The following is a 57402-nucleotide window of genomic DNA, read 5'->3' on the forward strand; positions in this document are numbered from 1 at the left end:
GTGGCGGGTGCGGTATGGGCTGCGGTATCGGGTGCGATGGCCGCATCGGTGCCGGCGAACCCCGCCGGAGCCATCGGTGCGCCGTCTTGTCCGGATGACCCCAAGTTGAGCGGCATATCCACATTGCCTGGCGAGGCACCGGTGTTTTCGGGGGCGCGGGGCGCAGCGGATTCGGCCGGGGGCGTCCGCTGATGCTCACTCACGGGCAGCGGGTCCACCGAAGGCGACCCGGGCCGGTCGCCCGTCAAGGCGGTCGCCTCGGGCGTGCCCGTGGTGTGCCCCGGGCCGCGCAACCCGTCAACGGCGCCGAACACGGCGCCGGCACCCGCGGCATCGGCGAGATTCATGTGCCCGGTCAGCGCCTGCTGGGCGGCCAGTGCGCCACCGGCGTTGCCGACGAACGAGGCGCCGAAGTTCTTTGCACGGTTGCCCAGCGCCGAACCCGCGTCGAAGTCGTGCGCGCCCTTGAGGACCGGCCCCATGACGGCCCCCGAAATCGCACCGGACTCGACATCGCTCCAAAACGACGTCGAATCGAAGCCGTGGCGATTGCCTTGCAGCATCTGTTGGCCCTGAATGCCCGCGTTGAGAGCGCCGGACATGGCGGCGTTCACCGCGGCGCCCTCGAGCGCCCGCACCCACCCACTCCTCGCCGCCAGGCACTCCGGCGCCGCCGACCGCGCGTGCCGGCGTATCGGAGGCTCCCTCTGCACAGCATGCCGGCGTGCCGGCGGCTCGCACCTCAGACGCCGTCACGCATACAGGGGCGGCCGCCACGGAGAGGCTTGACGCGGTGCGCGCGCCGGCGGGAGCCGAACCTGCAGCACATCCGGTGCACAACGCCGAAACCCCGCTACGAGACGGGCAGCTTCCGCGAGAGCCTCAGCAACCCCGTGACGCGGCCGGGCGCGACGAACGACGTTCCGGCACCGAGCGGGCCGGCGCCCCCGATTCGACCGACAGGCCGCACCCAACCGACCATGGGAGTCGGCTCGCCGAGGACCGGCATGCAGAGCCGGCCTGGCACGCGGAATCCGCATCCGAACACGGCGCTGCCGGACAGTTGGATTCCGGACATCACGCCGACGCGACCACAGCACACGATGCCGCGGCAGCGCCGTCCGTCATCGCCTCCCCCGCCTCTCCCGGCTTGCCCGACGCCGGCCACAGCAGCGCCCGACCGGCGACGGACGTTGCGCGAGTTGACGGGCCGAATCACCATGGCGAACAACATGATCCGCACCGCGACCCATCGTCGGGCCGACCCGATTCCGACGGACACGGTGACGATCCGCCGCCGCCCGGACCCGGTCCCGTCGACCCGACGGGCTTCGACAACCCGGCCAACCACCGCAGCTACGGGCCGACGTCGGACCATCCACCCCCGCGATTGGTCGACAAGTCCGCCTATCTGCACTTCACCCCCATCGCGCCCGATCATTTCGGCCCGATCACTCCGCAGCAAGGAGGCCACCATGGCGGAACTGGACACGCCGGACCAGGCACTGGCTTATCTGGCGCAGATCGACCCGAACACCTCGTACGACGTCCTGCGGTTCGAGATGGGATGGATCTGCTCGCCGATCCTGACGCCCGAGCAGGCCGCGGGCAGCGAGGCGGTGGGTTCGACGAAGCTGGTCGTCGATTCACAGACCGGCGTCGTGATGGAGTTCCCGAGCTGGTCGACGGACATGGTGGCGGAGGACTACATCGAAGCGAAACGGACCGGCCGACCACCACCGGCCCGTCAGATCTATCCCTACCGCTGGAGGATCACCCTCCGGCGCATTCGGGAGGACCCCGAGATCATCACCTACCAGATGAAAGCAGTGTCGCTGAGCGACCCGCCGGAGCCCACTCAGGACCATCCGCTGACCATAAACAAGCGGACCCTGCTGAACGACCCGCCGGACACGCTGTCGAGCATGGCGAGGGCCCACGCGATTCAGGTCATGGAACAGAATCACGGGACTTGGCCCGCGGAGACCGCGTCGGAGCTCTGAACGACGCCCACGGCGCATCCGATCCTGCGCCGGGCGGACCAGAACAGTCTGCGGGACAACCGGATTCACACCACGGCGACGCGGGACACCACGAGATCGATCCGGCTGAACGCGGCCGTGGGGTCCCCTCCCAGCCCGACGCCGAGCGGGCCCGCGGCATGGCGAACGGGGCGTTGTGGAAACGTATTCCGCCGGTCAGTCCGGACGAGGTGCGACATCACCTGGCCGACAAGCGCTTTGGCGAGCAACGAGCCAGGGACAATGTCGCGTGGTGGCGGGAGCTCAGCGGCGAGGAACAGCGCGCGCTGATCGACGCCTATCCCTACGAGATCGGCAACGCCGAGGGTGTTCCCGCGTGGGCGCGCAACGAAGCCAACCAGCACCAGCTCACCCAGCGGCTCGACGAGCTGCAGTCCCGCACGGACGCGGGCGAACGGTTGACCCGTGGTGAACGCAAAGAACTCAGGCGGTACGCCGACCTGCAACGGGCGCTTGACAACGCGAAGGCCGAAGCCGCGCACCTCGGCGGTGAGGTGCACATCTTGGCCTTTGACCCGAAAGTCTTCCACGGGGACGGCCGGATGGTCGTCAGCGTCGGCCACGACCCGCATCGCGCCGACTCGGTGTCATGGCATGTGCCGGGGGTCACGACCACCATCGACAAGCTGGGCGGCAACCTCGGCAATGCGCTGAACCATCTGAAGTCCGTGGCGATGGAGAATCCGGACGGCAAGACCGCATCGATCGCGTGGATCGGCTACGACGCGCCCAGCGGCAAAGGGATATTCCGCATGGCGTTTCACGGGCTGGCGAGCGAAGGCGGCGCCATCCTGCACAGCGACATCGCCGCGTTCAACGCGGGAATCGACGGTACCGCGGCTCATGGCGAACACTTCAGCAACAACCACATCTTTGGTCACTCCTACGGTTCGACCACCACCAGCTACGCGGGCCGCAACGGTCAGCTGGCCGGCCACGTGCACAGCATCACGCTGGCGGGTTCGCCCGGTGCGGCGCTGCAACGCCACGCTTCCGACTTCGGCATCGGCGAGCACGTCTTCGTCGCCTCGTCGTCGCGGGACATCGTGACCGCGCTCGGTGCTCGTTCGCCCGGTTCGTTGGGCCGGTTCTTCGGCGTCGGCCTGGGAGTCGATCCGGCCATGGCGCCTTTCGGCGCGCATCGGGTGAACGCCGAGTTCCCACGCCATATGGACCTGCTGAACACCTTTGGCACCCACACTGCCTACTACGAATTCGATCCGGTGCTCGGGGTGCGCACAGAGTCGCTGGCCAACTTCGGCCGCATTGCCGCCGGCCATTTCGATGACGTGCACATCGACGCACCTCGCACCGAACGACCGTGGTGGCAGCCGGGGTTACGCACCGACGAGCCGGCCCAGGGCCGTCCGCTGCGCCTGGACGAAACAAACGGCCAATATTCCGTCGAGCGCCGAATTTGGGATGCCCGTTGGCATTCGGGCCACCCCGACACGCTCCCACCCGTGCACGAGGAAGTGCCCGGGGCCGACGACGGAACCCCACCGGAGCACCATGACCACGCTCCCGCCGCCGGCCCGCCGTCGCGCGATTACGATGTCAACGGCCGCACCATACCGACCGACCAGCTCACCCACCCTCAAGCCGGACTGCTCGATGAAAGCCTGCTGGACGGCGCAGCAGCCAACCCCCACCGGGTCAGCGACGCGCTGGCCCCGGGCGCACCCAGCACGCACCCGGAAGTGCAGAACATGCTCCCCGACAGCTACCACCCGAACGGCGGTCTGACCCAGGCGGAGTGGAACCGTGAATACTGGCCGACCGGCCAACGCGACGCGCACGGCAATCCCGAACTGGTATGGCCAGATCCTCAGACCCATCCTCAGGGTTTCAGCTCTCCCGAGAATCGAACGCCCGGTGTGCTCAACCCGGGCCAGCTTTTCGACCGGTTCGGGCCCGGGTTCGGCGTCTTCGGTTCGCCGGTAGGCACATTGTTTCCCGAACGCGCACTGCCACCGCACAGCCTCGACGCCGGCTATCACCGGTACGAGGTGGTACGACCCATCCCGATCTGGGAGGGCCGGATCGCACCCGCGATGGGTCAGCCGGGCGGTGGCGTCCAGTACTACTTCACCCGCCCAATCGTCGACCTGGTGAATGCCGGCTACCTCAAGGAGATCCCGCTATGAACTTGGCCGAATTGGCCCGCGTCCTCGAGTTGATAGGCATTGCGCCCCAGGTGCTCGCCCTGGGCGGCCATGCCGATTACTCGTGGTGCGTCGAGCAAGCCCCCGATGGCAGCTGGGAGGTCTACTGGCTGGAGCGCGGCAACAAAAACAGTCTCGTTCGGCTGAACAGCGAGACCGACGCCTGCCATCAGTTGCTCGGCCGGCTCGCCTACAGCCAACTGCTCGCGGGCGCGATTCGCCCCGCATCGGCGCCGACGTCATGAGGTCCGAATGACAGCAGGTCCGCTCAGCGCCACTCAGGCTGTCGCCGCGGTGACCGAGTACATCCTCGAGGCGGGAATGGATTATCCGACAACGGGATTGGCGGCCGACCGGTTCGAGGCCGGTTGGTCGGTGTATGCGCCGGTGCACGTCGGCACGAGTGTGTTTCTGGTCGGCGACAGCGGACGTATCGAGCAGGTGTCGTCGTCGACGCCACCGCAGGTGGCCCGGGAACGCTTCGCCGAGCAGGAACGCGCGCTGGCTCAACGGGAGGCTAACGGAGATTCCCGTGAATTCATGTCCGAACTCGCCGACGCGTTCGACGACGCCTCGAATGGCGGCCCACCCGTCGCCAGCGGCTTCACGATCGTCGACGACGGAGCCCCACCGGGGCCGGTACAAGCGTTGCGCGACGAGCAAATCGGCGCCCAAGCGTCGGCGATGCTCGACCCGATCGCGCAAGAACTGGCAGCGCTGGGGCCGCCGGGTTGGCAGGAGTTCAGGGCAGTGTTCGCGTTAACGGTTCGCGCCGGCACGGCGGACTGCGCATTCGTCACCCGCGACGGGTGGCAGCCGGTCACCGTACCCCGCTCGGTGCTGGACCTGGTGCGCGCGCAACGCGAGGTGAGCGCGCAGATGCCGGCCGGGCCGTGGTGGCGACTGCTGCTGACCGTCACCAACCAGGGTCAACTGCGCGTGGACTACGACTACGGCGAGCAGCCCTTCCCCGACCACCAGCTGCAGCCACCGCCGAACTATCGAGACGACATCGCCGCCTACCCCCGCCCGCGGTTGCCGATCTGGATGGCCGGCTACCTGGCCGGACCCACCGCCCAGGGCCGCACTCCGGCACAGGCGTCAAAAGCCGCCTCGGCCGAACAGGCCGGCGGACGCCGGCCCACCGAGACCGACGACATCGAACCCCTCCCCGACACCTGGGCCCGCTGGGCGGTGCTGGCCGCGACCTACACGGGGGCTCAGTCGCACTGGGGGCCGCGGATCGCACCCGGCCTGGCCTGGTACGAATCCGATGCCCGCAGCGGATCAAGCCTTTATGTCCTGCCCGGCGACCGGGCGGTGCTCTCCGGTGGGCGCTGGAACTCCCCACTACTGGTAGCCGCCTACCAGCGCCACGAACCGCTGCCCGACCTGTACTGCGGTGCACCGGCCTGGGTCAACGATTCGGTGCTCAACAGCCGCAACCAAAACGGGCTGCTCAGCTTCTGTTACTGGTGGAGTGACGGAAGGTGGTGGCGGGGCGCCGCCGACACCTTCGACGAACTCGACGACCCGCTTCCGGCGATCTGGACACCCCAGGAAACCGTCGACGCCATGGCCGCGGTGGTTGGCCCCGGCGTGGAAAACGCTTGCCATCACCTGCTGGCCGCGGCCGCCGACCACACCGTCGCAACGGACGACGTCGCCGCGGTATTCACCCACTTTGCCCATCCCGACGTCGACGCCGCATTCAATCAACTCAGCCTGGCCGGCCTGACCCGATGAACTCGAGCCTCGACACCGCGTTGACCATCGCCGGGTTCGTCCTGTGCGCCGGGGTTTTGGCTTTTTGTGTTCCGTGGGGGCTGGCCATGTCGGGCATTTCCGCGGCGGACGAATCGCAGGATCGACCCCCGCGCAGCCTCCGGGAGAACGCGGTGAGCGTGGCGGCTGTCGTGGTTCCGCCCGCCCTGTTCGCCGGGATAGGGGTGGCCGCAGCGTCATTGGCTTGCCTGGCCGCAGGACCGACGTTCTACTACCCGCTGGTCGCCCTGGGCGTCGGCGTCGCCGTGTGGTACGGCGCCATCGTCGGCCTCGCCGCATGGCACGACAAGGTGAAACGTGGCGTGCTCGACGCCTACGTCAAGGAAGAACCGCCGAGGCGCACCGCCGAAGAGGCGATCGCCGCGGTCCGCAACTACATCCGCGACAAGGAAATCGATTACCCCACAACAGGCTTGGCGGCCGACCGATTTCCGCTCGGCTGGTCGGTGTATGCGCCGGCGCACCTCGACACCCGCGACCCGGCGGCCTCGTCGGGAACGACGGTGTTCCTGGTCGGCGACAGTGGCCGCATCCAGCAGCAGCCGCCCTCGACACCCCTGCACAGCGCGCAGAGGCGCTTCACCGCCCAAGAGAGCCTGATGGAGCCCTTTCGCGGGCGATGGCTGCGCCGTCGGCGCTGAGGCAGCGCCTATCGCGCGCCGGTTCCGAGCTACCGCTCCCCGCCAGTACGGCGCTCAACGAGCGCAATATCTTGGCGGCCAGACTGGTTGAGCACCCAGCGCATCCTGATGTCAACTTGCCGCGCGGCACCACCGTCCGCAGCGGCAGGTCGGTGAGCACCTGCCCTCCTTCGATTGACGACAACCGACCATATCGGCGCCGCCCCGCGCCAGCCCTTTCCAGTTTCCCGGCAAGGCGCGGTAACCTCATTCTCAATGCGCGATCAGGACGGGAGAACATTCATGACCGGTCCCAACGGTGACGCTGACGTGACCCGTGGCGATCGCTTCATCAAGACGGCAGTCGCGATACTGAGCGAAACCGGCCGTACCGATTTCACCGTGCAAGAGGTCGTCGCCCGCTCCAAGACGTCGTTGCGCGCCTTCTACCAGCATTTCAGTAGCAAAGACGAATTGCTGTTGGCGCTTTTCGACAGGACCATCGCGCATTCGGTACAGATCTGGCGCGACGAGACCACCGGACTGGACAGCACGTCGGCGCTGAAGCTGGTGATCGACCGCGTCAGTCAACAGCCGGAATCGAGCACCCAGGACAGTCTCAACCGGGCACTGAGCCTCTACAACCAGCACCTGGCCGAGACCCGTCCGCGCGAATACGCCCGGGTGCTCTCCCCCTTGCATCAACTCATCCGCGACGTCGTGGGACAGGGCATCACCGAGGGAGTGTTCAACCCGGGGCTCGATGTGGGGTCCGCGGCTGCGATCGTCATGCAGACGATCGTGGGCGCGCAGCGATTGCATTGGCTGGGAACGGAATTGAACGGAACCCCGATAGACGCCGGCCAGCTGTACGACTTCTGCAGCAGGGCGCTCGGCATCCGGGACACCGAAGAGGAGGCGCCCGCGCCGTCGCTCGCTGAGCTGTTCGCGCAGATCGGGATGCGGCCGGGCACCCACGGGGGCGAGTTCGCGATGACGATGCCGGTCAGCCCGAAGGTGACCAACACCTCGGGTGCGCTGCAGGGCGGCTTGATCGCCACCCTCGTGGACGTGGCGGGCGGTCAGTTCGGGCTGGACCATCTGCGGCCGGGGACCACCATGACGACGGCCGACCTATCCGTCCGCTATCTGCGACCCATCAAGCAGGGCTGGGCACGCGCGGTGCCCCGGATGCTGCGGTCCGGCCGGCGGGCGATGGTCATGCAGGTCGACATCTACGGCGACACCGACGACGAGCTCGCGGCGACCGCGACGGTGAATTTCGCCGTCATCAACGGGACGACGCCGACGACCGGACTGCAGTAGGTCCCGCTACATCTTGTTGCGCAGCAGTGGTAACGTCATTACCACCCGCAGAGAATCAGGACTTTCCAAGGAGATCGCCATGCCGTCTCGCGAGCTTCCCTTCCCCGTTTTCGACGCCGACAACCACATGTACGAGCCGCAGGAAGCACTCACCAAGTTCCTGCCGGACAAGCGCAAGAACGTGATCGACTACGTGCAGGTTCGCGGCCGGACCAAGATCGTGGTCCGCGGCCACATCAGCGAATACATTCCCAACCCGACGTTCGAGGTGGTTGCCCGGCCGGGCGCGCAGGAGGAGTACTTCCGCAACGGTGCACAAGGCAAGTCCTACCGCGAAATCCTCGGTGAGCCGATGAAGGCGATCCCCGCCTTCCGTGAGCCCGGTCCCCGGCTCGAGGTCATGGACGAGCTCGGCATCGACTACGCGCTGATGTTCCCCACGCTGGCGAGCCTGGTCGAAGAGCGGATGAAGGACGACCCGGAGATGACCCACGACGTCATCCACGCGCTCAACCAATGGATGTACGAGACTTGGTCGTTCAATTACCAGGAGCGCATCTTCGCCACCCCGGTCATCACATTGCCGATCGTCGAGCGCGCACTCGAAGAACTCGAATGGTGCCTGGAACGCGGCGCCCGCACGGTGCTGGTCCGCCCCGCGCCGGTGCCCGGCTACCGTGGCAGCCGGTCATTCGGCCTCGAGGAGTTCGACCCGTTCTGGCAGGCCTGCATCAAGGCCGAGCTCCCCGTCTCGATGCACGCCTCGGACAGCGGCTACTCCGAGTTCGCGAACGTGTGGGAGCCCGGCGACGAGTTCCTGCCGTTCAAGCCGACCGCGTTCCGCAGCCTGACCATGGGGCATCGGCCGATCATGGACGCGATGGGTGCGCTGGTCTGCCACGGCGCGCTGTCGCGCAATCCGGAGCTGCGCATCCTCTCCATCGAAAACGGTGCGGACTGGGTGCCCGACCTGTTCAAGGGCCTCAAGGGCGTCTACAAGAAGATGCCTAACTCGTTCAGCGAGAACCCCATCGAGGCCTTCAAGCGCTGCATCTACATCACCCCGTTCTGGGAGGACCGGTTCGGCGAGATCGTGAAGATGGTGGGCACCGACCGGGTGCTGTTCGGATCCGACTGGCCGCACCCGGAGGGGCTGAAAGATCCCATCTCCTTCGTCGACGAGCTGACCGAGTTCGAGCAGGAGGACGTCGCCAAGATCATGGGCGGCAACTTGATGAAGCTGATGAAGGTTTCTGAACCGGCCTCAGCCTAGTTTCGCGTTGGCGCTCAGGGTGCAGACCTGCGAGTGGGTAACGCTGTCGGCGCAGCGTCAACACCTAGACTCCACCCGGCCGCTCTTGCTATACAAGAGCACCATGAGCCTGGCATCAGGAGATCATTCCCGGCCAGGCATTGCCCAGGTGATGCTGAGTACCCGGCTGATCCGCGAGCTGGGCGATCCACACAGCACACTGCGCGCCACCGCGCAGCGAAGCGGACCGGCCATGATCGTCCGGGCGGGCGGCGAGATCGATGCCGCCAACGAGCACACCTGGCTCCAGCTACTCGGCGAAGTGTCGGCGATCACCGCCCCACCAGGCCCGCTCGTCGTCGACGTCAATGACGTCGAGTTCATGGGCTGCTGCGCGTTGGAGGTCTTGGCCGACGAAGCCCAGCGGTGCCAGTTCCGCGGCATCGACCTGCGCTTGGTGAGCCACAACCCCGGCCTTGCCCGAGTCGTCGAAGCCTGTGGGCTCGACGAAGTGCTGCCCGTCCACCCGACTACCGACGCCGCCCTGGCGGAGGCATTCGCCTGACAAAGGCCGCAAGACATGCGGTTGCGCTCGAAAAATCAATGCACGAAGCGGCTGACATGCATTGATAATCTGGGTAACCACACTTTGCCAATGGTCATCGCGCCGGATCTTCGCCCTGGCGAGGCTGCCGTTAGGAAGGGTGAATGACGGCCGAGAAGGATTGGGACAAAGCGGTCGGGAAGGCCGAGGACGTGCGGCGCGTCTTCGAAAGCATCCCCGCTATGGTGGTCGGCCTGCAGGGACCGGACCATCGTTTCATCGCGGCCAATGCCGCTTACCGCACGTTGGCTCCGAAGTCCGATCCGGTAGGGCTGCCGGCCCGCGAGGTTCATCCCGAACTCGAAAGCCAGCAGATCTACGAAATGTTCAACCGCGTGTACCAGACCGGTGAACCGCAATCGGGTGCCGAATGGCGGCTGCAGCTCGACTTCGACGGGTCGGGCGTTGAGGAACGGTTCTTCGATTTCCTGGTCACGCCGCGCCGCCGCGAAGACGGATCGATCGAGGGTGTGCAGCTGGTTTTCGACGACGTGACCCGCCGGGTGCGGGCGCGGCTGGCCGCCGAGGCCCGAATGGAGGAGTTGTCCGAGCGGTACCGCCACGTCCGCGATTCGGCCACCGTGATGCAGCAGGCCTTGCTCGCCCCCTCTGTGCCCGTCGTCCCCGGCGCCGACATAGCTGCCGAGTACCTGGTGGCCGCGGAGGACACCGCCGCGGGTGGGGACTGGTTCGATGCACTGCCGCTCGGAGACCGGCTGGTGCTCATCGTCGGTGACGTAGTCGGTCATGGCGTCGAAGCCGCCGCGGTGATGTCGCAATTGCGCACTGCCGTGCGGATGCAAATCTCAGCCGGTCACACCATCGCCGAGACCCTGGAGGCGGTGGACCGCTTCCATGACGCGGTGCCCGGATCGAAATCGGCCACCATCTGCATCGGCTCACTCGACTTGGCCACCGGTGAGTTCCAGTACTGCACCGCAGGTCATCCGCCACCGCTGGTGGTCACCGCCGACGGTCGGTCCAGATACGTAGAGCCAACCGGCGCAGGGCCGCTCGGCAGCGGTGCCGGATTCCCGCTACGCACCGAGGTCCTCGACATCGGCGACTCGATCCTGCTCTACACCGACGGCCTGATCGAACGCCCCGGGCGGCCGATGCAAGCGAGCACCGCTGAATTCGCCGAGCTGACCGCGAACATCGCCGGCGGCGGCAAGGGCTTCATCATGGATACCGCCTTGCGACCCATCGACCGGCTGTGCGCTGAGACGCTGGAATTGCTCCTCCGATCGACCGGCTACAGCGACGACGTCACAATGCTTGCCGCACAACGACGTACGCCGCCCGCCCCGCTGTACCTGACGCTTGACGCGACGGTCCACGCCGCGCGCACGGTTCGCGCCCGGCTTCGCGAGTGGCTGGGTGACCTCGGTGCCGATGCCTGCGACATCTCCGATGTGGTGCACGCCATTTCCGAATTCGTGGAGAACTCGGTCGAACACGCTTACACCACAGAGGTTCCCAACGGCGTAATCGTCGAGGCGACGTTGGGTGGCGACAGCAACCTGCGCGCCTCGGTGATCGACCGCGGCCAGTGGAAGGACCACCGCGAAGGCGAGCAGGGCCGCGGCCGCGGACTCGCGATGGCCGAAGCACTGGTGTCGCACGCCCACGTCACACATGACGACGATGGCACCACAGCCACTCTCACGCACTGCCTTTCGCGGCCGGCCAATTTCATCACCGACCCGATGGTCAGCCGAGCGACCTACCAGCGCGCGATCGACCGCGAATTCGTCTCGGTTGTCGGTGCCGCCGGACACATCATCGTCAGCGGCGATGTCGACTCCACCACCGCGTCCACCCTGGACCGCCAGATTGCCGTCGAAAGCCGTTCGGGGATAGCACCTTTGACGATCGATCTGAGCGCAGTCACGCACCTCGGGTCGGCGGGTGTCAGCGCACTGGCCGCCGCCCGCGACCGGGCGCGTCGGCAGGGCGGTGACTGTGTGCTGGTCGCACCGCCAGGCAGCACCGCGCACCATGTCTTGACGGTGGTCCAAATACCTTTTGTCAGTGGCGAATCCGACGATGATCTCGTCGACGAGTAGTCCGCGTCAACGACCGTGCCGCACCTGATTGAACGGCACCCCACGGTCGGCGACGTATTCCCGCGGAAAGTTCAGCACCCGCTCCCCGATGACATTGCGGGCCATCTCAGTGGTGCCGCCGCCGATGGCGACCGACTGCCGGGACAGGTAACGGAACCCGGTCTGCAGGCCTTCGCCCGGTTCCCCGACGACACCCGCTGCACCCGCGATCGACAACGCGGTGTCGATCTCCAGGCTCACCGTTTCGGCGTGGAAAAGTCTGATGAGCGTTCCGCCGGCCGGCGGCAGGATGCCGTCCCGCACACTGCGATAGACGTGATCGTTCAGCTGCTCGGCTACCGCACGGTGTACCAATGCCCGGCCGGCCCGCTCCTGCACCCGATCGTTGTGCTCCTGACCGGTCTTGCGGGCAAGGTCGGCATAGTCGACCGGCGTCGTGTGGCCGCCCTCGCTGCCACTGCCACTTGCGAACTCGGAGCCCTGACCAACCGCGCGGCGTTCGTGATACAGCTGCCGCGAAGCCACCGCCCACCCCTTGTTCACCTCACCGACCACGGCGTCGTCGCCGACATCCACCCCGTCGAGGAACTCCTCGCAAAACTCGGCGGACCCGTTGACCTGCGTGATGCGCCGCAACGTGATACCCGGATGATCAATCGGCACCAGGAACATGGTCAGGCCCTCGTGCTTGGGTACATCCCAGTTCGTGCGCGCCAGGCATAGCCCGTAGTCGGCCGCGAATGCGCTGGTGCTCCACGTCTTTGCGCCGTTGAGCAGCCAGCGGTCGCCCCGCCGTTCGGCGCGAGTGATGACCCCGGCCAGATCCGATCCGCCGCTTGGTTCCGACAGCAGCTGCACCAGTATCTCGTCGCCACGCAGGGCGGCGGCGATGTGCTGCTTCTTCTGCTCCTCGCTGGCGGTGTCGAGCAGGGTGGCGCAACATATCGTGAAGGTCGGAGTGTTGAGGATCAGCGGCATCTCGTAGCACAGCGATTCCTCGTCGAACGCCCGCTGGTATTCGTAGTCCAGCCCCAAGCCGCCGTAGTCGCGGGGAAAGCAGATACCTGCGAAACCGCCTTCGTGAAGCCGCTTTTGCAGTTCCCTGGCCCGTTGCCAGCTGCGTTCGTCGTCGCGGGGCGCGGCCGGCGGCGACTTCGGGTCGATGCGCGGCATGTTCTCGGCCAGCCAGGCCCGGGCCCGGGCGGCGAACTCGGCAACCGATTCGGTTTTCATCGATCCGACTTCTGCCCCGCATGCCAGGCGTACACCCAGCGGTTGTGTTCCTCCGGCGTGCCAAACATGGCGCGGTACAAGGTAACCCGCCTCAGATACAGATGCAGGTCGTGCTCCCAGGTGACCCCGATGCCGCCGTGCATCTGCACACAGCCCTGCACGATTTGGCCGGCCATCTCCCCGACGTAGGACTTGGCGACGCTGACCGACAAGTCCGCCTCGGGTGAGCCCGCGGCGACGTCGGCGACCGCCGCCGAGGTCGTCGCCCGGCAGGCTTCCAGCCACATCTTCATATCGGCGAAGCCGTGTTTGAGCGCTTGATACGACGCCAGCGGCCGGCCGAAGGTGTACCGGTCCAGCGCCCACTGGACGGTGAAGTCGAACACCGTTTGCACAATGCCGACCACCTCCGCGCACTGCAGCAGCTGAGCGATCTGACTCTGCCGGTCGATCAGCGCGGCGGTTTCGGCGGCAGTGCCGACGGCAGCGGACGGCTGCACCAGCACACCGTCGAAGTCCACTCGCGCGTATTGCTTGACCAGATCGATCGACTGCTGAGGTGTGATGCGGACGCCGGGCGCGTCCGTCGGGACCAGGAATTGACGGACCCCGTCACCGCAACGCGCCGTCACGAGCAGCACGGCGCTCTGGGCGGCAGCCTCGACGCGGTCCTTGGCTCCGTCGATGCGGTAGCCGTCGCCGGTTTGCGTGGCCGTCACCGAGGGATCGTGCGGTGCCCAGCCGCGGCCGGGTTCCGAAACCGCCCACGACGCCACCGTTTCACCGGACATCAGCGATTCGACGACGGCCGCGTGCGCCTGCCGCTCGCCGCAGGTGATCAATCCCGTGAGCACGGTGCTTACCGGGTATAGGGGCCCGGGCGCCACCGTCTTGCCCAGTTGTTCGGCGACCATGGCCAGATCGGCAATGCCGTTGCCCGAAACGCTGCCGCCGCCGAGTTCCTCGGGCACCAGCAGACCGGTCCACCCGAGCTCAGCGGCTCGTCGCCACCATGCCGGGTCGAAGGACACACCCGCGGCATGCAGTTCGCGGACGTAGCGCAGCGGCGCTTCCTTTTGCAGGAACGCTTGAGTGGTCGAGCTGAAAAGAGCTTTTTCCGGCGAGTCGACAGCGGTCATGATGCCGGCACGTGCTGGGAAAGGTGTGGGTGGCTGATCATCCGCCTAATCGGTCCTGGTCGAGGTTCGCGAGCGACTCTGATGGTAGCAATGGGCAATACAGTAAGAGATACCGGAGTTCAGTCGATAATGACGTCGACGCGCGGCCACCGTTACGGGACGGTCGCGTCGCTGTGCTACTCACCCGAACCGATCTCTTCGCACCCGCCCTGTGAACTGGCGGCGTTCATTGTGAACTCACGGCTTTCGGTGTGAACTGACGGCTTTCATTGTGAACCTAGGGCGGGAACCGGCGCGAATTTCCGCCCAGGCTGCACACGCAAAGCCCAGGATTCACACGCAGCAATGAAAAAGCTTGTCGGCACTACTGAATCAGTTCGCATCGCCCGGCTACATAGCGAACGCCCGACGCAGACTCTGCGCGTGCAAGGCCCGGTTCTCTTGAGAAACAATCCAATCCGGTACCGCCGAGTCGAAGCCGTTGAATGTCGCTGCGACAACGTGTAACTCGGTGTGGACGTAGGCGTGCAAGAGCCGATTTGCATAGTCGATCGCCTCGTCGCGACACGGATCGATCTCCGAGCAGCTGACATAGGTCGGCGGCAGCCCCTCCAGGTTCATTCGGTGCGCGGGGACATGATGACCGCTCGCCGTGGCATGCCCGAGGTAGTGGCCCCACGCCCGGCTCACCGCCGGGCCGTTGAGACCCGGGGTGCGCTGGAACTCGCGCCGCGAGGGCGTTGCGTCGGAGTCGAGCATCGGCTGGTGCAGAATCTGCATCAGGATCGGAGGGCCTTCGTTGTCGAACATGCGCTGCGCCAGACACGCGACCAGCGCGGCGCCCGCATCGCGACCCATCACGGCGATCCGGGCGGCGTCCGCTTTCAATTCCGCACTGTTCTCGACGACATAGCGCAGGGCGGCCTCGACGTCGTCCAGGGCGGCGGGACACGGGTTTTCCGGCGCGAGCCGGTAATCCACCGACACCAGCAGGCATCCGGCCGCCCGGGCCAGCTCCACGCACTCCGCATGATCGGTGTCCAGGTTGCCGGTGACGAAGCCGCCGCCGTGCGCGTAGAGCACCAGCGGTGCAGCTGACGCAGTGGCGGCGCGATAGGTCCGCAGGTTCAGCTGCGTTCCATCCGGGCCGGCAATAGAGCGCGTCTCGACGTCGACGTCGGTGGTGTCGACCGCGGCGGCCCGGTCAGCTGCCGCCCGATTGGCTTTCTCGCGCTCGGCGGGCAACGTCTCGGTGCGGAACTCGGCCACGCCCAGCCCCGCCGCAGTGTCGCGCAGGGCTGGATCGAGACGGCTAAGGCCTTGCGGCCGTGTACGATTCGTTTGCGTCATATCCTCTTGTCTTCCGGATCGTTCATCGGGACAGCCAGGAAACCCTCTCCAAAATAGTCCCGGCGCTCGAAGGTGTGGAAGATCTGGTCCGGCTGACGCCGATCAGGGCGGACGTCCAGCCCAGATACTGTGCCCGTTACGGTAACCGTCTCAAGTTATTGGGCTTCGTTGCTATTTATACTATGATAGCGACATTCCACGGTTGCTCAGGAGGGAGCGCTGGATGACGCTCAGGACCGACCCCGACGGCGCGCCCGTCACTCTCGACACCACCGGCGAAACCAGTCCGTATCCCTTCTTCGAATACATGCGGCAGACCGACCCGGTGTGGCATGGCGGTCTCTCCGACCAGGAACAGATGCCGGAGGAGCTCAGGCCGAACGACGAGTGGACCCTGTTCGGCTACGACGAGGTGTTCCACGCTTTCCGTGACGACCAGACGTTTACGTCGGCGAAGTACGACCAGACCATCGGACTGGTGATGGGTCACACCATTCTGGCGATGGGCGGCAAAGAGCACCACGATCACCGCAATCTGGTGGCCAAGGCGTTCCGGGCCACCGCACTGGAACGCTGGGAACCGTCGGTCATCGGGCCGGTCTGCGATCAGCTGGTCGACGAGATCAAAGACCGCGGCGAGGCGGACCTGGTCAAGGCGGTCACGTTCGAGTTCCCGACCCGGATCATCTCCACGCTGCTCGGGCTGCCCCCGGAAGATCTCGATATGTTCCGGCGCCTTTCCCTCGACCTCATCTCGATCCCGACGGACATCATGGCGGGGCTGACCGCAGCTAACGAGCTGCACGGTTACTTCCTCAACCAGGTCGAGCAGCGGCGCCGCAAGCTGACCGACGACATCATCGGCGACCTGGTCGCCGCCGAGATCGACGGCGAGAAGCTGACCGACGAGGCCATCATCGCGTTCCTGCGGCTGCTGTTGCCCGCCGGACTCGAGACCACGTACCGCTCGTCCGGCAACCTGCTGCACTCACTGCTGACCCATCCCGAGCAACTCGAACTGGTCTACCAAGACCGGTCGTTGATACCGATGGCGATCGAAGAGGGCCTGCGTTTCGAAACCCCGCTCACCATGGTCATGCGAACCACGACTCGAGAAGTCGAATTGGGCGGCAAGACAATCCCATCCGATGCGCAGATCGATATGTGCATGGGTTCGGCCAACCGCGACGAAAGCCGCTGGACCGATCCCGACACGTTCGACGTTCGCCGCCCGCGGCAAGCCCATATCGCCTTCGCCGGCGGAATCCACATGTGCCTGGGCATGCACCTGGCCCGGCTGGAGACCCGGGTGATGCTGAACAGCCTGTTCGACAGGGTCAAGGATTTGACTTTCGTGGAAGACGACGGAACCGGCGTGGAGTCCAGGATCGTCGGGCTCACCTTCCGCTCGCCGAACAAGCTTCCCGTCACGTTCAGCCCGGCGGCATGAGAAGCCGCGCGGCGATCCTGCACGACGTCGGCGGGCCGTGGTCGGTCGAGGAGTTCGAACTCGACGCGCCGCGTGCGGGCGAGGTGCTGGTCCAACTCGCAGCTGCCGGCCTGTGCCACTCCGACGACCACATACTCAAGGGCGACATGTCGGCGCCCAACGAGGTGCTGCGGTCCCTTGGGCTACCCACCATGTTTCCGATGGTCGGCGGCCACGAGGGCTCGGGCATTGTGCGTGAAGTCGGGGACGGCGTCACCGATTTCGCCGTCGGCGACCATGTGGTGATGACATTCGTCGCCGTGTGCGGGCAGTGCCGATGGTGCGCCACCGGCATGGAGTACCTCTGCGACCAGGGCATGGGAACCATGGTCCCGGGCATGCCCACCGATGGAACCTTTCGTCATCACACCGCCGACGGCCGGCCGCTGGGCCATCTGGCCAAAGTCGGAGCGTTCGCTGAATACACTGTGGTGTCAGCGAATTCGCTGGTGAAGATCGGGCCGGAGCTGCCGCTGGTGCCCAGCGCGTTGCTGTCCTGCGCGATCCCCACCGGCTACGGTTCGGCGGCGAATCGGGCCGGCGTGCGCGGCGGTGACGTGGTGGTCGTCATCGGTGCCGGCGGAATCGGGACGGGCGCAATCCAGGGCGCCCGGATCAACGGCGCTGCGCAGATCATCGCCGTCGATCCGGTGGAGTTCAAACAGAAATCGGCACGGCTCTTCGGTGCGACGCACAGCGCGGCATCCATTGCCGAGGCACTTGACCTGGTGCGCGGTCTTACCTACGGAGTGATGGCCGACGCGGTGGTGGTGTCACCGTCGCTGATCACCGCCGACGACGTCCGCGACGCGTTGCAGCTCACCCGCAAGGGCGGTACCTGTGTGCTGACCGGCATGACGTCGCAACTGACCCGGTCGGTCAATATCGACCTACAGGACTTCATCCTGATGAACAAGACGTTGGCCGGCACCATCTTTGGCTCGTGCAACGCTAAGGCCGACATCTCGCGGCTGGCCAGGCTGTATGAGTCCGGACAACTCCAGCTCGACGAGATGATCACCAGGCGCTACCGCCTCGACGACATCAACGACGCCTACGCCGATCTCCTCAACGGCGAAATCGTCCGGGGCATCATCGATTACGGAATCAGTTAAGACGCAGTTGCCAGTGTCCGCGCCGAGCGTGCTTCCACGGCGCAAAAATCGCCAGATTCTCGCCCTCAGAACACGTTCGGCGAAACGCACGCGGCACTAGTCAGGTAGCGATTCTGGCCAGCGTGCTTTCCCATAGCTGGGCGGCCAGCCGGGGATCCTTGGCCAACCGGTTGGGCCGGGCGATTTTGTGTCGCGAGTAGTATTCGCCGGGCGTCCAATCCACGCCGGGCTTACTCGAAGCCAGCCAGACCAGCTGCTCGGCCCCTTCATCCGAGCTGGCGGTGAACCGCCCTGTCGGGGTGTATCTGTCCATGAACATGATCAGCCGTGATCCCGATGCCGGGCCGAAGTTCGAGTCGACGTAGCCGGGGTGCACGGTCGCAGCCGCGATCCTGTCACCGTACCGGCGGTGTAACTCCTTGGTGAACAGAACGATAGCCAGTTTCGACAGTGCGTAGGCGGTGCCAGGCCTGCGCCGTGAGGTGTTCTCCAGATCGTCGACGCTGGCCCGGAAGACCAGCAGGTGCGACGAGCTGGTGGTGTTGACGACGGTGGCTCGGGATTCGACCAGCAGATCCATCAACTGGGTGGTGAGCAGAAACGGGGCGAGGTAGTTGACCTGATAGGTGTGTTCATAGCCGTCGGGTGTCAGCTGAATCTTGGCGCCCATGGCGCCGGCGTTGTTCAGCAATACGTCGATGCGCGGATATTGCGAACTCAGTTTCTGGGCCAACGCCCGCACCTGCGAGAGGTCGGCGAAATCGACCACGAAACGGTCGGCGTCCAGTTCCGCGGCCACCGCGGCCGTCTTACTTTCCGACCGGCCGATTACGACCACATTGTCGCCGCGCTGATGCAACCTTCGGGCGGCCGCGGCGCCGATGCCGTCGCTGGCGCCGGTGATCACAATCGTCTTACGCGTCATATCGGTGTGCTCTCACGCGAACGAGTAACGCACCGGCAGGTGTTTGAGGCCGCCCACGAAGGTCGTCGCGACAAATTGCGGATCACCGGTCAGCTCGATGGATTTCAGCCGGGGCAGCAGCTGGGAGAAGAAGCTGTTCACCTCCATGCGGGCCAGCGCGGCGCCCATGCAGAAGTGCACCCCGTAGCCGAACGCCAGATGCTTGTTGGGATCGCGCCCGACGTCGAAGCGGAACGGATCGTCGAAGACGTCCTCGTCACGGTTGGCCGAGACATACGACAGCAGGACGGATTGTCCTGCGGCGATGGGTATTCCACGCACCACGGTGTCCTCGGACGCGGTACGCATGAACTGCTTCACCGGGGTGACCCAGCGGATCATCTCCTCGGTGGCCTGCGGCATGAGGCCCAGATCGCCGCGCAGCCGGGTCAGCTGATCCGGGTTCTCGATGAGCGCGTGCAGACCACCGGAGATGGTGGCGCTGGTGGTGTCGTGACCGGCGGTGGCCACGATCAGGTAGTAGGACACGGTGTCGATGTCGGACAGCGGCTCCCCGTCCACACGCGCGTTGGCGATCGCCGAGGAAAGGTCCTCGGTCGGATGCTCGCGCCGCGAGGCAGTCACCGCGTTGAAGTACTGGAACATGTCGAGCAACGCCGGCAGCTGTTCTTCTGTGGTGCTGCCCCGCTTGAATTCGCTGTCATCGCTGCCGAACAACTCCTGAGTCAGCTTGAGCATGCGCGGAAAATCTTCTTCCGGCAGGCCCAGCAACGAAAGGATCACGTACAGTGGGTAATTCACCGCGATCTGCTGGGCGAAGTCGCATTCGGGGCCGGCTTCCACCATCTTGTCGACGTAGATCTTCGCCAGTTCGTCGACGCGAACCTTCAATGCCCGCATCGCCTTAGGGCGAAACCAGTCGGCGCCGATGGCGCGGACCACCCGGTGCTGTGGGTCGTCGAGGTGGATCAGCGTGCGTACCCCGATGGCGGCCGCCTGGTCGTCGCCCTCGGCGGTGGTCAGGACCGGGCGCGGCCAGTTGGTGAACAGCATGTTGTTGCGTTCGATGTCCATGATGTCGGAGTGTTTGGTGATCGCCCAGAACGGCCGGTAGTTCGGCACTTCGACCCACGACACCGGAGCGTTGGCGCGCAGGTGCGTCAGCGCCGCATGCAGCCGTGACTCGTCGGTGTAGGTCAATGGATCCGCCAGCAACTTGGCGGTTTCGTCCACCGTCGGTGCGCTCACTGGCGAAACTCCTTCACTACAGCGGTAATACAGTTCTGCGAAGCGCCGTAGAAGATCGGCTGCACCCGGTCGGCCGCACCCGCGCAGCGGCTTCGCAGTGCGGGGGCAATCGAGTCAGCCGGCCCAACCACGGCGAACGCGGCCAGCACGTCATCGTCGATGAGCGCGCCCATGTTGTCCCACTCACCTTGCAGCGAGAGGCGGTGCAACTCGTCTTGCAGGTCACCCCAGCCGTGCAACTCGAGCACCCGCCGGTACGCCGGTGTCGATCCGTAGAAGGCGATCTGCTTGCGGGTGGCCGCGATGGCGGAAGCCAGCTCGGCGTCGTCTTCCCCGGTCGCCACCATCACCTCGGCCGACACCTCGAAGTCGTTGCGAGCGCGGCCGGATCGCACCAGGCCGCGTTCCAGCGCGGGCAGGGTTACCTCATCGAGGTACCGCTTCGAGATCATCGGGTGGCCGAGGTGTCCGTCGGCGACCTCGCCGCACATCTCGGTCATCGCCGCACCGACGGCGGCGATGAAGATCTTCGGGACGGGGTGGGGCTGAGGCTCGGGGGTGAACATCGGCGTCATGATCTTGTGGGTATAGAACTCGCCCTCGAACCTCAGCTTGGTGCCGTCCCTCCACGCGGCCCAGATCGCCTGCAGCGCAGCGACGAATTCGCGCATCCGCCGCGCCGGATGGCTCCACGGCATGCTGAATCGCTTCTCGATGTGCGGCTGGATCTGGGTTCCCAGACCGAGGATGAACCGGCCCTGGGAGTACGTCTGCAGATCCCAGCCGATGTTGGCGACGATCATCGGGTTGCGCGCAAACGCCACCGCGATGTTGGTGCCCAGTTCCAGTCGCGAAGTGTGCTCGGCGGCCAGCAGCAACGGCAGGAACGGGTCGTGACTTGTCTCGGCGGTCCAGCCCCCGTCGTAGCCGTGTTCTTCGAGGGCTTTGGCCGCTTCGGTCACCCGGGCCAGTGTGTTGGGGATGTTCCCGTCGATCTTGAGGCCTGACATGGTGCTCACCTGGGGGAGCGCCTGCGCAGCACTACCCACCCACACACCATGGGGTAAAAGTTACAGTAAGCGATTCGGTAGGGTCAACGTCCGCGCCGGTGGCCGGGAGCTCTGTCGCAGGCGCTACAGTAAGCAATTCAGTATGCGTCGGCGCGGGCGCCGAGTGAGGACGGAAGCAATGGCCAAATCCCCGGATTGGGAGGAGACGCTCGCCGACCTCGCCCGCCGCCGTCAGCACGCGCGCGGCATGGGCGGTCCCGAACGGCTCGACAAGCATCGCAGCAAGGGCAAGCTCGACGCTCGCTCGCGCATCGAACGACTCCTCGATCCCGGGACATTCCGCGAACTGGGCACGCTTGTCGGCGGCGAGATCGCGGCCGACGCGATCGTCACCGGATCCGGCCGTGTCAACGGGGTTCCGGTGATGGTGGGCGCCGAGGACTTCACCACGCTGGCCGGCAGCATCGGGCCGGGGGGCAACTCCAAGCGCTACCGCCTCGCCGAGCTCGCGGTCCGCGACCGGGTCCCGCTCGTCATGCTCCTCGACGGCGCCGGATTTCGCCCCACCGGCGGGCATTACGGGCGGACTCCCACCGATCTGCTCGCGCAGACACAGTGCTCGGGCCGGGTTCCGACCGTCGCCGCGGTGCTCGGACCGTCGGCGGGACACGGCGCCCTGGTGGCCCCAGTGTGCGACTTCCGGATCATGAGCAGCCACGGCGCCATCTTCACCGCCGGGCCCCCCGTCGTGAAAGAGTCCACCGGTGAGGAGATCTCGAAAGAGGATCTCGGTGGCCCGGACGTCTCACTGCCCAGCGGGGTGATCCACAACTTCGCCGAGGACGACGAAGCCGTGCTCGACGACATTCGGCGCTATTTGTCGTATTTCCCGCCCAGTGCCTGGTCGTACCCTCCGGCGCGGTCCGCGTCGGGGTCGGCGGACGCAACCAGCGGCCCGCGGCCGACGCCGGAATTGCTGGAGATCGTCTCGCGCGACAACCGGCGGGTCTACGACATGCGCCAGGTGCTCGATGTGGTGTTCGACGATCCGGACTGGTTCGAGGTGCAGCCGCGGTTCGGCCGGGCGATCATCTGCGCGCTGGCACATCTCGGCGGGCATCCGGTCGCGGTGGTGGCCAACCAGCCGCAGGTGCTGGCGGGGTCCATCGACGCCGAGGCCGCCGACAAGGCAGCGCATTTCATCATGGTCGCCGACTCGTTTCACCTTCCGATCGTCTTCTTCGCCGACAACCCGGGCATGCTGCCCGGCAGCCGCTCCGAACGCGAAGGCGTATTGCGCGCCGGCGCACGGATGTTCGCCGCGCAGACGGCGGCCACGACCATCAAGCTGCACCTGACTCTGCGCAAGGCATACGGGTTCGGCTCCATGGTCATGTCGCTGCTCGGATTCGACCACCAGTCAGCAACATTCGCGTTCCCGGGCGCCACCATGGGAGCCATGAGCGCCGCGGCGCTCACCCGCGCGTCGCACGCGGGTGAAGACCTTTCCGTCAAGCTGCGCAACGCCGAGCTGCAGGCGTCGTACCGGTCGGCCGAGCATCTGGGTTTCGACGAGCTCATCGACCCTCGCGAAAGCCGGGACGCCCTGCTGAATTCCCTGGAACGCGGCCTGTCCAGCCGGCAAGCCGTCGCCGAGCCGGTGACTCGCACCGTCATCATTCCGTGACGTTTCTCCGCCGTCGGTCCGCGAGCGTGCGTGTTTGTACACGACACGCCGCAGAATGCCGTACAACTGCGCACGCTCGCGCTTACGGCGGCGCCGTTCAGTACACGTAGTCCTCGCCGCTCGCGCGCACCGTGACGTCGCTGAGGTTGATCCCCCAGGGCTGGTCGATCACGTGCACCACCGCGTTCGCCAGGTCGTCCGGGGTGATCAGCCAGTATTGCATCGAGTCGACGTCCATCTGCTCGGGCCGAAGCGCCCCGTTTTGCAGGTTGCCGACATTCTCGAAGAACTTGGCGGCCTTCTGTCCGACAATTCCGATGGCCGCCATTTCGTTGACGACGCCGCTGGCGAGGTTGGTCCCGAGCACCCCGGTCGGCTTGATCGTGGTGACCTTGATCTTGCCCTGGGCCTCGATCCGCAACGAATCGGAGAGCACATCGACCGCCGCCTTGGTCGCACTGTAAACGCCCGAGCCTTCGGTCCCCGCATTGCCGTAGATGGACGAAATGTTGACGACCTGGCCCCGGCCCTGCTGGATCATCGTGTCGTAGACGGCCGAGATGCCGTTCACGACGCCTTTGATGTTGATATCGATCGCCTTGTGCCATTTCTCCCAGGCGCGTTCGTGGTCGGCGAAAAACGCCAGCGGCATGACACCCGCGTTGTTGACCATCACGTCGATTGCGCCGTAAGTGTCGACCGCGTGTTGGGCCGCCGCCTTGAGCTGGGCCATGTCCGTGACATCGGCGGCGTGGGCGGTGCCCTCCAAACCAGCGGCGCGGATGCCCTCGAAGACCTCGTTGAGGCTCTCGGTGTTGACGTCCACGCCGACCACCTTCGCCCCACCGGCGGCGCACTTTTCCGAGATCAGCTTGCCGAAGCCGCTGCCTGCGCCGGTCACGATGATGACCTTGTCCTTCAAGTGCTGCGACATAACCGCTCCTACCTTCGCCGTCACACCACGTAATGTCGAGACCCCTTGCGCCATAGTCGAAATCGCGCTAATGGTCACATCCCTGGTCCGCCAGTCGGCCCGCCGGTTTGAATGGCGAGCAGACGCAAAAGTACCCCATTTCGTCCCGAAATGGGGTACTTTTGCGTCTGCTCGCCCAGCTCGGCCGCAGCTGTCATCGCATGACGTAAGCGAACTGGGAACGGGGATACACGCCATGAAGGTCCCGATATGACGGCGGTTGCCGTAGCCCTTCATCTTTGATCCCGTACTTGACGGCCAGCTCGGCAGCGATGAGCGTCTGACCGCTCAAGTCCTCGAGGTTCGGATCGTCGTAGAGGCGAGAGATGACATGGCCGGTGAACTCCGGAGTCTCGGCACTGTCGAAAATATGGCCCAGTTTCTCCGGATTGCGTGCCACGATGTCGCGCACGCGCTGAGTTAACAATGACCCCATCCATATCGAAACCGCAGCGATGCCAGTGCCTTTGAAGTCAATTGCCATGTCCGCGGCCATCTTGTCGGTGCCTGCCTTCGGAACACCGTATGCCGGTCCAAACGCATAGTGCACCGCTCCCGACGATGACGTGAAGACGACCAACCCTCTGCGCTGCGGCAACATCAACGGCACGGCAAAGACCGTTGCAACGTAGCTACTGCGCAGGCCCACAGTAAGGGTGTCGATCACGTTTAGGGGTTCCTCCCAAAACTTCGTCCGGCCCATCATCTCGTTGCGGATGATCGCCGCGTTGTTGACCAGCACGTCAATCTTTCCGTGGTCGCTGCCGACGCGCTCAAAGAGATCCTTCACCTGGTCGTCGTCGGCATGATCGACCCTTACCGCAATGCCCCTGCCACCCGATGCATCAACCTCATTGGCCGTCTCATAGATGGTGCCGGGGAGTTGGGATTCACCCGGCTTCTCGGTGCGACCGGTGACATAGACCGTGTACCCGTGGGCGCCGAGCGCGTGTGCGATGCCTGCGCCGGCTCCTCGACTGGCACCGGTGACCACGGCGATCCTGTTCGTATTCGGCATAATTGGCCTACTCCTCTACAGAACTGCTCCGCCGTTGACTCCGATCACCTGTCCGGTGATATAGCTCGATGACTCCGAGCACAAAAAAGCGCACAATGCGGCGACGTCTTCACCTGTGCCGATTCGTCCTGCCGGAATGGCCTTCGCCAGCACTTCCGCCGACGGCAGCTTCTTCGCAGATTGCTGTTCTCGCAGCATCGGAGAGTCGATGACGAACGGCGGAATGGTGTTGATGGTGATTCCCCGCGATGCGTACTCTTGTGCCACCGTCTTCGTGAGCGCGATAACCCCGCCTTTAGAGGCAGAGTAGTGGCCCTGACCGACGGCTCCTTTCTGGCCGGCCGCTGACGAGATAGTCACGATCCGGCCCCATTTAGCCGACGTCATGTCCGGCAACGCTGCCTGTAGGCACAGGAATGTACCCGTCAAGTTCACCGCGAGGTAGCGATTCCACTCCTCGAGCGTGATCTGATGGAACGGGGTGAAGCCCGCGATCGCAGCGCTCGTCACCAGAATCTCACTCGGGCCCAACGTATCTCGTACTGCTTTGAAGGCCCGGGCAATGGCGTCCGGATCGGAAATGTCGGCCTGTACACCCAGCGCGTCGCCCCCATCGACGCGTAGTTGGGCGGCTACCTTGTCGGCGGCTTCCCCATTGAGGTCCAACACGGCAACTCGACGCCCATCTCGAGCAAGATGGGCCGCAATTGCTTGCCCCACGCCGGATCCACCGCCGGTGACCACCGCTACGCGACTTGTCGTACTCACGGATGATCCTTCCTGCTATACGGTCGTACTGCATCGTGCCTATACGACTGTACAGCAAAGCCAAGGGCAACGGCTCAATGGTTTCCCGCGAATCAGATCGCTTAGTGACGGCGCGGACGCCGAGCTTCGGCCCGACCGGACGAAGTCATCGCCGCTGACCGGCGCGGATTCGGCCGCCGCCGCCGGTTGCGATCCGTAGAGCGCGTCTCAATGGAGTCCAGATGCTTTTCGATGGCTTCGATCACTTCGCGGTGCGCGGCATCGACGCCGACGCCCTCCTCGAGATTGAGGAATTTCGGTATCCCCGTCACGAGAAGCGCGACTGCGCTCAGTGACAAACCGTCGAGGCGTGCGCCCTTGCCGAATTTTCTCGCGAGAGCGTCAACTTCGATCGCGCGTACCTGATCGGTGACATCGGCGATGGCGGACTGAATCGACTTCCGGTGGTTCCCCAAAGCCAGGAATTCGGTCATGAGGGCGCCGGTCGCCTCGTCCCAGCTGAAGTCCCACAACGCATGCAATGGATCGTCGGAGCGAGCTTCGAGTGCCTTTGCCAACACCGCGAGGTTCCGTTGCGAGTACCGCTGGATGGAGGCAAGGAAGATGTCGTCAAGCGACGGGAAGTAATACTGCACCAAACTCGGTGTAACCCCGGCTTTAGCCGCCAACGCCCGATAGCTCACGCTGGGGTAGCCGTCCTCCAGCATCATCTTCTCGACGCAATCGAGAAGCACATCGCGTGTATGGGATGTTTCCGCGCCAACGCGTCTGGGTGCTGATGCCATGGTCCCCTCACTGGTCGGGTTGAAACCATTCTCACACTCGCCATATGCTGTACACACGTATAGTGTCACGACTTGTGCGTCGTTGCCTTGCTTCCCCGACGTGGCGCACCGATGATCAGGAGCCTCATGACCGCCGACACCGACCTCACTCTGCTGCGCCGCGACGTCCAATACCTACTCGATCGGACGGCAATCCTCGACTGCATTGCGCGCCACGCGCGGGGGTGCGATCGCCATGACGTGGACCTCATCAGTTCGGCCTACCACAATGACGGCGTGGACGAGCATGGCTTTGCCGTCAACTCGGGACCAGATTATGGGAAGTGGGCCAACAAGACTCACGCCCAGACTTCCCTCGTGCATACCCACAACATCACCACACACTCCTGCGAAATCGAGGGCGACACCGCCCATGCCGAGAGCTATGCCATCGTCGTGCTCATCGGGTCCGACGGGAGCACCGCGCAGTTCATTACCGGACGCTACTTGGATCGGCTGGAACGGCGAGACGGTCAGTGGCGCATCGTGGTTCGGCGCTCGACCGTCGAGGGCATGTTCCTGGCCGATGCCCGTGTGTTGCAGTCCAGCTTTTTCAAGGAGCAGGGTTACGTCGTCGGTACCCGTGACCGGCGCGACTTGTCCTACGTACGACCCTTGACAATTGATGCGCCGGCACCGAACCGCTGGTAGGTGGCGACACGTTGTGACGGCCGGTCTTCAGACGCCCGCCGGGCCGGGAGCGCCGTGCATATACAGCGTCTGTCCCGAACAAAAGCTCGAAGCATCGGATGCGAAAAATAGTACTCCGTAGCCGATTTCGTCGGGCTCACCGAGGCGCCCCACGCCGTTGGTCATAGCGACCGCCTCGGGGTCGACGCCATGGCGGGCAGCATCGTCCATCAGAGTGGCGGCTCGCACAGCTCCTACAGCGATCGCATTGACGCGGATGCCCCGGCGTCCCCACGCGGCCGCCATCGACCCGGTCAGATTGTTGACGGCGGCCTTAGCCGCACCATAGGGCGCGGCCTGCGGCATCGCCAGCAGACTTGCTCCGGACGAGATGTTGACGATCGCGCCCTTGCCCTGCTCAAGCATCGGCTTCACCGCTGCACGCGATAGATGCCAGACGGCACCGAAATTCAGGGCCAGCGTGCGTTCGAAGTCATCGTCGGACCACTTCGATATCGACTTTGTTTCCGCACCGCCTGCGCAGTTCACCAGAATGTCAACCCGGCCAAACTCCTGCAGCGTTGCGTCGATGAGCTTCCGGCACTCCTTGGCAGAGGTGACGTCTGTGGATACCGCTAGCGCCCGTCGTCCGAGCGCGTGGGCCTCCTTCGCAGTGGATTCAAGCGGGTCGGGACGTCGACCCGCGAGCACCACGTCGGCTCCGTGCTCGGCAAGCACCAATGCCGAGCCTCGACCAATTCCGGTGCCACCACCCGTGATCACAGCCACTCGCCCTTCGAGGGAGAACCGATCGTTCACTGACTACTCCTCCGTTGATGGCACGCCTGTACGATCGTACAGCATATGCTGTATGGTCGTACAGTAACGCGCGAGGAGGGACGTTGAGGCAGGATCTGTATTACGACCCTTGGGATGTGGAAATTGATCTCGACCCGTACCCGGTATACCGACGACTACGCGATGAGGCCCCGCTCTACTACAACGAACGTCATGACTTCTGGGCAGTGAGCCGATACGCGGATGTCGTGGCGGCTCTCAAGGATTCAACCAGGCTGAGTTCGGCCAAGGGTGACATCCTCGAGGTGGTGAAGACCGATCCGGTGATGCCGCCGGGAGTTTTCATCAATGAAGACCCGCCAGTACACACGATTCATCGCGCATTGGTGTCGCGGGCCTTCATGCCGAAGAAGATGCGGACATTAGCGGAGAAGGTGCGCGCCTTCTGCGCAGCTTGCCTCGATCCCCTGGCCGACGGAGAGAGCTTCGACTTCGTGCTGGACTTAGGACGCGAGCTGCCGATGCGCACCATCGGCATGCTCGCCGGAATCCCGGACGCCGACCAACCTTCGGTGCGGACCCGGGCGCACCGCGTCCTGCAAAACGAGCCAGGTAAACCTCTGCCGGTGGACAAGAACCACTACTTCGACGGTGACATGTTCGCCGACTACGTTGCATGGCGCGAGAAGAATCCGTCTGACGACCTGATCACCGAACTGCTCAACGTCGAATTCGAGGACGAGACCGGCAAGAGGCGCCACCTGACGAAACAGGAACTGTTGATCTTCCTGGCCGTAGTCGCAGGTGCAGGAGTCGAAACCACGGGCCGGCTATTCGGCTGGATGGGCAAGGTCTTGGCCGAGCACCCCGACCAGCGCAAGGAACTCGTCGACGACAACTCCCTAATCCCGGTTGCGATCGAAGAGCTTCTCCGATTCGAACCGCCCGGACCACATGTCGCTCGATACGTCGCCGCCGAAGATGTCCAGTTCCAGGATCAGACCCTTCCGGCCGGCGGCGCATTGCTCGTCATGCTGGCCTCAGCCAATCGTGACGAGCGCCATTTCCAGGTGCCCGATCGGTTTGACATTCATCGCAAACCTGGTGGGCATCTGACCTTCGGCCGCGGAGCCCACTTCTGCGTCGGCGCTCCGCTGGCCCGGCTGGAAGGCCGGGTAGCGCTCGAAGAGGTGCTCAAGCGATTCCCGGAGTGGCAGGTAGATCTCAGCAGTGCCCAGCGGTCACGCACATCCACCGTGCGCGGTTGGGACAGGATGCCGGCGAAAGTCGGCTAATAGCGACGAGGCTCACGAGCCGACTGCACCTCAAGTCCAAACAGCCCGCGAGCGTGCGTGTTTGTACACGACACGCCGTGCTGGCACGGCATTTTGCGCACGCTCGCGGCGTTAGTCGGCGCCGCGGTACGCCGCGACGATCGGCTCGAGCTCGTCCGGTGTCGCGCCATGCATGATCACCGCGTCGGCGCCATACTGAAACTCACGCCGGATGCGTTCCACGCACTGCTGCGCCGGTCCGGTCGCCGACGGCTCCAGCCACTCGTCGGGAATCAGGGTCGCGATGTGCTCGATCTGTTCCGGCGTGGCCTTGTGATCGATGCCGCCGGCGATCGACGTCACCACGGAGTCTTCCCGGAACCGTTGCAGGACAGCGGGATCCCAACCGTTGGTCTGCACCATCAGGTCGCCGTACCCCTGCAGATAAGTGGCCAGCCGCGCGACGGTCTTCTTCAGTCGCAGCTGCTCCGGAAGATGGTCGCCGACGGTAGCGAAGCACGACCACACCCGCACGCTGTCCGGGTCGCGGCCGGCTTTCTCCGCGGCGGTCTTGACGGTTTCGACGCAGCGCCGCAATGTGTCTGGCGCGAAGTAGGTATGCAGTATCACGTCGTCGAACACCCGGCCGCCAAGCGCCAGCGTGTTCGGCCCGAAAGCCACCAGTGCCAGACGAATGTCTTCGTTGAAGTCCCGGTCCAGGAACAGAACCGGGTATTTGCCCATCGGGCCGTCGTGATTGAAGATCACCTCGCCGTGCCAGAGTCGGCGCATCACCTGGGCCCAATCCTCCATCTGGGCGGTCGTCACCGCCGGTATGCCGAACGCCCCGTAGATCGCCGCGATGCCGCGACCGATGCCCAACGTGAACCGGCCACCGGAGAGCCGGTGCATCGTCGTCGCCCACGACCCGGTGATAAGCGGATGACGGGTGTTGTGATTGGTTGCGGCAGTGGCGATCTGCATCCGGCTGGTAACCGCGCACGCCGCGCCGACCAGAGAGGACGCTTCCTTGACGTTCCACCGCTCGGAGATGAACGCGGTGCCGAACCCCAGCTCCTCACCGCGACGAGCCTCGTCCATCAACCTCGCCGGACCCTCCCCGCCGGCACCGGCCAGCAGGTAGTAGCCCAACTCGTCGAGCGTGCGATCGCTCAATTCCAAACTCCTTGCTTGTAGCCGCAGTTCCAGACTTCGGTGATCTTGCCATCCACGACGCGGAACACCTCGATGCTGGCGACATTGGTCTTGGTGCCGTCGCTGGTGGTCATGGTCGAGTCGTAGACAATCGCGACGTGCTCACCGTCGTCACCGTCGATCACGATGTTCAGATCGAAGCGCAGCGAGTCGAAGAGGTTCCACACGTCCGCTACCCGCTGGACCGCCTGGGCATGAGTTAGCGTGTGCGCCTCGCCGACCTCGTGCCGGATTACGGTGTCAGCGAACAACTCCCGGGCCAGGTCCAGATTGCGTTCATTCCAGACCACCAGGTTGTACAGCTCGACCACTTCGCGCGCTGTCCACGTGGCTGTCATTACACCCCTTCCTCCTGAGCGACCCGCCGCAAGAACCGCTCCGTGACCTTCAGTACGCGCCGGGAGAACACGTGACCGACATGACCACCGTCGTACCAGTACAGCTCGCCGCCGATGCGCTCGTGCAGCGCGATCGCGGGTTCGCGCATCGCCATCCGGTCATGCCACGCCCCGACGATCAGCCGGCGATGCGGCGGCGGCGCCGGGTCCACCTGCAGGGGATCGATCACCGAAGTCAGTTTCGAGACCACTGAGGACTCGAGCAGCTCCCGGTACCCATCGCGAGATGCCCCCCAGCGACTCAGGTGCCGCGCGATCATCGCGTTGAGCCCCAGTATCGGCGTATACAGCGCAACGGCGTCGACCTCGCGCTCCAAGTGCGAGACCAGCGCGGCCACCGGGGTGCCCATCGAAATGCCGGCCACCACAACGGCAGTCGCCCGCGGCCGTATCCATCGCACGACGGCGCGGACCTCGGACACCGCCCGCATCATGCCCGCGACATTGCCCAGCGGATCCATATCCGGATAGCGCGGCCACTGGCCACGCCGACTTCCGTGGCCCGGCTGTATGGGCAGCGCGACGTTGTATCCCAGACCGTGATGGAGACGTCCGATTCGACTGAGCAGCAGGTCTTCTGGACCGCCCTGACCGGCGCCATGCACCCATACCAGCCACGGCCGCGGGCCGTCCAGGTGCCGGCACAGGTGCACCACCGCCCGCGCCGGTCCACCGAGGCGTTCGGCTTCCAGCGTCTCCGGGAGTGCCGGGTCATGGTCGAACGTCATCCGTTCGTACGCCAGCCCCGGCCCCAAACCGGGAACGCGGCGCCGTCTCACCGAGCGCACCCGCAACGGCTCCGGATCGCGGTGTGCGCCGTCGATGCCCAGTGCCGCCAACTCCTCGGCCGCCGCCGCGCACTCATGCAGCGGCCGCAACGCGACGGGCCGCCCGCCCAGCACCGAAAAGCCGGTCAGCACAAGCTCGTCCAGCATGACCTCACCGAACTGACGCACGCCGCGCGGCGATGCCGCAACCCACCCGGTTGATTCGTTGAGACCTGCCAGCGTGCGCGGCACCACCCGGGCCATCTCGCGGCCCAGATCGCGCGCGATGCGCGGACCTCTGGTTATCCACGACATTCCTTCTCCCCTATGCCAACTTGAAGCCTATGTAGCCGCCCGAGGCGATTTCGTCGCAGCGGCGCCGGTATTCGGGTATGCCGCCGGTATAGCCCATGTACATCCGTTTCTTGCCGGGCACATTGCCGCCGTTGTACCAAGAGTTGCAGCTCGGATGTACCAGCACCGTCTGCGCGACGAGCGCGGTGGCGTGGTCGATCCACTCCTGCTGAGCGGACGCCAGCGCCTCGATCGTGCGGATTCCGTTGTCCCGCAGATACGCGATGCAGTCGCCGATCCACTCCACATGCTGCTCGAGCGCGGCGACGAAATTGGTGGCGGCGCTGGGGCTGCCCGGGCCCTGGATGGTGAACAGGTTCGGGAAGCCGGCGACCGCCAGCCCGAGATAGGACAACGGACCAACGCCTGCCCAGAACTCGCCGAGGGATATGCCGTCACGCCCGCGGATGTCGATGCGGCTCAGCGCGCCGGTCATGGCGTCGAATCCGGTGGCGTAGACGATGACGTCGAGCTCGTAAAGCCCGCTCTCGGTTCGGATGCCTGCCGGTGTCACCTCGCGGATCGGAGCCTTGCGCAGGTCGACGAGCGTGACGTTGTCACGGTTGAACGTCTCGTAGTAACCCTGGTCGATGATGGGGCGCTTGCACGCGAAAGGATGGTCGGGCACCAATGCCGCAGCCGTCTCGGGGTCGTCGACGATCTGGGCCACCGCCTCGCCGTACAGCTCGGCGGCCATCCGGTTGGCCTCGATGTCGAAGAAGACGTCGCTCCAATTCAGCGCACCGAGCACCCCGTGCTCCTCTATGGCACGCAGCCGCTCTTCCCGCGACGCCGTCTTCAGCGGCGGCCGGCCGAGCATCTCGAGCAGCACGGAGAATGCGCTCAACCGCGCCGCGCCAATCGGGTGTGCACGCTGGGCAGCTCGGATCTCGCGGTAGCGGGACTTCACTTCGTCCAGCTCGCCCGGCTCGAACGACCGCACCACCCAGGGCAGGGTGTATGCCGGCGAACGCTGAAACACACAGAGCTGCAAAGCTTCCCGAGCTACCACAGGTATCAGTTGAACACCGGTCGACCCGGTTCCGATGACGCCCACCCGCTTTGCGGCGAGATCCACGCCCTGCTTCGGCCAGCGGCTGGTGAACAATGACGTTCCGGCGAAGGTGCTCATCCCGGGAATGTCGGGTTCCAGCGGCACGGACAGGATTCCCGACGCGGCAACCACGAAGGACGCGGTGACGAGGTCCCCGCTCTCGGTCCGCACCTCCCATCGGGCGGCGTCCTCGTCGAAGGCCATCGCGACGACCTTGGTCCCGAACTGGATGTCGCGGCGAAGGTCGAGGCGGTCGGCGACGAAGTTCAGATATGCCTCGACCTCAGGTTGGGCGGGCATCGTCTCGGTCCAAACCCATTCCTGCTGAATCTCTTCGGAGAAGCTGTAGGAGTACTCGATGCTCTCGATGTCGCATCGGGCACCCGGGTAACGGTTGAACAGCCAGGTGCCGCCGACGTTTTCGGCCATCTCCAGCACCCTGGCCCGGACCCCGAGTTGCCGCAGCCGATGCAGCATGTACAGGCCGGAGAATCCGGCGCCGATCACCAGCGCGTCGAAGTCGGGCTCAGGAGCCACCGCACACCCTCTCCAATGGGTTGGGCCGGCCCGTCTGCCGCCCTCCCGCTGGCGGTGGCCCCACGTGTTCCCCACTCATACAGCTCCTTGCGGTAGGGTGGACGTCCAGCTGAAATCTATACTGTAACGGATTTAGTATCAGCCTGACGATGGAGGCGGAGCTGTGAAAGTCCCGTTCACCTGGAAGGTCACCGGGTGGTTCATGGTCGGGTGGTCGCCCGAATTTCCGGTCGGCGAGGTCCGGCCGCTGCGGTACTTCGGCGAAGATCTGGTCGCCTACCGGGACGAGTCCGGTGAGCTGCACGTACTGGAAGCACACTGCAAACACCTCGGCGCGCACATCGGCCATGGCGGCAAGGTCGTCGGCGACTGCGTCCAATGCCCGTTCCACGGGTGGCGCTGGGGACCCGACGGCACCAACCGTTACATTCCCTATCAGCCGGACCGGCCCAACCGCGCGTTGACCCTGCGCGTGTTCCCGGTCCGAGAGCAATACGACTGCGTATTCGTCTGGCATCATCCCGACGGCAAGGAACCGCAGTGGCAGATGCCGGACATCTTCCGCAAATTCCCGCAGTTCGAGACCGACCCGGCGGCCTACTACCGGGCATATCCGGAATTCTCCCGGCGAGCGGAGCGCGAGCCGGTGCATCCACAGATCGTCGCGGAGAACGCTCCCGACAGCGCACATTTCGAGTACGTGCACCACGCCACTGTGACGCCCAGAGTGCTGGACTGGAAGATCGTCGACCACGAATGGCAGTTCGTCGCGGGGTGGCCCAACGCGCATAGCGACGACCCCGACGATCTCGCGTTGCGATTCCACAGCCTTTTATTCGGTCTCGGAGGAGCGATCAGCGTCTTCGAAGGCGCGCAGAATCATCGGCTGATTTTCACGTGCACACCGGTCGACGATGAGTGCTCGGACCTGTTCTATTCGATCTGGTGGCCGCGAACCCCCGGCGACACCGCCGCGGTGCCCGACGGCAAGCTACGCGAACTGATCGAACAGCAATTTCTGTCCACCGTCTTCGACGATCTGCAAATCTGGCGTTACCAGAAGTACGTGGAGCGTCCGCCGCTGTCCAGGGTCGACGCGAAAGGCTATATGGCGCTGCGTAAGTGGGCGACGCAGTTCTACGATGTGCCGCCCGCGGCCGCCACATCATGAGCGTGCGACTTGCCGAACTCGCGGCACCCGGACACACCGCCGTCGTCACCCAGGAATGCCAGGGCGCGGTCATCGGCCCGAATGCCGGGCTGGCGCTGCTGGCGAAGGAAGCCCGCCGCGTCGCCCTGCCCAACATCGTGCGGCTACTGCCGGCGGCGCGGGCGGCAGGTGTGCATATTGTGCACTGCTTGGTGCAGCGCCGGCCCGACGGGGTCGGATCGAACCACAACGCCAAAATTTTCGCGATCGGAGACGGTGTCGATATCGCACCAGGGACGCCCGGAGCTGATCTACTGCCCGAATTGGGGCCTGCACCAACCGATCTGGTCCTGAGGAGATGGCACGGCGTCGGGCCGATGGGCGGTACCGATTTGGATGCGGTGCTGCGAAACCTGGGAGTGTCCACCGTTGTCGTGGTGGGTGTCTCGCTCAACATCGCGATCCCCAATGTCGTGATGGACGCGGTCAACGCCGCGTATCGCGTGATCGTGCCGCGTGACGCCGTCGCAGGCGTACCGGCCGAGTACGGTGCTGCGGTGATCGCAAATTCGCTGTCGCTGCTGGCCACCATCACCACAACCGACGATCTGCTCCAGGCTTGGAAGGCGTTATGACCGACACAGCACCGGACACACGTGGTGGGTTTCCGCAGATCAGGCCAGTCGAGGAAGCTCCTGCCGAGCTGGGCCGGTTCGTCGCCGCCATGCGTCGCCTGCAGGATCTGACCGTCTCCACCAATCCGGACAGTTCGGTGTGGGCCACGGCGGCCCGGCAGGTCGAGAATGCCTGCGCGTTGCTGGACGGCCATCAGGTCCCGGAAACGCACGCGCCGGCCGGCCGTGTGCTCGAGCTGCCCGGGCTGGGCCACCCCCTACTGCCGCCATGGACCCTCACCCAAGCTGGTCCCGACGGCGTGACGATGCAGGGCCACTTCACCCGGTCTCACGTGGGCGGCAATCATGCGGTGCACGGCGGCATGATCCCGCTGTTTTACGACTGGCTGTTCGGCATGGTCGTCTCCAGCGCGGACTGCCCGCCGACCCGCACCGGTTTCCTGCACGTCGACTACCGCAACATCACCCCGATCGACGAGCCGCTGACCGCCAAGGGTCGCATCACCGAGGTCGACGGCAGGAAAATCTTCATCGGCGCGAGCATGACCTCGGCCGACGGCACGTTGCTCACCGAAGCCAACGGCCTGATGGTCCGCCTACTACCCCACCAACCGTAATGTGTCGAGCAGACGCAAAATCGCACTGCGCGACCCTCACGACTGCGATTCTGTGTTCCCCCGCAAGCGGGTGGGCCCACACCGTAGGTAGGGGAGTGCCCCAGCTCGGCAGAAAGGGATCCTGTGCCTGATAGCGAATTCACGGTGCCCGCCGTCGCAGCGGCCGTCGCGGCCGCGATACCGGACCGGGAGCTGGTCATCCAGGGTGAGCGACGCTTCAGCTACGCGCAGATCCTCGAACGGTCCAACCGCCTTGCCTCATATCTGCACTCGCGGGGCCTGGGCTGTCACCGGGAACGTGCTGCGCTGGCCGGCCATGAGACGGGCCAGGATCTGATCGGCCTTTACGCCTACAACGGAAACGAATTCGTCGAGGCGTTGCTCGGCAGTTTTCAAGCCCGTGTGGCGCCGTTCAACGTCAACTACCGCTACGTCAAGAACGAATTGCACTATCTGCTGGCCGATTCGGGGGCAACCGCCCTGATCTATCACGCGGCATTCGCGCCGCGGGTAGCCGAAGTCCTGCCGGATCTTCCGCAGCTTCGGGTCCTGCTACAGATCGCCGATGACTCCGGTCACGACTTGATCTACGGCGCGGTGGATTACGAGCGTGCTTTGGCCTCCAGTTCGCCGGCACCGCCACCCGTGCAGCATTCCCCCGATGACCTGTACGTCCTCTACACGGGTGGCACGACGGGCATGCCGAAGGGCGTGCTGTGGCGCCAGCACGACATTTTCATGACGTCCTTCGGCGGGCGAAACCTGATGACGGGCGAGCCGTTCGGCTCGGTCGACGAGATCGTCGCGGCACTGGGTGAGGGGCCGGGCACCAAGCTGATGATCCTGCCGCCACTGATTCACGGCGCGGCGCAGTGGAGCGTGATGATGGCGCTGACGACCGGACAGTCAGTCGTCTTTCCTTCCGTCGTAGACCATTTGGATGCCGACGACGTCGTTCGCACCATTGAGCGCGAGCGAGTGTCAGTGGTGACCGTGGTCGGCGACGCGATCGCCCGGCCATTGATCGCCGCGATCGAGAAGGGGATCGCCGACGTATCGTCGTTGGCCGTGGTGGCCAACGGCGGGGCCTTGCTGACGCCGTACGTCAAGCAGCGCTTGATCGAAACCCTGCCGAACGCTGTCGTCGTCGACGGGGTCGGGTCTTCGGAGACCGGGGCGCAGATGCATCACATGTCCATGTCGGGAGCGGTGTCCACCGGCACCTTCAACGCCGGCCCGGACACCTTCGTAGCGGCCGAGGACTTATCCACGATCTTGCCGCCGGGCCACGACGGCATCGGCTGGCTGGCGCAACGCGGCTACGTCCCGCTCGGCTACAAGGGGGATGCGGCCAAAACGGCCAAGACCTTTCCCACGATCGACGGGGTGCGGTACGCAATTCCCGGCGACCGGGCGCGCCACCTTGCCGACGGCCACATCGAATTACTCGGCCGCGATTCGGTGACGATCAATTCCGGCGGGGAGAAGATCTTCGCCGAGGAGGTCGAGACGGCGATCGCGTCGCATCCCGCGGTGGCCGACGTGGTGGTCGCGGGGCGGCCCAGCGAGCGTTGGGGACAGGAAGTCGTCGCCGTCGTCGCCCTTGTCGATGGCGCCCAGGCCGAGCCCGACGAGCTGGTGGCGCACGCGGCAAAGTCGTTGGCTCGCTACAAACTTCCCAAGGCGATCGTCTACCGGGCCGTGATCGAGCGCAGCCCCTCGGGCAAGGCCGACTACCGGTGGGCACGCGAGCAGGCGGTCGGCGGCTGAGCCGACGTGCCGCGCCCCCGCCAGCATCCCATTGATATTGTTTACTGTAAGAATTACAGTACGATCTTACGCAGCAACGCTCCCGTGCTAATTGCCGGACAAGCTTGGAGATCTGAGTGACGAGTCAAGTCGATGACGCCACCGGCGCTGCCGTGCAATCCGTCGATCTGCGTGACCCATACCCGTTCTTCGCCCAGAAACGACGCCAGGGCGGCGTGTTCGCGGGCACAGTCATGGACTACTCCAAGACGCCGGAGAACTTCCGGCCGAAGTGCGAGTTCTCGGCGATGTCGTTCGATGCAGTCAACACCGTGTTCCGCAACAACCACGTGTTCACGTCGAAGCTCTATGACAAGACGATCGGGTTGTTCATGGGGCCGACCATTCTGGCGATGGAGGGCAGGGAGCATCGCGAACACCGCAACCTCGTATCGGCGGCATTCAAGTCCAAGGCGCTGGCCCGTTGGGAACCGACGATCGTGCGCCCGACCTGCAACGCCTTGATCGACGAGTTCGTCGATACCAGCCGGGCCGATTTGGTCCGGGATTTCACTTTTGTGTTCCCCACCCGGATCATCGCGCAGCTGCTGGGGCTGCCGGCCGAAGACCTGCCGATGTTCCGCAAGCGAGCCGTCGAGGTGATCAGCTACCACGTCAACTACGAACGCGCCTTCGAGGCGTCGGCGGCGCTCAAGGATTACTTCCTCGAACAGATCGAGAAGCGCAAATCCAAGCCCACCGAAGACATCATCGGCGATCTGGTCACCGCGGAGATCGACGGCGAAAAGCTCAGCGACGAGGCCATCTATTCCTTCCTGCGGCTGCTGTTGCCCGCCGGGCTGGAAACCACCTACCGCTCCTCGGGCAACCTATTGTTTCTGCTGCTCAGGCATCCCGACCAATTCGCTGCTCTGCAGTCCGACCGTGGGCTGATCGGCCAGGCGATCGAAGAGGGGCTGCGCTTCGAGACCCCGCTGACCACCGTGCAGCGTTACACCACCGAAGACACTGAGCTGGACGGGGTTTCGATTCCGGCAAGCGCCATGATCAGTGTGTGCATAGGCTCGGCGAACCGTGACGAGCGGCGCTGGGAGCGTCCAGAGGAATTCGATATTTTCCGTAACCACATGCCGCACATCTCTTTCGCCGCCGGTGAGCACACTTGTCTGGGCCTGCACCTGGCGCGGCTGGAAACCCGGGTCGCGCTGGAATGCCTGCTGGATCGGTTGACCCGCGTCGAACTGGTCACCGATGACGATCCACATATCCACGGTCAGCCGTTCCGCTCCCCGACGGCCATTCCGGTGAAGTTCGAGGTGGCATAACCGTGGTGCGATCGCAATGATCAAGGTAATGGCGGGCTTTCGAGTTCTGGAGGTTGCACAGTTCACATTCGTCCCGGCGGCCGGAGCCATCCTGGCCGATTGGGGGGCGGACGTCATCAAGGTCGAGCATCCTCTGCGTGGTGACACCCAACGAGGCTTCCTCAACATGGGTGGCATCCGGGTCGACCCGGACCGCCATCCGCTCATGGAGCATCCCAACCGGGGCAAGCGCAGCGTCGGGATCGACATCTCCACATTGGGCGGGCAGGAAGTCCTCTATGAATTGGCCAGAACCTCCGATGTGTTCCTCACCAATTACCTGCCCGCGCAACGCCAGAAAAACAACTTCGATGTTGAACACATCCGCGGGGTCAATCCAGATATCGTCTACGCCCGCGGAACGGCTTACGGCGACAAGGGCATCGAACGCGACGTCGGCGGATATGACGGAACGGCGTTCTGGACACGCAGCGGCATAGGCTACGCGCTGACGCCTGAGGAGCTGGGTGGCGCACTGACACAAGGCATTCCCGCCTTCGGCGATTCCATCGGCGGGATGAACATCGCCGGCGGCATCTCGGCCGCGCTGCTGCATCGGGAGCGCACCGGCGAAGCCCTCGAGGTCGACGTGTCGTTGCTGAGCACCGCCTGGTGGGCGGCGGGGGCAAGCGTGACACAGGGCATGGAGAGCGGAGAGGTGATGCGGGTCGGGATGCCGGGATCGGCTGAGCCGTCAGTCAATCCATTCATGGGCAACTACCGAACCTCCGACGGCGGCACCATCAACCTGTGCATCATCAGCCCGACCGGCTGCATCCGTGACACTTTCGAGCATCTCGGCATCCCCGAGGCGGCCGACGATCCACGCTTCGCCGAGGTGCTGCCGTTGCTGCGAAACGCTGATGCGGCAGCAGAATTGATCGCCAAGGCATTCGCCGGCAAACCCTTTGACTACTGGCGGCAGCACTTGAAGACGATGAAAGGCCAATGGGCGCCATTCCAGAGCCTGCTCGACCTGGCGGACGACGAACAGGCCATCGCCAACGACATGATCGCCGAAGTCGAGCTCGCCGCGGGTGGCGAGCCGTTTCGCGTCGTGCGCGGGCCTGTCCAGTTCAACCATGAGCCGCTGACGACCACCCGGGCACCCCAGGCGTCCGAGCACACCGAAATTGTTCTGATGGAACTCGGCATGGATTGGGACCGCATCGCCGAACTGAAAGAATCGGGAGCCATAGCTTGACTGACGTTGCCATTATCGGTGTGGGTCTGCATCCGTTCGGCCGCTTCGAGGGGAAGTCCGCGATGGAAATGGCCGCCGATGCCATCCAGCTCGCACTGTCCGATGCCGGTCTGGAATGGAAGGACATCCAGTTCGCGGTGGGCGGCAGCTGGACGGTCGCGAACCCGGACGCGATCGTCGGCATGGTCGGGCTCACCGGTATCCCGTTCACCGATGTATTCAATGCCTGCGCGACGGCGGCCAGCGCGACGAAGTTGTGCGCTGACGGTATTCGGCTGGGAGATTACGACATTGGCATCGCCATCGGTATGGACAAACACCCGCGCGGGGCCTTCACAGAGGATCCCGCGCTGGTCGGCATGCCGAGCTGGTACGCCGAGAACGGGCAATACCTCACCACCAAGTTCTTCGGCATGAAAGCCAACCGCTACCTGCACGACCACAACATCTCCGTCGGCACGCTCGCCAAGGTCGCGGCGAAGAACTTTCGCAACGGGGCTTTGAACCCCAACGCGTTTCGCCGCAAGCCGATGCCCGAGGAAGCGATCCTCAACTCGCCGGTGCTGAACTACCCGCTGACCCAGTACATGTTCTGCGCTCCCGACGAAGGCGCCGCCGCGGCCATCATGTGCCGAGCCGACATCGCGCACCGCTTCACGGCCAAACCCGTCTATGTGCGCGCGGTCGAGGTCCGCACCCGCCGCTACGGCGCCTACGAAGTCAACACCACCTACGCACCGGTCGAGGAAGACGTCTCGCCGACCGTCTATGCCGCCAAGGCTGCGTTCGAAAAGGCAGGTCTGGCACCGGAAGACGTCGACGTCATCCAGCTACAAGACACCGACGCCGGCGCCGAGGTCATGCACATGGCCGAAGCGGGATTCTGCGCCGATGGTGAGCAGGAGAAGCTGTTGGCCGACGGGGCGACCGAGATCACCGGCGCGATGCCGGTCAACACCGACGGCGGGCTGATCGCCAATGGCGAGCCGATCGGGGCGTCCGGGCTGCGGCAGGTGCACGAGCTGGTGCGCCAGTTGCGCGGTGAGGCCGGTGACCGCCAGGTCCCCGGAAATCCGCGCGCCGGGTTCGCTCAGGTTTACGGCGCACCCGGCACCGCCGCCGCGACGATTCTGACGACCTGACCGCTCAGGCCCCGCCGAACGTGCACAAAATGCCGGCCGGACCGGCGTGTCCCTGTACAGACACGCACGCTCGCGGCCGTGGAGGTGATCAGCTCACCTACTTGACCGCCGCTGCATACGCGGGCTTGCCGAGACCGAGCGTGTATTGGGCGATCATGTTGCGGAACACCTCCAGCGTTCCGCCGTAGATGCCCACCAAGGGCGCGAAGCGATAGACGTATTCGGCGCTGCCGTCGTCGGCGGCCCCGTCGGTCCCGTACGGCAGCGCTGAAGCGGCCCCCAGCAAGTCCATCAGATCCGGGGATATGTCACGCATCGTCTGCGCGATCGCCACCCGGCCGAAGATGTTCGGGGCCGACAGCGCCGCCTCCATCCGCGCGACGCTGCGGCCGAGCCGATACCCGACCGACTGATCGTCGAGCAGCCGACGTCCGTCGGCATCCGGCCGTGTCACCCGCGCCGCAGCCTTGTCCACCGCTGTCGACATCGAACCGGCCTGGTGCATCATGATCGAGTTGTCCTGCAAGCCATCTGGGGAGGCAGCCACGGCGCCGTGTTCGGTGTTGAGCGGTTCCCGCAGGACCGTCCAGCCCGCGTTCACCTCGCCCAGCCGGTACTTGTCGCCGACCCGCACGTCGCTGTAGTAGACGATGTTGGTGCGGTCACCGTCCACCGTTCGGATGCCCTGGATTTCGATGCCCGGTGAGTCCAGCGGAACCAGAAACATGGTCAGGCTCTTGTGTTTTGGCGCGTCGGGCGCGGTGTTGGTGATGAGAAATACGTACTGGCAGTTATGGGCACCGGTGGTGAACATCTTGGAACCATTGATGACCCAGCCGTCACCGTCACGCACCGCGCGGGTCCTGCAGGTGGCGACGTCGGAGCCGCCTTCGGGTTCGGTGTAGCCGAGGCACAGCCGGACGTGGCCGCTGAATACTCCCGGCATCACCTCTTCCTGCAGTTCGGGCGAGCCGAACTTGGCTACCGACCTCGCCACCATGGCGGTGGTGCCCCAGGTCACCCACGGCACATGCGCTCGCCGTTTCTCCAGCTCCCAGATCCGCCGCTGTACCCGGGTGAAGCCACCGTCGGCTGCCGGCTTCCATTCGCCGGCCAAGTATCCTGCGGCGCCGAACGCCAAGTGCAAGCCCTCGTCGAAGTTGTCACCCGTCTCGCGATCACGACGCCTGACCTCTTCGGTCATATGCGCCGCCAAGAAGGTTCGCGCCTCGTCGTAGAACGCCTGGTCCTCGTCGGAGAGCTGAACGCGGGAGAAATCCATGGTGGCTCCTGTCCTAGACTTGCGCGGCCTGTTGTGCCGTCTCACGGGCGGCGACGATGTCCGCGATCCGCTGAGCAGTCGCGCCCGGATCCCCGGCCGCCAACGGCCAGCCCCTGGCTCGCACCAGATAGGCCGTCGCGGCGGCCTCGGCCGAAACCCCAAGCCCGCCTTGGATGTGGACGGCCATGGTCGCGGCTTTGGCGGCTTCCTCGGCCATGAAGACAAACGCCGACGGTGCCAGCTCGGGCCGTTCATCCGGCTCGTTGTCCAGGAACCAGGCAGCTCGCCGCGCCAGGTTGCGTCCGCCCTGGACGGTGATGGCCATGTTGGCCAGCGGATGCGAAATGCCCTGCAGCGTAGAGATTGGCACGCCCAGCGTATAGCGGGTCTTGGCGAACTCAGCTGCGATGGTCGTGGTCTCCTCGACCAGACCGACCAGTGCCGCAGCGGTCAACAGTCGCCACTCATCCAGTGCCCGTTGGTAACTCGCCAGCGCTTCTGGTCCGTCGGCAACGACCGTACGGGTGTCGGCGGCAGCCGGATCAACCCAGGCCATCGGCAGCCGGCCGATATTGTCGACCTTCGCGGGCCGGGTTGCGAAGGTCAGGCGCACAATCGTGTCGCCCTCCCGGACCAGGATGTGATCGGCAACCGAGCCCGTCGGTATCAGTCGGGGCCCTTGCCCGCTGCCGATGCGCGCATCGAGTGCGGCGAGCTGTTCGCCGGCAGCCACCCCGGCGGTCTCGGCACCCAGTGCCGAAAGGCGTGCCAAAAGCCTTGCGGCGCAGACATGGTCGATCCACGGCACGGGCGCCAGCACCCGCCCGATCTCCTCGGCCACCAGGGTGAGATCGACCAGCGTCGCACCGTCACCGCCGCTGGATTCGGGTAGCGCCATCGTCGAGGCGCCCATCGCGCACAACCGCTCCCAGAGATTCTTGTCGAAGCCGGAAGGCTCCGCGGCGCGGACGGTTTCGATCGGGCAATGGGTCTTGAAAAACTGCCGGTAGGCCGTTTGCAGATCCACGTGGTGTTCGGACAGGCTGTAGTCCTGCCTGCGAAGTTCGAAGCGATCCATCAGTGCTCCTGTCCGAAGAAGAATTCCTGGGCGTTGTTGTACAGGTAGTTGTCGAGGACCTCGGCCGGCAGATCGAGAGCACGGGCTTCGGGTATTACCCGCCGCATCCGCAACACCGGCCAGTCCGAGGCGAAGATCACCTTGCCGGGGCCGCGTGTTCGCATGTAGTGCAGCAGGCTTTCCGGCAGCCGCTTCGGCGACCACGCCGACGTCATCAAGCGTAGGTTCGCGTATTTCAGCAGCAACCGGATCGCGACATCCCACCATGGATCCGCTCCATGGATCATGCACAGTCGCAGCTCGGGAAAGCGGACACACACCCGGTCGAGATGCATGGGATGCTGCACCTCACCGGGGATCGGCGGTCCGGGAATACCGGTGTTGACGCAGAGCGGAAGGTCCAGTTCGGCGCACTTGGCGTAGAGCGGATAGTAGACGGCATCGCTGGGCGGATACTGGCCGTCGCCCCAAAAGCTCGGTCCTACAGCGGCGTACGCCACTGGCAGATCGCGCGCGATGGCGCTCAGCTCCCGCAGCGGCCGCACCGGACGCAACAGATTGACGCCGCCCATCGCCAAGGCGAACCGATCCGGCTTGGCATCGACGAACTTGCGTGCCGTGGTGGACGGGTTTGCCAGCGAGTCCATCAGGATTGCCTTCTGCACACCGTGAGCGTCCATTTCCTCGAGCAGTTCGGACAGGTCGACGGGCGCGAACATCGACTCCGGGCCCTTGAAGTAGTCGTTGCGGACCTTCAGCATCCAGCCGGGCTGCGATTCGGCTTCGCCGAAGTGCACGTTGACCAGGCAGTCAATCGCTTTGTCGGGCATGACTTCCTTCGGGGTCGTGGGCCGCCGCGGCGGCCGGAACAGGTTGCTTCACTTGCTCTTTTGCCCACCGGTAGTTCGGTTTGCCGTTGCCCAGACGCTGTATCTGCTCGACGAAGATGAATGCCTTTGGCGCCTTGAAATGCGCAAGTTGAGAAGTGCACAAGTCGTACAGCGCCTGCTCGTCTTCGGTGATCACGGACCCTGGCTGCGGCGCGACGAGCGCGACCACCTCTTGTCCCCATCGTTCGCTCGGGCGCCCGATCACCAAGGCGTCGGCAACATCCGGGTGTGCGCGCAGCACCTCCTCGACCTCTTCCACGAACACTTTTTCGCCACCGGTGTTGACCACCAGCGAGTCACGCCCGAACAGCCGGATGGTGCCGTCATTTTCGATCGATGCGCGGTCGCCGGGTATCACCACCCGCTGGCCGTCGATCTCCGGAAACGTTCGCTGGGTGGCTGGCGCGTCGTTGAAATATCCGAGCGGGATCCTGCCCAACCTGGCAGTCCAGCCGATCTCCCGCTCGCCGGGCCGCAGAAACCGGGTGCGGTCGGCCGAGACCACCCGTACACCGGTCCGGGGTTCAAACGTCTCGCTGGCGTTTCCGTTGCGGCTGTGGCCGAATGCCATATTGCCGGTCTCCGACGAACCGTAGCCTTCGATGATCGTGATGTGCGGCAGGCATTCCATCAGTGCCCGTTTGTATTTCGCGTTGGTGGCGGCTCCGCCGGTCCCGATCGCATTCAGTGCCGACAAGTCGTATGAATTCGCGCGCAGCTCGGCGACCAACGGCCCGGCATACGCGTCGCCGACCATCGTCATCATGCCTACCTTTTCGCGCTCGGCCGTTGCCCACACCGACCGTACGTCGAGCTTGCTGCGTTCGTCGTACAACACCACCGGCAGGCCCGCGCACAGCGCCGAGAATGCGGTCCACATACCCGCCGCGTGCATCAGCGGGGACACCGCGAACCACGCGGGCCCGCCGTTGCGGACCTTGTTGTGGATCTCGGTGACGTTCTCGTGATCGGCCCCCACCATCGACGCCACATACATGTCGCTCTGCCGCCACAGAACTCCTTTGGGACGCCCTGTCGTTCCGCCGGTACACATCATGATCAGGTCATCGGGCGACCCGACCGTGTCGCGGTCCGGCGGCGCCTCCGCCAAGACGGCGTCCAGCGAGACGGCACCGGGTAGTTCGGCAACCGTGCTCCCGTCGTCGATCGATACCAGCAGCTCGGTGCCGGCGGGCGGCAGCACGTCGGCGAACCGGGCGCCGAGGGAACGGTGATAGATGATGCCGCGGGGCCCGACGTAGTCGAGCAGGTCGCGGATCTCCCGCGCCGCGTAGTGGTGGTTGATATTGACCGGGACGGTCCGCGCCTTCAGGCATCCGATCACCATGTCCGGGTACAGGTCGTTGTACATGATGAGGGCCACGCGATCCTGACCGCATTCCCAGCGCTGCAGGGCCTCACGTGGGCGGTGGACGCCAAACCCCTTGTGGTTCAGAAAATTCGCCAGCCTGTTGGTGCGCTCTGCCGAGTCGGCAAAGGTGCTCCGCCGCGTTCCGCATACGGTCATCAGCCGGTCGGGAACGACATCGGCGATTGCGTCGAGCACCGCCCCGACCGTCCACTCACTCATCGAGTTACGCTGCCCTAGACAGCCGCGTCCACCGTCACACCCAAAAAGTCCAATGCGTTGTCCCGCATGACTTTCCGGACATCGGCATCGCTGAATCCCCGCAACTCGTCGGTGAACGACAGCGGCGATTGCAGCCCTTCGCCGTGCGGCCAGTCGGAGCCGAACAGGATCCGGTCGACGCCGAGTCGCTCACTGAGAGCGGCCAGATCCTCTTCGTAGTACGGCGACACCCAAACGTGGTTCCGCAAGGTGTCGACGGGGTCGTCGGGGAACCAGCGCGGTTGCTGATTGGCCGTCTTCTTCAAACGCTTGATGAGTCGGGCCACCCATTCCGAGCCGTTCTCGATGCTGGCCACCCGAAGCTTGGGATGGCGATGGAACACCCCGTGCACGATCAGCGAAGCCATGGTGTCGTGGATGGCCCGGTCGTCGACCAGGATCTTGTCGAGCGGATCGGGGGCAGCGAAGGCCTCGAAAGTGTCCTTGCCGCCCCACATGCCGGCGAGCTTCAGATACCCGCTGTCGCCCAGATGGAATGCAACCGGGACGTTGGCCTCGGCGAGCCTGGCCCATACCGGATCGTGCGACCGATGCCCCAGTGAACGGTTCTTCGGGGAACCGGGCACCGGAGCGGGCCGCACATGGACCAGCCGTGCGCCACGATCGAGCACGAAATCGATTTCCTCGACTGCCTTTTGGGGGTCGGCGAGGGAGATCATCGGAGCCGTCAGAATGCGGTGATCGTCGCGGTCGAAGCCCCAGTCTTCGTCGAGCCACAAGTTGAAGGCGTGCAACGACGCCATCGTGGCCTCCACGTCATCCTTGAGCGCTTCCTCCACGCCGCAACCGAACGTCGGGAACATGATGCCCGTCTCGATGCCCTGGCTTTCGATCACCGCGACGCGGGCGTCCCGGTTCTGGTATTCGGGTCGCAACTCCAGCTTTTCGACTTGCATCAAGGATGCTGGGTCGACGCCTTCGGGAATCTCGCCGCGGAACAATGAGTCCAGGCAGCCCGGAACGATGATCGGGTCAAACGTCGGGTTGGGAATGAACCGGTTCACCCGGTCGCCGATGATCGCCTGGGTGTGCTTGCCGTCGCTGAACATCTGGACGCCCCGCCTGCGGAACTTCTTGTCCAGATGCCGGGTGAAGGCGTCCAGCGGTTCGTAGTAGTGATTGTCGACGTCGATCGCCTGGTAGCCCAAGTTACTCATGATCGTCCTTTCTGATACCCCACTACGCGTCCGACGGGGTGAGCGACGGGAACTGCGGCGGTCGCTTCTGCAGGAAGCTCGTGATTCCCTCGATGACATCCGGCCTCGGCATGGCCTCGTGCAGCAACACCTCGGCACGCGAAGTCGCTTCGCCCACATCGCGATTAGCGTCGCCGTATACCTGTTGTTTGATCACCGCCATCGAAGCCGGCGAGCAGTTCGCGGCGATGTCCTCGGCGTATTCCAGTGCCCGCTTCATCAGGCTCTCGGGTGCGACGACTTCCTTGACCAGGCCGAGCTCGGCCGCCTCCTCCGCGAGGAAGGTGCGGCCGCTCAGCAACAGGTCGAGCGCGACGCCCCAGCTGGTCAGGCGCGGCAGGATCCACGAGATGCCGAACTCGGCGATCAGGCCGCGGCGCGCGAACACAGCAGCGAACTTTGCCCCCGCGGCGGCGAACCGGACGTCGCACATCAGCGCCTGGGTCAGGCCGATGCCGACACAGGCGCCGTTGATGGCCGCGACGACGGGCTTGCGCAGCGTGGTGACGAAATGGGGCGGACGTTCGCCGACCAACTCGGCCAAGTTGGTCTGCTTCGCGTTGTCCATTTTGTCGCCGACTTCGCCCGCTGAATTGGGCGCGCCCAGATAGGCGCCGGCGCAGAACCCTTTGCCCCGTCCGGTCAGCACGATTACCCGGATCGCCGGGTCCTGTTCGGCGCGGTCGATGCCGGCATAAAACGCGGCGGCGATGTCGGGGCCCCAGGCGTTGAGACGCTCGGGACGGTTCAGCCTGAGGATTGCGACACCGGTCGAAGTTGCTTCGTAGAGCACTGCGTCGTCGGAGTTACCTTCCGAGGAGCTGCCCGACATAGGCCGTCGTACCTCCTCGCCCGTGATCACCGAATCCGACTGACTTTGTACGCATACTGTATACCTATCGGTACCGCATTCCACAACTGCCGCCGCGCCCCCGCGGAGCAGGGCAAACCAACGAATTTCCGGTCGCTCGACGGCTACCGTTACGCGGCGATCAGCCCGAGCCGTCGATAGGCATTCTCGATCTGGGTCTTGGCCTCGTCCGGCAGCTCCGCTTGCGGCGGCCGCGAATGCGGATATGCACCGATCGGCAGGCCCAGCAATGAGGCGGCATACTTGAACCCACCGCCCCAGTGCGTGAAGTAGTCCGAACGTCCCGGATAGCAGGTCCACCACGATCCGAGGTCAAGGTCGAACTGGTCGAGTCCCGAATCGCGCCCATAGTCCATCGCCTCGAGCAACTTGTCGCCCAGGACCAGGTCCCAGTATTCGGAGAACAACCGCCGCTGCGGCGTCTCGAAAAGGTATCCGGCGGTGCCCAACTGGGCCGGGCAGACGATTCCGGCGCGCAGCCAGCCGGCGCGATACACCGTCCGGTCGCACTCCCACACCACCAGCCCAGGCGCCAACTCGTGCAGCCGCCGGCTGCCCTCCGGACGGAAGGCGCCCTCCTTGGTGGCGCACACAGCAGGCACCTCCGCGTAGATCCGCGCGCTTTCGGCCGGCGTCAACACGTAACCCGAGGACGGCGAATTGAACATGCCCAGGGCGATGTCCGTGCGCGACGCGACATACTTGAAAAATCTCAGCACGCCTTCGCCGCCGTGCACTTCCATCATCGGCGTCTGGATGTAGGCGATATCGGCGCCGGCCTCTTGGGCGTGCAGCGTCAAGTCCACACAATCCTTGGCCGTCATCGCCGAGGTGCACGCCTGTATGACGACGGTCGGGTTCGCGCTGCGCGCCTCCTCGATTGTTACCTCTAGCAAGCGCTTTCGCTCGTCGAGGGTCAGCGACCAGAACTCGGCTATACCGCTGGTGCACCACAGCATCGGGTGGCCGAGATCGCGGACGCAGTAACGCACCAGCGTCCGGTAGGCATCCCAGTCGATCTCGTCGCCGTCGTCGCCGCAGAACGGCGTGTACAGCGAGTCGCCGATTCCCCGCAACGCGCCCGGCGCCCAGGTACGCGCTTCACTGGCTACCACCATTAGTCCACTCCTCCTGCCGGCCAACCGCTTTCGCGTCAGGTAAAGTCCGAACCACCGTCGACGTTGATATTGGCTCCGGTCATGTAGGAGTTGCGACGTGACGCGAGAAACGCTGCGACCGGGCCGATTTCCTCCGGTAAGCCGGCTCGCGGCATCTGCGCCGGATGACCGAAGTGCTTGCCGATGGCATCCATCAGGGCGTACGGGTCATCGCCGTCGACGCCTACCGATTTCGCCCAGCCGACCAGCGATTCCGATGCGATGCTGCCCGGCGACACGACATTGACCAGGATCTCGTCCTTGGCCAGCAGCAGCGACAAATTTTTCGAGACGCTCGTGAGCATGGACTTGGCTGCCGTGTATGCGGGCAGCATGACGCTTTGCCGCTGCGTCGAGTGCGCGGAGAAGTTGACTATCCGTGCCCAATCTGCCTTGCGCAGCAAAGGAAGTGCCGAGCGAACGCAGCGCACCATGCCCATCACGCCGTCTTCGACAGCCTCTCGCCATTGCTCGTCGGTCAGATCTTCGAAGGCACCCGGTGCCCCCGGCCCGACCGTGTTGATGAGCACGTTGAGTTCGCCATCCCAACGCTGGCCCAGCCCGACGAACACTTCGTCGACCTGTCCCGCATCGCGGATGTCGGCAACCAGACCCACAGCGTCGGGACTGCCGCGGCTCGCCAGATCGGCAACGGCGCTGTCGAGCTTGGGCTTTGAGCGGCTGACCACCGCCACCCGCGCGCCCTCTTCGGCAAGGCAGCGGGCAGTGGCCAAACCCATACCACTGCTACCACCGACCACCACCGCTGTGGCATTTGCCAGCCCTAGATCCATGCTTCACCCGACGGCGCCAGCCGAGACATGCTTCGCCTGTCCAGCTGTATTTACCAAAAAGCCTACGATAGGTATTACAGTAGCAGACGGACAACCCGCCCGAACCGCTGTCGGCGGCAAAGCCGCGGACCGCATGCGCAGCACAGATCTTTTTGGAGGTGCCCGTAGTGGCAAAGCAGGCAACCGCCGACAAGCGGCAGCGACGCGAACGCGGGTCCATCAATCCTGATGACATCATCAGCGGCGCATTCGAACTCGCAGAGCAGGTATCGATCGACAATCTGAGCATGCCGCTGCTCGGCAAACACCTCGGCGTCGGCGTCACCAGCATCTACTGGTACTTCCGCAAGAAGGACGATCTGCTCAACGCGATGACCGACCGCGCCCTGAGCAAGTATGTATTCGCCACCCCTTACGTCGAAGCCAGCGACTGGCGCGAGACACTGCGCAACCATGCCCGGCTGATGCGTAAGACGTTCATGGGCAATCCGATACTGTGCGACCTGATTTTGATCCGCGCCGCGCTCAGCCCCAAGGCGGCGCGGCTGGGCGCACAGGAGATGGAGCGTGCGATCGCCAACCTGGTGGAGGCAGGCCTGTCGCCCGAGGATGCCTTCGACACCTACTCGGCGGTTTCGCTGCACGTCCGCGGATCGGTCGTATTGCAGCGACTCCAGGAAAAAACCCAAACGCCCGACAGCGGACCGCGCTCGATTGACGACGCGGTGGCCATCGATCCGCAAACCACGCCGCTCATCGCGCGCGTGACCGGAAAGGGGCACCGCATCGGGGCGCCCGACGAAACCAATTTCGAGTACGGTCTGGACTGCATACTCGACCACGCGGGCCGGTTGATCGAGGAGACCCACAAAGGCTCGAAAGCCAGGCCGGCGCGGCAACGCAAGACGACTAGATCAGCGTCGGTCCGGACGCGGGCCAAAGCGGGTGGTTAACCCGTAAGCGTGTTCCAAATTGGCGCTTTTCGCCGCAGTCCAGACAGTGAGAATCTGCGCGTACAGCAAAAGTTTCTACTTACGGCTTTCGCTGTGAAACTGCGGCTTTCAGTGTGAAGCCAAGGCTTTCGCAGTGAGCCCAGGGCGGGTATCGACGCGAATTTCCGCCCAGGTTACACATCCAAAGCCAAGGATTCACACCCCGGGACGTGGACAAGCCAAGGCTTCACAGTCAAAGCCCGAGAACTAGTCCGCCTGCGCGACTGCTCGCCCTAATCGGGTTCCGGCACGTGGAAGTGCTCGTCGCGCAACCGGAACGCTTCCTTCGTTCCGTGCTGCGCGCGGGTTTTGACGAAGTTGAACTCCCCCGGAGCGAACTGCAGGTTGGTGCCGAAAGCATGGAACAGGTAGCTGGCGACTTCCTCACCTTGGTATGCCTGGGTCTGTTCGACGAGACGGAAGGCTTCCTTGGCGATGACGACTCCGTCGGCGGGCATCTTCGCCGCCTTCTCGGCCCAATACCGGGCGCGCGCCGCAACCGAAGCCGGATCGCATGTGTCGGTGAAGATTCCAAGGCTCTCGATCTCGCCGGCTTCGATCACGTCACCGGTCAGCAGCAGACGCCGTGCCAGCACCGGCCCCAGCCGATGGAAGAACATATGCAGGCTGCCGAGTGCGGGCCCGAGGAACCGCGTTGCCGGCATACCGATTTTCGTGTCGCGCGCAATGACCGAGATGTCGGTCATCAGAGCCATCTCGAAGCCACCACCAAGGGCGTAGCCGGCGATCTCCCCCACCGTCACCTTGGGGAAGCCCATGAAGTTGTGGTAGAAGCCAAACGACTTGCGGTCGACCGTAAGTCGCCGTCGCTGGCTGGGCCGGCGGCTATCCTTTCGCTCATCGGCTTCGCCCGCGGCAGGCGACGCGCCGTACCAGCCGTAGGCGTTGTTCATGTCGGCGCCGGTGGAGAAGACGCCACCGGCTCCGCGTAGCAGTACCACGGTGAGGTCGTCGTCGTCGGCAACCCGGTCCAGGCAGCGGGCAACCTCGTCGCGCATCGCCGCGTCGTAGGAGTTGCGCTGCTTGGCGTTGTTGAGCGTGATTGTGGCGATGCGCTTGTCGGGATCCACGTCGAACAGCACGCGATCATCGGAAGCACCGGAAGTGGTCATGCGCTGGACTCCTTTCGCCGCCTGGCGAACTTGAATACCGACAACTTCTCCGGCGGTGCGGCCACCGTGCTGACCTCGCCCGTGCAGAGCACCTCGTCGTCGAGCAACAGCCGCGCCGTCGAGGTGATGCCGCGGTCGATCTGCGTCCGCGCGATGTCGAAACGCAGCTCGGTCAGCAGCGGTGTCGGGCGGCGGAATGTCACGAGCAGTGCACGGGTTTTGCCGGACAACCCCGTGACGCAGCTGTGATGCTGTATCACGCAGTCGAAGAACACACCGAGGAAACCGCCGTGCACCAGCCCCGGCGGCCCTTCGTAGACGAGCGGGAAGACGACTCGGCCTTCCGCTTTCTCGGCATCGAGGTGATCGAATCGGTACTCGGGAAAGCACGGATTGTAGGCACCGATGTCGGTGGCGTGGTTGAGATAGATTCTCCGGGAATCGTTGGGGATCTCGCCGATTCGGGGTGCGCTGTCCCGCGGTGCGACGGCGGCCAGCTCCGTTTCCCACTCCGCGAATTTAGCGATCATCGTGTCCACTGTCGGGTGATCGTGTTCCAGCGAAAGCAGCAGCGACCCGAGGCGGCGCATGGCGGCGGCGGCGGCCACGGTTTGGGCAAGGGGCGCCTCTCCGAATCTGGCGTCACCAGTAGGAGTGGCTGCGGGGTCGCCCATAGGTCCTCTTTCATCGAGTTTCAGGGGGATCAGCCCGGTTTGTTCCGTCGCCAGCGTATCCTTGCTAACTTATACAGCGTAGCAATCGTATTGCCTACTGTATGGGTAACCGTATCGGCGAGAAAGGCCGGATTCGATCGTGAGTCACGAGGCCGACGCGGCCGACGCCGACGGGTCGGTGAGCGCATGCCGGGACGGCGCGGTCCTGCGAATCACGCTCGATCGGCCAGCCCGCCGTAATTCGTTGACCCGGTTGATGATCGAAGCGTTGGTCTATGCACTGACCGACGCCGCCACCGACGACGCATTGCGCGTGATTCACATTCGAGGAGCCGGCGGTGACTTCTGCGCGGGCGCGGACTGGGTGGCCGCCAACAGCGGGGGACAGCGTCCCCGCACCGGCGATCTCGTCCGGCGGATACCGCACGCCGCCCATCGGGTGATCGAGCTTGTGCACGGCGTCCAGCTGCCGGTGGTCTGCGCCGTGCGGGGGCGGGCCGTAGGCCTGGGCTGCAATCTCGCACTGGCCGCCGACTTCACCGTGGCCGCCGACGACGCCGTGTTCTGGGAACCCTTTGTGGAGCGCGGGTTCAGCCCCGATTCGGGCGCTAGCTGGCTGCTGCCCCGGCTGATCGGTGTGGCGCGAGCGAGGCGCATGCTGCTGCTGGGCGAGAAGGTCAACGCATCGGCTGCGGCCGAGTGGGGATTGGTTCATCAGACCGTGGGCACGTCCGAACTCGACAACGCGGTCGAGGATCTGCTGACCCGGCTCGCATCGGGCCCGACGGTGGCGATCGGCCTGGCCAAGCAGGCGTTGCGGTTCAGCCAGCATGCGACGCTGGACCAAGCCATGACCCAAGAACTCTATAACTTGGAACTAGCCTGTCGGACAGGCGATTTCAAAGAGGGCCTGGAAGCTTTCCGGCAGCGGCGCGCGCCACGGTTCCAGGGCCGATGAGATGAAGGAAACACGGATGCCTACTGATTCGTTCGACACGATCAACTACGAAGTCGATGGGCATACCGCCACCGTCACGCTGAACCGTCCGGAGGCCCTCAACGCGCTCAGCCCGCACATGATCAGCGAACTCCGCGCCGCCTACGACGAGGCCGAGAACGACGACAAGGTGTGGCTGCTCATCGTTACCGGCACCGGCCGCGCGTTTTGCACCGGAGCGGACGTCAAGGCCATTCCCGAAGACGGCAAGGTGATCTACGACCGGCCGTACCTGTCCACCTACGACCAGTGGGAGGCGCCGCAAGAAGGCACGCCGCCGTTCCGGACCATGGCGAAGCCCGTGCTGACCGCCGTCAACGGACTGTGCTGCGGCGCCGGCATGGATTGGGTCACCACGTCAGACATCGTCATCGCCTCTGAGCAGGCGACGTTCTTCGATCCCCACGTCAGTATCGGCCTGGTAGCCGGCCGCGAGTTGGTCCGCGTTTCCCGGGTGCTGCCCCGCTCGATCGCCCTCCGGATGGCCTTGATGGGCAAGCATGAGCGGATGAGCGCACAACGCGCCTTCGATCTGGGATTGATCAGCGAGATCGTCGCGCACGACCACCTGCTTGAGCGGGCCCGCGAGATCGCCGAAATCGTCAACTCCAATGCGCCACTGGCGGTTCGGGGAACACGACTGGCAATTATCAAAGGACTGAATGTGCCGCTGCACGAAGCCGAGATACTCGCCGAAACATTTCGCGAACGCGTGCTGCGAACGGAAGACGCGCAAGAAGGCCCCAAGGCCTTCGTAGAAAAACGCAAGCCGAATTGGCAATGCAGATGATAGGCGCCGACGGATTCGAAACCATCCTGCTCGAGGTCGACAGCGACGATCACGTCGCGACGATCACCCTCGATCGGCCCGAGCAGCTCAATACGTTCAACCGAACCATGTGCGAGGAGATGGCGCAGGCCTGGCGGATTGTCAAGCTCGACGAGTCGGTGCACGCGGTCGTGCTGAGGGCAGCCGGCACCCGGGCGTTCAGCGCCGGACTCGACATCAAGACGCCGTACGGCCAGCCCGAAAACGTCTGGAACCACGAAGATCCCGGAGAGGCGCTCAGCCCGAAGTGGCAGAAGATGTGGAAACCGGTGGTGTGTGCGGTTCAGGGCATTTGCACGGCCGGCGCGTTCTACTTCGTCAACGAATCCGATGTGGTCATCTGCTCAACGGACGCAACGTTTTTCGACTCCCACGTCTCAGCCGGCCTGGTTTGCGCGTTGGAGCCGGTGGGCCTGATGCGCCGCATCGGGCTGGGTGAGACATTGCGGATGGCGTTGATGGGCAACGACGAGCGGGTCAGCGCCGACACCGCGCTGCGGATCGGCCTGGTCTCTGAGGTGGTGGCCCCGGGCCGGCTATGGACCCGCGCTCATGAAATCGCGGCGGCAATTGCCGCCAAGCCGCCCACGGCCACCCAGGGTACGGTGAAGGCGATTTGGGAGTCGCTGGACAAGCCGTACCGGGCGGCCATGGAACAGGGGCTGATCTACACACGGCTGGGCAACCCGCTGGGCAAGGCCGAGTTGGCCGCAACCGAGGACACAGCCAGCGGCGGGAAAGAACCGAAGATCCGGTGATGGCCGACCACCCGCTCAGCCGACGCATCGCGCACGTGCTGGACCTACAGCCCGACGGGCACGCGATTGAGTATGCCGGCCAATGGATCTCGTGGCATCAGGTTGGCGACGTGGCACGGCAGATCGCCGCACTGACGGCCCGGCCGGAGACTCAACCGCAGGTCGGGATGCTGCTGCGTAACCGGCCTGGTCACGTGGCCGCATTCCTTGGTGTGCTGTTGAGCGGCGGAACCGTCGTCACCATCAACCCATCTCGCGGCGACGAACGGACCAGGGCCGACATCGCCGCGCTGCGACTGCCGCTCGTCGCCGGCGAGCCCGACGACCTGGCGACGTTCGTCACCGCTGCAGACACCGAGACAATCCCAATTCGGGCACTTCTGGACGCGCCCACCAGTGCCCCAGTGCCGAGCCCCGGCGCCGGGCCGGTTGCCCCGCCGGACATTGCCGTGCGGATGCTGACCAGCGGGACGACCGGTCCGCCCAAACGCATCGACCTCAGCTACGACATGCTGGCGCGCACGGTGATGGGCCGGGAGCCGGACCGTGCGAACGCGCCCACCGAGCTGCGACGGGGCGTCGCGATCGTCAACTCCCCGCTGGTGCATATCGGCGGAGTTTTCCGCGTGCTGCAATGCGTCACCGAGGCGAGATCCTTTGTGTTACTTGACCGATTCGAACTCAACACCTGGGCCGCCGCGGTGCGTAAGCACCGCCCCCGCGCGGTATCGCTGGTGCCGGCCGCATTGCGCACGGTGCTGCACTCCGGCCTGCCGCGCAGCGACCTGGACAGTATCCGCGCCGTGACCTGCGGCACCGCTCCGCTGTCGGCCGACGATGCCGACGCGTTCACCGAGAAGTACGGCATTCCCGTCTTGACCTCCTATGCCGCAACCGAATTCGGCGGCGGCGTGGCCGGCTGGACGCTGGCCGACTACCAGCGGCACTGGCGAGCCAAGCGGGGCAGTGTGGGACGGGCGAACCCGGGCTCCGAGCTGCGGGTTGTCGACGAGAGTGGCGCACCGCTCGGTCCCGATCAAGTGGGCCTGCTGGAGGTCAAAGCGGCCCAGATGGGGGCGTCGGCGCCGTGGATGCGGACCACGGACTTGGCGCGCATCGACGACGACGGCTTTGTCTGGATCGTCGGACGCGCCGATCAAGCCATCGTCCGCGGCGGGTTCAAGGTGATGCCCGACGACGTGCGCACCGCGCTGGAAAGCCACCCCGCGGTGGCCGGTGCCGCCGTCGTAGCGCGGGCCGACGACCGACTCGGCCAGACACCTGTCGCCATGGTGGAGTTGCGGGAATCGGCATCAACCGACGAGCTGATCGAATTCCTCGGAAAGCGGCTGGCGCGCTACGAGATTCCCACAGACCTCGCGATCGTCGATGCCATCCCCCGGACGCCATCGGGCAAGCCCGACATCGATGCGGTCCGCAGCTTTTTCAGTGATATCGCCGCCCGCAGTGACCATGGGCGGTGATTCCCCCACAGTCGCGAAGATCCTGCGACACCAAGCTCGCTGCCGCCCAGAGCACCCGATGCTGG

General features: G+C 64.9%; 53 protein-coding genes and 1 pseudogene (1 of these 54 only partly in view). 27 read left to right on the forward strand and 27 right to left on the reverse strand.

The window, feature by feature from the left end; genetic code table 11:
- Positions 1 to 638 (reverse strand): annotated as a pseudogene (locus A5791_RS09165) (hypothetical protein); the annotation flags it as partial.
- 215 nt (positions 639 to 853) lie between these two features.
- Positions 854 to 1282 (reverse strand): hypothetical protein, encoded by a 429-nt coding sequence (locus A5791_RS26730; protein WP_231995841.1) that lies wholly within the window; start codon positions 1280 to 1282, stop codon positions 854 to 856.
- 193 nt (positions 1283 to 1475) lie between these two features.
- On the opposite strand from A5791_RS26730, the gene A5791_RS26735 reads away from it, so the two are divergent.
- The 9 genes from A5791_RS26735 (at position 1476) to A5791_RS09215 (ending at position 11863) form a co-directional block, all read left to right on the forward strand.
- Positions 1476 to 2003 (forward strand): hypothetical protein, encoded by a 528-nt coding sequence (locus A5791_RS26735; protein WP_067234263.1) that lies wholly within the window; start codon positions 1476 to 1478, stop codon positions 2001 to 2003.
- Positions 1973 to 4189 carry a glycohydrolase toxin TNT-related protein gene (locus A5791_RS09180; protein ID WP_067234266.1) on the forward strand — a complete coding sequence of 739 codons (2217 nt, stop codon included), beginning with the start codon at positions 1973 to 1975 and terminating at the stop codon, positions 4187 to 4189. The genes A5791_RS26735 and A5791_RS09180 overlap by 31 nt, the downstream gene beginning before the upstream one ends.
- Entirely contained in the window at positions 4186 to 4452 is a 267-nt protein-coding gene (locus tag A5791_RS09185) for a hypothetical protein (protein WP_067234270.1), read from the forward strand. The genes A5791_RS09180 and A5791_RS09185 overlap by 4 nt, the downstream gene beginning before the upstream one ends.
- A 7-nt stretch (positions 4453 to 4459) precedes the next feature.
- Entirely contained in the window at positions 4460 to 5953 is a 1494-nt protein-coding gene (locus A5791_RS27165; RefSeq protein ID WP_067234273.1) for a hypothetical protein, read from the forward strand.
- Entirely contained in the window at positions 5950 to 6633 is a 684-nt protein-coding gene (locus tag A5791_RS09195; RefSeq protein ID WP_067234276.1) for a hypothetical protein, read from the forward strand. The genes A5791_RS27165 and A5791_RS09195 overlap by 4 nt, the downstream gene beginning before the upstream one ends.
- Positions 6634 to 6915: 282 nt before the next feature.
- Positions 6916 to 7938: a hotdog fold thioesterase gene (locus A5791_RS09200; protein WP_067234279.1), complete on the forward strand. Its 1023-nt coding sequence runs from the start codon at positions 6916 to 6918 to the stop codon at positions 7936 to 7938.
- A 79-nt stretch (positions 7939 to 8017) separates the two neighbouring features.
- Positions 8018 to 9211 carry an amidohydrolase family protein gene (locus A5791_RS09205; RefSeq protein WP_067234282.1) on the forward strand — a complete coding sequence of 398 codons (1194 nt, stop codon included), beginning with the start codon at positions 8018 to 8020 and terminating at the stop codon, positions 9209 to 9211.
- Positions 9212 to 9362: 151 nt separating this feature from the next.
- Positions 9363 to 9755, forward strand: a complete 393-nt coding sequence (locus tag A5791_RS09210) for an anti-sigma factor antagonist (RefSeq protein WP_067234734.1) — start codon at positions 9363 to 9365, stop codon at positions 9753 to 9755.
- 143 nt (positions 9756 to 9898) lie between these two features.
- On the forward strand, positions 9899 to 11863 hold the full coding sequence (locus A5791_RS09215; protein ID WP_067234285.1) for a SpoIIE family protein phosphatase: 1965 nt from the start codon (positions 9899 to 9901) through the stop codon (positions 11861 to 11863).
- Between the two features lie 6 nt (positions 11864 to 11869).
- Here A5791_RS09215 and A5791_RS09220 read toward each other — a convergent pair whose 3' ends face one another.
- From A5791_RS09220 to A5791_RS09230, 3 genes are all read right to left on the reverse strand, one after another.
- Positions 11870 to 13096 (reverse strand): acyl-CoA dehydrogenase family protein, encoded by a 1227-nt coding sequence (locus tag A5791_RS09220; RefSeq protein WP_067234288.1) that lies wholly within the window; start codon positions 13094 to 13096, stop codon positions 11870 to 11872.
- Complete coding sequence (locus A5791_RS09225; RefSeq protein WP_067234291.1) at positions 13093 to 14235, reverse strand: acyl-CoA dehydrogenase family protein; 1143 nt, start codon at positions 14233 to 14235, stop codon at positions 13093 to 13095. The genes A5791_RS09220 and A5791_RS09225 overlap by 4 nt, the downstream gene beginning before the upstream one ends.
- 390 nt (positions 14236 to 14625) lie before the next feature.
- The gene (locus tag A5791_RS09230; protein ID WP_067234294.1) at positions 14626 to 15585 is read right to left on the reverse strand and encodes an alpha/beta hydrolase; all 960 of its coding nucleotides are present in this window, start codon (positions 15583 to 15585) and stop codon (positions 14626 to 14628) included.
- 223 nt (positions 15586 to 15808) lie between these two features.
- Between A5791_RS09230 and A5791_RS09235 the strand changes: the two genes are divergently transcribed.
- Positions 15809 to 17035, forward strand: a complete 1227-nt coding sequence (locus tag A5791_RS09235) for a cytochrome P450 (RefSeq protein ID WP_067234297.1) — start codon at positions 15809 to 15811, stop codon at positions 17033 to 17035.
- Entirely contained in the window at positions 17032 to 18189 is a 1158-nt protein-coding gene (locus A5791_RS09240) for a Zn-dependent alcohol dehydrogenase (protein WP_067234301.1), read from the forward strand. The genes A5791_RS09235 and A5791_RS09240 overlap by 4 nt, the downstream gene beginning before the upstream one ends.
- A gap of 100 nt (positions 18190 to 18289) precedes the next feature.
- Here the strand turns inward: A5791_RS09240 and A5791_RS09245 are convergent, their stop codons facing one another.
- The 3 genes from A5791_RS09245 to A5791_RS09255 are packed head-to-tail and all read right to left on the reverse strand — an operon-like array spanning position 18290 to position 21372.
- On the reverse strand, positions 18290 to 19114 hold the full coding sequence (locus tag A5791_RS09245; protein ID WP_067234304.1) for an SDR family NAD(P)-dependent oxidoreductase: 825 nt from the start codon (positions 19112 to 19114) through the stop codon (positions 18290 to 18292).
- Positions 19115 to 19126: 12 nt separating this feature from the next.
- Positions 19127 to 20347, reverse strand: coding sequence for a cytochrome P450 (locus tag A5791_RS09250; protein WP_067234738.1), 1221 nt, complete (start codon positions 20345 to 20347; stop codon positions 19127 to 19129).
- Positions 20348 to 20358: 11 nt separating this feature from the next.
- On the reverse strand, positions 20359 to 21372 hold the full coding sequence (locus A5791_RS09255; protein ID WP_067234744.1) for an LLM class F420-dependent oxidoreductase: 1014 nt from the start codon (positions 21370 to 21372) through the stop codon (positions 20359 to 20361).
- Between the two features lie 178 nt (positions 21373 to 21550).
- On the opposite strand from A5791_RS09255, the gene A5791_RS09260 reads away from it, so the two are divergent.
- Complete coding sequence (locus tag A5791_RS09260) at positions 21551 to 23059, forward strand: acyl-CoA carboxylase subunit beta (protein WP_067234308.1); 1509 nt, start codon at positions 21551 to 21553, stop codon at positions 23057 to 23059.
- A 97-nt stretch (positions 23060 to 23156) separates the two neighbouring features.
- On the opposite strand, the gene A5791_RS09265 is transcribed toward A5791_RS09260, so the two are convergent.
- The 4 genes from A5791_RS09265 to A5791_RS09280 form a co-directional block, all read right to left on the reverse strand.
- Entirely contained in the window at positions 23157 to 23993 is an 837-nt protein-coding gene (locus tag A5791_RS09265) for an SDR family oxidoreductase (protein WP_067234313.1), read from the reverse strand.
- A gap of 193 nt (positions 23994 to 24186) precedes the next feature.
- Complete coding sequence (locus A5791_RS09270) at positions 24187 to 25050, reverse strand: SDR family NAD(P)-dependent oxidoreductase (protein WP_067234316.1); 864 nt, start codon at positions 25048 to 25050, stop codon at positions 24187 to 24189.
- A 15-nt stretch (positions 25051 to 25065) separates the two neighbouring features.
- Positions 25066 to 25818, reverse strand: a complete 753-nt coding sequence (locus tag A5791_RS09275; RefSeq protein ID WP_067234320.1) for an SDR family NAD(P)-dependent oxidoreductase — start codon at positions 25816 to 25818, stop codon at positions 25066 to 25068.
- A gap of 101 nt (positions 25819 to 25919) precedes the next feature.
- The gene (locus A5791_RS09280; RefSeq protein WP_067234324.1) at positions 25920 to 26603 is read right to left on the reverse strand and encodes a TetR/AcrR family transcriptional regulator; all 684 of its coding nucleotides are present in this window, start codon (positions 26601 to 26603) and stop codon (positions 25920 to 25922) included.
- Between the two features lie 126 nt (positions 26604 to 26729).
- On the opposite strand from A5791_RS09280, the gene A5791_RS09285 reads away from it, so the two are divergent.
- Positions 26730 to 27293, forward strand: a complete 564-nt coding sequence (locus A5791_RS09285) for a nuclear transport factor 2 family protein (RefSeq protein ID WP_067234747.1) — start codon at positions 26730 to 26732, stop codon at positions 27291 to 27293.
- A 27-nt stretch (positions 27294 to 27320) separates the two neighbouring features.
- Here the strand turns inward: A5791_RS09285 and A5791_RS09290 are convergent, their stop codons facing one another.
- On the reverse strand, positions 27321 to 28091 hold the full coding sequence (locus A5791_RS09290) for an SDR family NAD(P)-dependent oxidoreductase (RefSeq protein ID WP_067234328.1): 771 nt from the start codon (positions 28089 to 28091) through the stop codon (positions 27321 to 27323).
- An 83-nt stretch (positions 28092 to 28174) separates the two neighbouring features.
- Between A5791_RS09290 and A5791_RS09295 the strand changes: the two genes are divergently transcribed.
- Positions 28175 to 29365: a cytochrome P450 gene (locus A5791_RS09295; RefSeq protein ID WP_067234332.1), complete on the forward strand. Its 1191-nt coding sequence runs from the start codon at positions 28175 to 28177 to the stop codon at positions 29363 to 29365.
- 111 nt (positions 29366 to 29476) lie between these two features.
- Here A5791_RS09295 and A5791_RS09300 read toward each other — a convergent pair whose 3' ends face one another.
- Genes A5791_RS09300 through A5791_RS09315 form a run of 4 tightly spaced genes read right to left on the reverse strand, consistent with a single transcriptional unit; the run spans position 29477 to position 33669 of the window.
- Positions 29477 to 30520 (reverse strand): TIGR03857 family LLM class F420-dependent oxidoreductase, encoded by a 1044-nt coding sequence (locus A5791_RS09300; RefSeq protein ID WP_067234335.1) that lies wholly within the window; start codon positions 30518 to 30520, stop codon positions 29477 to 29479.
- Complete coding sequence (locus A5791_RS09305; protein WP_067234340.1) at positions 30517 to 30897, reverse strand: nuclear transport factor 2 family protein; 381 nt, start codon at positions 30895 to 30897, stop codon at positions 30517 to 30519. The genes A5791_RS09300 and A5791_RS09305 overlap by 4 nt, the downstream gene beginning before the upstream one ends.
- Positions 30897 to 32039: a PHB depolymerase family esterase gene (locus A5791_RS09310; RefSeq protein ID WP_067234343.1), complete on the reverse strand. Its 1143-nt coding sequence runs from the start codon at positions 32037 to 32039 to the stop codon at positions 30897 to 30899. Before A5791_RS09310 ends, A5791_RS09305 begins: the two co-directional genes overlap by 1 nt.
- 10 nt (positions 32040 to 32049) lie before the next feature.
- Positions 32050 to 33669, reverse strand: coding sequence for an NAD(P)/FAD-dependent oxidoreductase (locus A5791_RS09315; protein WP_067234347.1), 1620 nt, complete (start codon positions 33667 to 33669; stop codon positions 32050 to 32052).
- Between the two features lie 163 nt (positions 33670 to 33832).
- Here A5791_RS09315 and A5791_RS09320 point away from each other — a divergent pair, with 163 nt between their 5' ends.
- The 7 genes from A5791_RS09320 (at position 33833) to A5791_RS09350 (ending at position 41551) form a co-directional block, all read left to right on the forward strand.
- Positions 33833 to 34840, forward strand: a complete 1008-nt coding sequence (locus A5791_RS09320) for an aromatic ring-hydroxylating dioxygenase subunit alpha (protein WP_067234351.1) — start codon at positions 33833 to 33835, stop codon at positions 34838 to 34840.
- Complete coding sequence (locus tag A5791_RS09325) at positions 34837 to 35454, forward strand: cysteine hydrolase (RefSeq protein WP_067234355.1); 618 nt, start codon at positions 34837 to 34839, stop codon at positions 35452 to 35454. Before A5791_RS09320 ends, A5791_RS09325 begins: the two co-directional genes overlap by 4 nt.
- The gene (locus A5791_RS09330; protein ID WP_067234359.1) at positions 35451 to 36071 is read left to right on the forward strand and encodes a PaaI family thioesterase; all 621 of its coding nucleotides are present in this window, start codon (positions 35451 to 35453) and stop codon (positions 36069 to 36071) included. Before A5791_RS09325 ends, A5791_RS09330 begins: the two co-directional genes overlap by 4 nt.
- 123 nt (positions 36072 to 36194) lie before the next feature.
- Entirely contained in the window at positions 36195 to 37841 is a 1647-nt protein-coding gene (locus tag A5791_RS09335; RefSeq protein WP_067234363.1) for an acyl-CoA synthetase, read from the forward strand.
- Positions 37842 to 37957: 116 nt separating this feature from the next.
- Positions 37958 to 39166 (forward strand): cytochrome P450, encoded by a 1209-nt coding sequence (locus tag A5791_RS09340; protein ID WP_067234366.1) that lies wholly within the window; start codon positions 37958 to 37960, stop codon positions 39164 to 39166.
- A 28-nt stretch (positions 39167 to 39194) separates the two neighbouring features.
- Positions 39195 to 40409 (forward strand): CaiB/BaiF CoA-transferase family protein, encoded by a 1215-nt coding sequence (locus tag A5791_RS09345; protein ID WP_067234752.1) that lies wholly within the window; start codon positions 39195 to 39197, stop codon positions 40407 to 40409.
- The gene (locus tag A5791_RS09350; protein WP_067234369.1) at positions 40406 to 41551 is read left to right on the forward strand and encodes a thiolase family protein; all 1146 of its coding nucleotides are present in this window, start codon (positions 40406 to 40408) and stop codon (positions 41549 to 41551) included. The genes A5791_RS09345 and A5791_RS09350 overlap by 4 nt, the downstream gene beginning before the upstream one ends.
- Before the next feature lie 97 nt (positions 41552 to 41648).
- Here the strand turns inward: A5791_RS09350 and A5791_RS09355 are convergent, their stop codons facing one another.
- The 8 genes from A5791_RS09355 to A5791_RS09390 all read right to left on the reverse strand — a co-directional run bounded on the left by A5791_RS09355 (position 41649) and on the right by A5791_RS09390 (position 50470).
- Positions 41649 to 42833 carry an acyl-CoA dehydrogenase family protein gene (locus A5791_RS09355; protein ID WP_067234373.1) on the reverse strand — a complete coding sequence of 395 codons (1185 nt, stop codon included), beginning with the start codon at positions 42831 to 42833 and terminating at the stop codon, positions 41649 to 41651.
- Positions 42834 to 42846: 13 nt separating this feature from the next.
- Entirely contained in the window at positions 42847 to 43911 is a 1065-nt protein-coding gene (locus A5791_RS09360; protein ID WP_067234376.1) for an acyl-CoA dehydrogenase family protein, read from the reverse strand.
- On the reverse strand, positions 43911 to 44741 hold the full coding sequence (locus tag A5791_RS09365; RefSeq protein ID WP_067234380.1) for an amidohydrolase family protein: 831 nt from the start codon (positions 44739 to 44741) through the stop codon (positions 43911 to 43913). The genes A5791_RS09360 and A5791_RS09365 overlap by 1 nt, the downstream gene beginning before the upstream one ends.
- Positions 44722 to 46392, reverse strand: a complete 1671-nt coding sequence (locus A5791_RS09370; protein ID WP_067234384.1) for an acyl-CoA synthetase — start codon at positions 46390 to 46392, stop codon at positions 44722 to 44724. The genes A5791_RS09365 and A5791_RS09370 overlap by 20 nt, the downstream gene beginning before the upstream one ends.
- 14 nt (positions 46393 to 46406) lie before the next feature.
- On the reverse strand, positions 46407 to 47609 hold the full coding sequence (locus A5791_RS09375) for an amidohydrolase family protein (RefSeq protein WP_067234387.1): 1203 nt from the start codon (positions 47607 to 47609) through the stop codon (positions 46407 to 46409).
- Between the two features lie 22 nt (positions 47610 to 47631).
- Positions 47632 to 48480, reverse strand: coding sequence for an enoyl-CoA hydratase (locus A5791_RS09380; protein WP_067234390.1), 849 nt, complete (start codon positions 48478 to 48480; stop codon positions 47632 to 47634).
- Positions 48481 to 48629: 149 nt separating this feature from the next.
- A complete protein-coding gene (locus A5791_RS09385; protein ID WP_067234393.1) occupies positions 48630 to 49637 on the reverse strand; it encodes a dihydrodipicolinate synthase family protein in 1008 nt (335 codons plus the stop codon).
- A 35-nt stretch (positions 49638 to 49672) separates the two neighbouring features.
- A complete protein-coding gene (locus tag A5791_RS09390; RefSeq protein ID WP_067234398.1) occupies positions 49673 to 50470 on the reverse strand; it encodes an SDR family NAD(P)-dependent oxidoreductase in 798 nt (265 codons plus the stop codon).
- A 167-nt stretch (positions 50471 to 50637) separates the two neighbouring features.
- Between A5791_RS09390 and A5791_RS09395 the strand changes: the two genes are divergently transcribed.
- Positions 50638 to 51423, forward strand: coding sequence for a TetR/AcrR family transcriptional regulator (locus A5791_RS09395; RefSeq protein WP_197504640.1), 786 nt, complete (start codon positions 50638 to 50640; stop codon positions 51421 to 51423).
- A gap of 272 nt (positions 51424 to 51695) precedes the next feature.
- Here A5791_RS09395 and A5791_RS09400 read toward each other — a convergent pair whose 3' ends face one another.
- Both A5791_RS09400 and A5791_RS09405 read right to left on the reverse strand, forming a co-directional pair.
- On the reverse strand, positions 51696 to 52595 hold the full coding sequence (locus A5791_RS09400) for an enoyl-CoA hydratase/isomerase family protein (RefSeq protein WP_067234406.1): 900 nt from the start codon (positions 52593 to 52595) through the stop codon (positions 51696 to 51698).
- On the reverse strand, positions 52592 to 53269 hold the full coding sequence (locus A5791_RS09405; RefSeq protein ID WP_067234409.1) for a hypothetical protein: 678 nt from the start codon (positions 53267 to 53269) through the stop codon (positions 52592 to 52594). The genes A5791_RS09400 and A5791_RS09405 overlap by 4 nt, the downstream gene beginning before the upstream one ends.
- 139 nt (positions 53270 to 53408) lie before the next feature.
- Here A5791_RS09405 and A5791_RS09410 point away from each other — a divergent pair, with 139 nt between their 5' ends.
- The 5 genes in view from A5791_RS09410 to A5791_RS09430 are tightly spaced (at most 16 nt apart) and all read left to right on the forward strand, a layout consistent with a single transcriptional unit that may run on beyond the window.
- Positions 53409 to 54227, forward strand: coding sequence for an enoyl-CoA hydratase-related protein (locus A5791_RS09410; RefSeq protein ID WP_067234412.1), 819 nt, complete (start codon positions 53409 to 53411; stop codon positions 54225 to 54227).
- Between the two features lie 16 nt (positions 54228 to 54243).
- Positions 54244 to 55056 carry an enoyl-CoA hydratase/isomerase family protein gene (locus A5791_RS09415; RefSeq protein ID WP_067234755.1) on the forward strand — a complete coding sequence of 271 codons (813 nt, stop codon included), beginning with the start codon at positions 54244 to 54246 and terminating at the stop codon, positions 55054 to 55056.
- Positions 55047 to 55853, forward strand: coding sequence for an enoyl-CoA hydratase/isomerase family protein (locus tag A5791_RS09420; protein WP_369828038.1), 807 nt, complete (start codon positions 55047 to 55049; stop codon positions 55851 to 55853). The genes A5791_RS09415 and A5791_RS09420 overlap by 10 nt, the downstream gene beginning before the upstream one ends.
- Positions 55853 to 57337, forward strand: a complete 1485-nt coding sequence (locus A5791_RS09425; protein WP_067234416.1) for a class I adenylate-forming enzyme family protein — start codon at positions 55853 to 55855, stop codon at positions 57335 to 57337. Before A5791_RS09420 ends, A5791_RS09425 begins: the two co-directional genes overlap by 1 nt.
- A protein-coding gene (locus A5791_RS09430; protein ID WP_067234420.1) for a class I adenylate-forming enzyme family protein crosses the window boundary here: on the forward strand, positions 57327 to 57402 show its start. Its footprint extends 1490 nt past the window's final position; the window shows 76 of its 1566 coding nt (coding positions 1–76); the start codon lies at positions 57327 to 57329; its stop codon lies beyond the right edge, outside the window. The genes A5791_RS09425 and A5791_RS09430 overlap by 11 nt, the downstream gene beginning before the upstream one ends.

It is taken from the genome of Mycobacterium sp. 852002-51163_SCH5372311 (assembly GCF_001667115.1).
Lineage (GTDB): Bacteria > Actinomycetota > Actinomycetes > Mycobacteriales > Mycobacteriaceae > Mycobacterium.

What these genes read in the sequence shown, in the direction of transcription:
- A5791_RS27165 (WP_067234273.1), top strand. Translation starts at nt 4,460, where the DNA reads ATGACAGCAGGTCCGCTCAGCGCCACTCAGGCTGTCGCCGCGGTGACC.
- A5791_RS09380 (WP_067234390.1), bottom strand. Translation starts at nt 48,480, where the DNA reads ATGTCGGGCAGCTCCTCGGAAGGTAACTCCGACGACGCAGTGCTCTAC.
- A5791_RS09405 (WP_067234409.1), bottom strand. Translation starts at nt 53,269, where the DNA reads ATGGGCGACCCCGCAGCCACTCCTACTGGTGACGCCAGATTCGGAGAG.
- A5791_RS09200 (WP_067234279.1), top strand. Translation starts at nt 6,916, where the DNA reads ATGACCGGTCCCAACGGTGACGCTGACGTGACCCGTGGCGATCGCTTC.
- A5791_RS09325 (WP_067234355.1), top strand. Translation starts at nt 34,837, where the DNA reads ATGAGCGTGCGACTTGCCGAACTCGCGGCACCCGGACACACCGCCGTC.
- A5791_RS09220 (WP_067234288.1), bottom strand. Translation starts at nt 13,096, where the DNA reads ATGAAAACCGAATCGGTTGCCGAGTTCGCCGCCCGGGCCCGGGCCTGG.
- A5791_RS09215 (WP_067234285.1), top strand. Translation starts at nt 9,899, where the DNA reads ATGACGGCCGAGAAGGATTGGGACAAAGCGGTCGGGAAGGCCGAGGAC.
- A5791_RS09210 (WP_067234734.1), top strand. Translation starts at nt 9,363, where the DNA reads ATGCTGAGTACCCGGCTGATCCGCGAGCTGGGCGATCCACACAGCACA.
- A5791_RS09360 (WP_067234376.1), bottom strand. Translation starts at nt 43,911, where the DNA reads ATGGATCGCTTCGAACTTCGCAGGCAGGACTACAGCCTGTCCGAACAC.
- A5791_RS09390 (WP_067234398.1), bottom strand. Translation starts at nt 50,470, where the DNA reads ATGGATCTAGGGCTGGCAAATGCCACAGCGGTGGTGGTCGGTGGTAGC.
- A5791_RS09255 (WP_067234744.1), bottom strand. Translation starts at nt 21,372, where the DNA reads ATGTCAGGCCTCAAGATCGACGGGAACATCCCCAACACACTGGCCCGG.
- A5791_RS09355 (WP_067234373.1), bottom strand. Translation starts at nt 42,833, where the DNA reads ATGGATTTCTCCCGCGTTCAGCTCTCCGACGAGGACCAGGCGTTCTAC.
- A5791_RS09225 (WP_067234291.1), bottom strand. Translation starts at nt 14,235, where the DNA reads ATGACCGCTGTCGACTCGCCGGAAAAAGCTCTTTTCAGCTCGACCACT.
- A5791_RS09375 (WP_067234387.1), bottom strand. Translation starts at nt 47,609, where the DNA reads ATGAGTAACTTGGGCTACCAGGCGATCGACGTCGACAATCACTACTAC.
- A5791_RS09195 (WP_067234276.1), top strand. Translation starts at nt 5,950, where the DNA reads ATGAACTCGAGCCTCGACACCGCGTTGACCATCGCCGGGTTCGTCCTG.
- A5791_RS09240 (WP_067234301.1), top strand. Translation starts at nt 17,032, where the DNA reads ATGAGAAGCCGCGCGGCGATCCTGCACGACGTCGGCGGGCCGTGGTCG.
- A5791_RS09285 (WP_067234747.1), top strand. Translation starts at nt 26,730, where the DNA reads ATGACCGCCGACACCGACCTCACTCTGCTGCGCCGCGACGTCCAATAC.
- A5791_RS09230 (WP_067234294.1), bottom strand. Translation starts at nt 15,585, where the DNA reads ATGACGCAAACGAATCGTACACGGCCGCAAGGCCTTAGCCGTCTCGAT.
- A5791_RS09260 (WP_067234308.1), top strand. Translation starts at nt 21,551, where the DNA reads ATGGCCAAATCCCCGGATTGGGAGGAGACGCTCGCCGACCTCGCCCGC.
- A5791_RS09205 (WP_067234282.1), top strand. Translation starts at nt 8,018, where the DNA reads ATGCCGTCTCGCGAGCTTCCCTTCCCCGTTTTCGACGCCGACAACCAC.
- A5791_RS09370 (WP_067234384.1), bottom strand. Translation starts at nt 46,392, where the DNA reads ATGAGTGAGTGGACGGTCGGGGCGGTGCTCGACGCAATCGCCGATGTC.
- A5791_RS26735 (WP_067234263.1), top strand. Translation starts at nt 1,476, where the DNA reads ATGGCGGAACTGGACACGCCGGACCAGGCACTGGCTTATCTGGCGCAG.
- A5791_RS09235 (WP_067234297.1), top strand. Translation starts at nt 15,809, where the DNA reads ATGACGCTCAGGACCGACCCCGACGGCGCGCCCGTCACTCTCGACACC.
- A5791_RS09330 (WP_067234359.1), top strand. Translation starts at nt 35,451, where the DNA reads ATGACCGACACAGCACCGGACACACGTGGTGGGTTTCCGCAGATCAGG.
- A5791_RS09305 (WP_067234340.1), bottom strand. Translation starts at nt 30,897, where the DNA reads ATGACAGCCACGTGGACAGCGCGCGAAGTGGTCGAGCTGTACAACCTG.
- A5791_RS09270 (WP_067234316.1), bottom strand. Translation starts at nt 25,050, where the DNA reads ATGCCGAATACGAACAGGATCGCCGTGGTCACCGGTGCCAGTCGAGGA.
- A5791_RS09345 (WP_067234752.1), top strand. Translation starts at nt 39,195, where the DNA reads ATGGCGGGCTTTCGAGTTCTGGAGGTTGCACAGTTCACATTCGTCCCG.
- A5791_RS09265 (WP_067234313.1), bottom strand. Translation starts at nt 23,993, where the DNA reads ATGTCGCAGCACTTGAAGGACAAGGTCATCATCGTGACCGGCGCAGGC.
- A5791_RS09415 (WP_067234755.1), top strand. Translation starts at nt 54,244, where the DNA reads ATGCCTACTGATTCGTTCGACACGATCAACTACGAAGTCGATGGGCAT.
- A5791_RS09310 (WP_067234343.1), bottom strand. Translation starts at nt 32,039, where the DNA reads ATGTCGTGGATAACCAGAGGTCCGCGCATCGCGCGCGATCTGGGCCGC.
- A5791_RS09400 (WP_067234406.1), bottom strand. Translation starts at nt 52,595, where the DNA reads ATGACCACTTCCGGTGCTTCCGATGATCGCGTGCTGTTCGACGTGGAT.
- A5791_RS09385 (WP_067234393.1), bottom strand. Translation starts at nt 49,637, where the DNA reads ATGGTGGTAGCCAGTGAAGCGCGTACCTGGGCGCCGGGCGCGTTGCGG.
- A5791_RS09420 (WP_369828038.1), top strand. Translation starts at nt 55,047, where the DNA reads ATGCAGATGATAGGCGCCGACGGATTCGAAACCATCCTGCTCGAGGTC.
- A5791_RS09245 (WP_067234304.1), bottom strand. Translation starts at nt 19,114, where the DNA reads ATGACGCGTAAGACGATTGTGATCACCGGCGCCAGCGACGGCATCGGC.
- A5791_RS09185 (WP_067234270.1), top strand. Translation starts at nt 4,186, where the DNA reads ATGAACTTGGCCGAATTGGCCCGCGTCCTCGAGTTGATAGGCATTGCG.
- A5791_RS09365 (WP_067234380.1), bottom strand. Translation starts at nt 44,741, where the DNA reads ATGCCCGACAAAGCGATTGACTGCCTGGTCAACGTGCACTTCGGCGAA.
- A5791_RS09280 (WP_067234324.1), bottom strand. Translation starts at nt 26,603, where the DNA reads ATGGCATCAGCACCCAGACGCGTTGGCGCGGAAACATCCCATACACGC.
- A5791_RS09425 (WP_067234416.1), top strand. Translation starts at nt 55,853, where the DNA reads ATGGCCGACCACCCGCTCAGCCGACGCATCGCGCACGTGCTGGACCTA.